The 57422-nt window shown below is 37.6% G+C and carries 71 protein-coding genes and 1 pseudogene (2 of these 72 only partly in view); 47 read left to right on the top strand and 25 right to left on the bottom strand.

The features are described from left to right. The 4 genes from BK009_RS11090 to BK009_RS11110 all read left to right on the top strand — a co-directional run. Positions 1-1159 carry the 3' portion of a serine hydrolase gene (locus BK009_RS11090; RefSeq protein WP_169923168.1) on the top strand. Its footprint begins 539 nt before the window's first position, so only the last 1159 of its 1698 coding nucleotides appear in the window; its start codon lies beyond the left edge, outside the window; it ends in the stop codon at positions 1157-1159. Between the two features lie 502 nt (positions 1160-1661). Next, on the top strand, positions 1662-1802 hold the full coding sequence (locus BK009_RS11100) for a zinc ribbon-containing protein (RefSeq protein ID WP_100907343.1): 141 nt from the start codon (positions 1662-1664) through the stop codon (positions 1800-1802). Between the two features lie 207 nt (positions 1803-2009). After that, a complete protein-coding gene (locus tag BK009_RS11105) occupies positions 2010-2432 on the top strand; it encodes a PepSY domain-containing protein (protein WP_100907344.1) in 423 nt (140 codons plus the stop codon). 349 nt (positions 2433-2781) lie between these two features. Continuing rightward, positions 2782-3072, top strand: coding sequence for a hypothetical protein (locus BK009_RS11110; protein ID WP_100907345.1), 291 nt, complete (start codon positions 2782-2784; stop codon positions 3070-3072). Between the two features lie 97 nt (positions 3073-3169). Here the strand turns inward: BK009_RS11110 and BK009_RS11115 are convergent, their stop codons facing one another. Together BK009_RS11115 and BK009_RS11120 are read right to left on the bottom strand one after the other, a co-directional pair. After that, entirely contained in the window at positions 3170-3868 is a 699-nt protein-coding gene (locus BK009_RS11115) for an L-2-amino-thiazoline-4-carboxylic acid hydrolase (RefSeq protein WP_100907346.1), read from the bottom strand. A 253-nt stretch (positions 3869-4121) separates the two neighbouring features. Next, a complete protein-coding gene (locus tag BK009_RS11120) occupies positions 4122-4559 on the bottom strand; it encodes an SRPBCC family protein (protein WP_100907347.1) in 438 nt (145 codons plus the stop codon). Positions 4560-4782: 223 nt separating this feature from the next. On the opposite strand from BK009_RS11120, the gene BK009_RS11125 reads away from it, so the two are divergent. Next, a complete protein-coding gene (locus tag BK009_RS11125) occupies positions 4783-5616 on the top strand; it encodes a carotenoid biosynthesis protein (protein ID WP_100907348.1) in 834 nt (277 codons plus the stop codon). A gap of 97 nt (positions 5617-5713) precedes the next feature. On the opposite strand, the gene BK009_RS12450 is transcribed toward BK009_RS11125, so the two are convergent. Then, positions 5714-6697 (bottom strand): DUF2226 domain-containing protein, encoded by a 984-nt coding sequence (locus BK009_RS12450; protein WP_157809459.1) that lies wholly within the window; start codon positions 6695-6697, stop codon positions 5714-5716. Positions 6698-7279: 582 nt separating this feature from the next. Here BK009_RS12450 and BK009_RS11140 point away from each other — a divergent pair. Continuing rightward, entirely contained in the window at positions 7280-7519 is a 240-nt protein-coding gene (locus BK009_RS11140) for a hypothetical protein (RefSeq protein ID WP_100907351.1), read from the top strand. Between the two features lie 20 nt (positions 7520-7539). Here the strand turns inward: BK009_RS11140 and BK009_RS11145 are convergent, their stop codons facing one another. The 3 genes from BK009_RS11145 to BK009_RS11155 all read right to left on the bottom strand — a co-directional run bounded on the left by BK009_RS11145 (position 7540) and on the right by BK009_RS11155 (position 10095). Then, positions 7540-8124 carry a hypothetical protein gene (locus BK009_RS11145; protein WP_100909587.1) on the bottom strand — a complete coding sequence of 195 codons (585 nt, stop codon included), beginning with the start codon at positions 8122-8124 and terminating at the stop codon, positions 7540-7542. A gap of 15 nt (positions 8125-8139) precedes the next feature. Continuing rightward, positions 8140-8751, bottom strand: a complete 612-nt coding sequence (locus tag BK009_RS11150; protein ID WP_157809460.1) for a TetR/AcrR family transcriptional regulator — start codon at positions 8749-8751, stop codon at positions 8140-8142. A gap of 270 nt (positions 8752-9021) precedes the next feature. Continuing rightward, on the bottom strand, positions 9022-10095 hold the full coding sequence (locus BK009_RS11155; RefSeq protein ID WP_100907354.1) for an NAD(P)/FAD-dependent oxidoreductase: 1074 nt from the start codon (positions 10093-10095) through the stop codon (positions 9022-9024). A 469-nt stretch (positions 10096-10564) separates the two neighbouring features. Here BK009_RS11155 and BK009_RS11160 point away from each other — a divergent pair, with 469 nt between their 5' ends. Beyond that, positions 10565-11947, top strand: a complete 1383-nt coding sequence (locus BK009_RS11160) for an MATE family efflux transporter (protein WP_100907355.1) — start codon at positions 10565-10567, stop codon at positions 11945-11947. Positions 11948-12095: 148 nt separating this feature from the next. On the opposite strand, the gene BK009_RS11165 is transcribed toward BK009_RS11160, so the two are convergent. Beyond that, positions 12096-12764 carry a peroxiredoxin gene (locus BK009_RS11165; protein ID WP_100907952.1) on the bottom strand — a complete coding sequence of 223 codons (669 nt, stop codon included), beginning with the start codon at positions 12762-12764 and terminating at the stop codon, positions 12096-12098. 360 nt (positions 12765-13124) lie between these two features. Between BK009_RS11165 and BK009_RS12455 the strand changes: the two genes are divergently transcribed. The 3 genes from BK009_RS12455 (at position 13125) to BK009_RS11175 (ending at position 15917) form a co-directional block, all read left to right on the top strand. Further along, the gene (locus BK009_RS12455; RefSeq protein WP_157809729.1) at positions 13125-13283 is read left to right on the top strand and encodes a hypothetical protein; all 159 of its coding nucleotides are present in this window, start codon (positions 13125-13127) and stop codon (positions 13281-13283) included. A gap of 381 nt (positions 13284-13664) precedes the next feature. Continuing rightward, on the top strand, positions 13665-15320 hold the full coding sequence (locus BK009_RS11170) for a right-handed parallel beta-helix repeat-containing protein (RefSeq protein WP_100907358.1): 1656 nt from the start codon (positions 13665-13667) through the stop codon (positions 15318-15320). 237 nt (positions 15321-15557) lie between these two features. Further along, the gene (locus tag BK009_RS11175) at positions 15558-15917 is read left to right on the top strand and encodes a VOC family protein (protein WP_100907359.1); all 360 of its coding nucleotides are present in this window, start codon (positions 15558-15560) and stop codon (positions 15915-15917) included. 21 nt (positions 15918-15938) lie between these two features. Here BK009_RS11175 and BK009_RS11180 read toward each other — a convergent pair whose 3' ends face one another. Genes BK009_RS11180 through BK009_RS11195 form a run of 4 tightly spaced genes read right to left on the bottom strand, consistent with a single transcriptional unit; the run spans position 15939 to position 18901 of the window. Further along, on the bottom strand, positions 15939-16364 hold the full coding sequence (locus BK009_RS11180; RefSeq protein ID WP_100907360.1) for a GNAT family N-acetyltransferase: 426 nt from the start codon (positions 16362-16364) through the stop codon (positions 15939-15941). A gap of 40 nt (positions 16365-16404) precedes the next feature. Then, on the bottom strand, positions 16405-17001 hold the full coding sequence (locus BK009_RS11185; protein WP_100907361.1) for a DJ-1/PfpI family protein: 597 nt from the start codon (positions 16999-17001) through the stop codon (positions 16405-16407). A 43-nt stretch (positions 17002-17044) separates the two neighbouring features. Next, on the bottom strand, positions 17045-18283 hold the full coding sequence (locus BK009_RS11190) for an aldo/keto reductase (protein ID WP_100907362.1): 1239 nt from the start codon (positions 18281-18283) through the stop codon (positions 17045-17047). A 57-nt stretch (positions 18284-18340) separates the two neighbouring features. After that, positions 18341-18901, bottom strand: a complete 561-nt coding sequence (locus BK009_RS11195; RefSeq protein ID WP_100907363.1) for a TetR/AcrR family transcriptional regulator — start codon at positions 18899-18901, stop codon at positions 18341-18343. Positions 18902-19134: 233 nt separating this feature from the next. Here BK009_RS11195 and BK009_RS11200 point away from each other — a divergent pair, with 233 nt between their 5' ends. Next, on the top strand, positions 19135-20199 hold the full coding sequence (locus BK009_RS11200; protein WP_100904967.1) for an AI-2E family transporter: 1065 nt from the start codon (positions 19135-19137) through the stop codon (positions 20197-20199). 100 nt (positions 20200-20299) lie between these two features. Next, positions 20300-20563, top strand: a complete 264-nt coding sequence (locus BK009_RS11205) for a hypothetical protein (protein WP_100904966.1) — start codon at positions 20300-20302, stop codon at positions 20561-20563. A gap of 109 nt (positions 20564-20672) precedes the next feature. Here BK009_RS11205 and BK009_RS11210 read toward each other — a convergent pair whose 3' ends face one another. After that, on the bottom strand, positions 20673-21488 hold the full coding sequence (locus BK009_RS11210) for an ATP-binding protein (RefSeq protein WP_100907364.1): 816 nt from the start codon (positions 21486-21488) through the stop codon (positions 20673-20675). A gap of 245 nt (positions 21489-21733) precedes the next feature. Then, positions 21734-22099 carry an iron chaperone gene (locus BK009_RS11215; protein ID WP_100904964.1) on the bottom strand — a complete coding sequence of 122 codons (366 nt, stop codon included), beginning with the start codon at positions 22097-22099 and terminating at the stop codon, positions 21734-21736. 308 nt (positions 22100-22407) lie between these two features. On the opposite strand from BK009_RS11215, the gene BK009_RS11220 reads away from it, so the two are divergent. Next, positions 22408-23868: a PAS domain-containing protein gene (locus BK009_RS11220; protein WP_100907365.1), complete on the top strand. Its 1461-nt coding sequence runs from the start codon at positions 22408-22410 to the stop codon at positions 23866-23868. Between the two features lie 42 nt (positions 23869-23910). Here the strand turns inward: BK009_RS11220 and BK009_RS11225 are convergent, their stop codons facing one another. Continuing rightward, the gene (locus BK009_RS11225) at positions 23911-25224 is read right to left on the bottom strand and encodes a histidine kinase dimerization/phosphoacceptor domain -containing protein (protein WP_100907366.1); all 1314 of its coding nucleotides are present in this window, start codon (positions 25222-25224) and stop codon (positions 23911-23913) included. Between the two features lie 78 nt (positions 25225-25302). Then, entirely contained in the window at positions 25303-26688 is a 1386-nt protein-coding gene (locus BK009_RS11230; protein WP_394340090.1) for a DASS family sodium-coupled anion symporter, read from the bottom strand. A gap of 265 nt (positions 26689-26953) precedes the next feature. On the opposite strand from BK009_RS11230, the gene BK009_RS12460 reads away from it, so the two are divergent. Continuing rightward, positions 26954-27118, top strand: a complete 165-nt coding sequence (locus BK009_RS12460) for a hypothetical protein (protein WP_157809730.1) — start codon at positions 26954-26956, stop codon at positions 27116-27118. A gap of 170 nt (positions 27119-27288) precedes the next feature. On the opposite strand, the gene BK009_RS11235 is transcribed toward BK009_RS12460, so the two are convergent. Then, positions 27289-27645, bottom strand: a complete 357-nt coding sequence (locus tag BK009_RS11235) for a hypothetical protein (protein ID WP_169923169.1) — start codon at positions 27643-27645, stop codon at positions 27289-27291. Positions 27646-28041: 396 nt separating this feature from the next. On the opposite strand from BK009_RS11235, the gene BK009_RS11240 reads away from it, so the two are divergent. The 22 genes from BK009_RS11240 (at position 28042) to BK009_RS11350 (ending at position 43057) form a co-directional block, all read left to right on the top strand. Beyond that, entirely contained in the window at positions 28042-28374 is a 333-nt protein-coding gene (locus tag BK009_RS11240; protein WP_100909588.1) for a hypothetical protein, read from the top strand. Next, complete coding sequence (locus BK009_RS11245) at positions 28371-29189, top strand: hypothetical protein (protein WP_100904955.1); 819 nt, start codon at positions 28371-28373, stop codon at positions 29187-29189. The genes BK009_RS11240 and BK009_RS11245 overlap by 4 nt, the downstream gene beginning before the upstream one ends. A gap of 434 nt (positions 29190-29623) precedes the next feature. Next, entirely contained in the window at positions 29624-30316 is a 693-nt protein-coding gene (locus tag BK009_RS11250) for an MBL fold metallo-hydrolase (protein WP_100904954.1), read from the top strand. Positions 30317-30497: 181 nt separating this feature from the next. Continuing rightward, positions 30498-31268, top strand: a complete 771-nt coding sequence (gene arsM, locus BK009_RS11255) for an arsenite methyltransferase (protein WP_236950983.1) — start codon at positions 30498-30500, stop codon at positions 31266-31268. 90 nt (positions 31269-31358) lie between these two features. Continuing rightward, a complete protein-coding gene (locus BK009_RS11260) occupies positions 31359-31895 on the top strand; it encodes a DUF2115 domain-containing protein (RefSeq protein ID WP_236950984.1) in 537 nt (178 codons plus the stop codon). Positions 31896-32119: 224 nt separating this feature from the next. Then, positions 32120-32479, top strand: coding sequence for an ArsR/SmtB family transcription factor (locus BK009_RS11265; protein WP_100909590.1), 360 nt, complete (start codon positions 32120-32122; stop codon positions 32477-32479). 10 nt (positions 32480-32489) lie between these two features. Continuing rightward, entirely contained in the window at positions 32490-33269 is a 780-nt protein-coding gene (locus BK009_RS11270) for a DUF169 domain-containing protein (protein ID WP_169923170.1), read from the top strand. 1 nt (position 33270) lies between these two features. Next, on the top strand, positions 33271-34542 hold the full coding sequence (locus tag BK009_RS12715) for a 4Fe-4S binding protein (protein WP_236950985.1): 1272 nt from the start codon (positions 33271-33273) through the stop codon (positions 34540-34542). A 75-nt stretch (positions 34543-34617) separates the two neighbouring features. Beyond that, complete coding sequence (locus tag BK009_RS11285) at positions 34618-35031, top strand: hypothetical protein (RefSeq protein ID WP_100909591.1); 414 nt, start codon at positions 34618-34620, stop codon at positions 35029-35031. A gap of 57 nt (positions 35032-35088) precedes the next feature. Beyond that, the gene (locus tag BK009_RS11290; RefSeq protein WP_100909592.1) at positions 35089-35328 is read left to right on the top strand and encodes a thioredoxin family protein; all 240 of its coding nucleotides are present in this window, start codon (positions 35089-35091) and stop codon (positions 35326-35328) included. A gap of 31 nt (positions 35329-35359) precedes the next feature. After that, entirely contained in the window at positions 35360-36133 is a 774-nt protein-coding gene (locus BK009_RS11295) for a pyrroline-5-carboxylate reductase family protein (protein ID WP_157809731.1), read from the top strand. Between the two features lie 25 nt (positions 36134-36158). Beyond that, positions 36159-36866 carry a DUF169 domain-containing protein gene (locus tag BK009_RS11300; RefSeq protein WP_100909594.1) on the top strand — a complete coding sequence of 236 codons (708 nt, stop codon included), beginning with the start codon at positions 36159-36161 and terminating at the stop codon, positions 36864-36866. 293 nt (positions 36867-37159) lie between these two features. Beyond that, positions 37160-37450: an Hsp20/alpha crystallin family protein gene (locus tag BK009_RS11305; protein ID WP_100909595.1), complete on the top strand. Its 291-nt coding sequence runs from the start codon at positions 37160-37162 to the stop codon at positions 37448-37450. A 98-nt stretch (positions 37451-37548) separates the two neighbouring features. Then, positions 37549-38472: an ATP-binding cassette domain-containing protein gene (locus BK009_RS11310; protein WP_100909596.1), complete on the top strand. Its 924-nt coding sequence runs from the start codon at positions 37549-37551 to the stop codon at positions 38470-38472. 2 nt (positions 38473-38474) lie between these two features. Next, positions 38475-39227 carry an ABC transporter permease gene (locus BK009_RS11315; protein ID WP_100909597.1) on the top strand — a complete coding sequence of 251 codons (753 nt, stop codon included), beginning with the start codon at positions 38475-38477 and terminating at the stop codon, positions 39225-39227. A 33-nt stretch (positions 39228-39260) separates the two neighbouring features. Continuing rightward, positions 39261-39461: a hypothetical protein gene (locus BK009_RS11320; RefSeq protein ID WP_100909598.1), complete on the top strand. Its 201-nt coding sequence runs from the start codon at positions 39261-39263 to the stop codon at positions 39459-39461. Between the two features lie 3 nt (positions 39462-39464). Then, positions 39465-39662, top strand: coding sequence for a hypothetical protein (locus BK009_RS11325; protein WP_100909599.1), 198 nt, complete (start codon positions 39465-39467; stop codon positions 39660-39662). 26 nt (positions 39663-39688) lie between these two features. Then, on the top strand, positions 39689-39901 hold the full coding sequence (locus BK009_RS11330) for a 4Fe-4S dicluster domain-containing protein (RefSeq protein WP_257790621.1): 213 nt from the start codon (positions 39689-39691) through the stop codon (positions 39899-39901). 29 nt (positions 39902-39930) lie between these two features. After that, on the top strand, positions 39931-40356 hold the full coding sequence (locus BK009_RS11335) for a universal stress protein (RefSeq protein WP_100909601.1): 426 nt from the start codon (positions 39931-39933) through the stop codon (positions 40354-40356). Positions 40357-40378: 22 nt separating this feature from the next. Beyond that, positions 40379-41530 carry an ACR3 family arsenite efflux transporter gene (gene arsB / locus BK009_RS11340; protein WP_100909602.1) on the top strand — a complete coding sequence of 384 codons (1152 nt, stop codon included), beginning with the start codon at positions 40379-40381 and terminating at the stop codon, positions 41528-41530. A 49-nt stretch (positions 41531-41579) separates the two neighbouring features. Beyond that, positions 41580-42029 (top strand): universal stress protein, encoded by a 450-nt coding sequence (locus BK009_RS11345; RefSeq protein WP_100909603.1) that lies wholly within the window; start codon positions 41580-41582, stop codon positions 42027-42029. A 41-nt stretch (positions 42030-42070) separates the two neighbouring features. Next, the gene (locus BK009_RS11350) at positions 42071-43057 is read left to right on the top strand and encodes a permease (protein WP_169923172.1); all 987 of its coding nucleotides are present in this window, start codon (positions 42071-42073) and stop codon (positions 43055-43057) included. Between the two features lie 429 nt (positions 43058-43486). On the opposite strand, the gene BK009_RS11360 is transcribed toward BK009_RS11350, so the two are convergent. The 3 genes from BK009_RS11360 to BK009_RS11370 all read right to left on the bottom strand — a co-directional run bounded on the left by BK009_RS11360 (position 43487) and on the right by BK009_RS11370 (position 46082). Continuing rightward, a complete protein-coding gene (locus BK009_RS11360) occupies positions 43487-44239 on the bottom strand; it encodes an MIP/aquaporin family protein (RefSeq protein WP_100909605.1) in 753 nt (250 codons plus the stop codon). A gap of 5 nt (positions 44240-44244) precedes the next feature. Further along, on the bottom strand, positions 44245-44469 hold the full coding sequence (locus BK009_RS11365) for a DUF2180 family protein (RefSeq protein WP_100909606.1): 225 nt from the start codon (positions 44467-44469) through the stop codon (positions 44245-44247). Between the two features lie 113 nt (positions 44470-44582). Continuing rightward, positions 44583-46082, bottom strand: coding sequence for a DUF2193 domain-containing protein (locus BK009_RS11370; RefSeq protein ID WP_100909607.1), 1500 nt, complete (start codon positions 46080-46082; stop codon positions 44583-44585). 422 nt (positions 46083-46504) lie between these two features. On the opposite strand from BK009_RS11370, the gene BK009_RS11375 reads away from it, so the two are divergent. From BK009_RS11375 to BK009_RS11390, 4 genes are all read left to right on the top strand, one after another. After that, a complete protein-coding gene (locus tag BK009_RS11375) occupies positions 46505-46816 on the top strand; it encodes an ATP-binding protein (protein WP_100909608.1) in 312 nt (103 codons plus the stop codon). Positions 46817-47123: 307 nt separating this feature from the next. Next, complete coding sequence (locus BK009_RS11380; protein ID WP_236950986.1) at positions 47124-48005, top strand: NAD(P)/FAD-dependent oxidoreductase; 882 nt, start codon at positions 47124-47126, stop codon at positions 48003-48005. A 220-nt stretch (positions 48006-48225) separates the two neighbouring features. Further along, positions 48226-48465, top strand: coding sequence for an MTH895/ArsE family thioredoxin-like protein (locus BK009_RS11385; protein WP_100909609.1), 240 nt, complete (start codon positions 48226-48228; stop codon positions 48463-48465). 286 nt (positions 48466-48751) lie between these two features. Further along, positions 48752-49810, top strand: a complete 1059-nt coding sequence (locus BK009_RS11390; RefSeq protein WP_100909610.1) for a transposase — start codon at positions 48752-48754, stop codon at positions 49808-49810. Between the two features lie 212 nt (positions 49811-50022). Here the strand turns inward: BK009_RS11390 and BK009_RS11395 are convergent, their stop codons facing one another. From BK009_RS11395 to BK009_RS11410, 4 genes are all read right to left on the bottom strand, one after another. Further along, positions 50023-50724, bottom strand: a complete 702-nt coding sequence (locus tag BK009_RS11395) for an aromatic aminobenezylarsenical efflux permease ArsG family transporter (RefSeq protein ID WP_100909611.1) — start codon at positions 50722-50724, stop codon at positions 50023-50025. After that, entirely contained in the window at positions 50725-51198 is a 474-nt protein-coding gene (locus BK009_RS11400) for a nitrophenyl compound nitroreductase subunit ArsF family protein (protein WP_100909612.1), read from the bottom strand. It abuts the gene before it with no gap. Positions 51199-51272: 74 nt separating this feature from the next. Next, positions 51273-51971 (bottom strand): DUF166 domain-containing protein, encoded by a 699-nt coding sequence (locus BK009_RS11405; RefSeq protein WP_100909613.1) that lies wholly within the window; start codon positions 51969-51971, stop codon positions 51273-51275. Then, entirely contained in the window at positions 51972-52409 is a 438-nt protein-coding gene (locus BK009_RS11410) for an arsenate reductase ArsC (protein ID WP_211290136.1), read from the bottom strand. It lies immediately after the preceding gene. A 57-nt stretch (positions 52410-52466) separates the two neighbouring features. On the opposite strand from BK009_RS11410, the gene BK009_RS11415 reads away from it, so the two are divergent. The 7 genes from BK009_RS11415 to BK009_RS11445 all read left to right on the top strand — a co-directional run bounded on the left by BK009_RS11415 (position 52467) and on the right by BK009_RS11445 (position 55608). Continuing rightward, the gene (locus tag BK009_RS11415; RefSeq protein ID WP_100909615.1) at positions 52467-52823 is read left to right on the top strand and encodes an ArsR/SmtB family transcription factor; all 357 of its coding nucleotides are present in this window, start codon (positions 52467-52469) and stop codon (positions 52821-52823) included. A gap of 17 nt (positions 52824-52840) precedes the next feature. Then, entirely contained in the window at positions 52841-52978 is a 138-nt protein-coding gene (locus tag BK009_RS12890; RefSeq protein WP_269467087.1) for a hypothetical protein, read from the top strand. A 234-nt stretch (positions 52979-53212) separates the two neighbouring features. After that, a complete protein-coding gene (gene tusB / locus BK009_RS11425; RefSeq protein WP_100909616.1) occupies positions 53213-53530 on the top strand; it encodes a sulfurtransferase complex subunit TusB in 318 nt (105 codons plus the stop codon). A gap of 84 nt (positions 53531-53614) precedes the next feature. After that, positions 53615-54001 (top strand): DsrE/DsrF/TusD sulfur relay family protein, encoded by a 387-nt coding sequence (locus BK009_RS11430; RefSeq protein ID WP_100909617.1) that lies wholly within the window; start codon positions 53615-53617, stop codon positions 53999-54001. 1 nt (position 54002) lies between these two features. After that, positions 54003-54356, top strand: a complete 354-nt coding sequence (locus BK009_RS11435; RefSeq protein ID WP_100909618.1) for a DsrE family protein — start codon at positions 54003-54005, stop codon at positions 54354-54356. A 12-nt stretch (positions 54357-54368) separates the two neighbouring features. Beyond that, entirely contained in the window at positions 54369-54980 is a 612-nt protein-coding gene (locus tag BK009_RS11440; protein ID WP_100909619.1) for a (Fe-S)-binding protein, read from the top strand. Between the two features lie 94 nt (positions 54981-55074). Next, positions 55075-55608 carry a DUF2115 family protein gene (locus BK009_RS11445; protein WP_100909620.1) on the top strand — a complete coding sequence of 178 codons (534 nt, stop codon included), beginning with the start codon at positions 55075-55077 and terminating at the stop codon, positions 55606-55608. Between the two features lie 26 nt (positions 55609-55634). Here the strand turns inward: BK009_RS11445 and BK009_RS11450 are convergent. Then, positions 55635-56609: pseudogene (locus BK009_RS11450) on the bottom strand (SDR family oxidoreductase). A gap of 213 nt (positions 56610-56822) precedes the next feature. After that, positions 56823-57422: the 3' portion of a potassium channel family protein gene (locus BK009_RS11455; RefSeq protein ID WP_100909621.1), read on the bottom strand. It continues 51 nt past the right edge of the window; 600 of the gene's 651 nt are visible here — the last part of the coding sequence; the start codon falls outside the window, past its right edge; its stop codon occupies positions 56823-56825.

Consider the following 57422-nt stretch of genomic DNA (forward strand, 5'->3'; position numbering starts at 1 on the left):
TACATATTTTAATGATCCAAATGAATTTGATTTATATGATCCTAATGCCTATAACAGTCTAACTATAGCTGATTGTCTCAAACACACCAGTGGATTGCCTGCTGCTGAAGGAGATCCAGAAGTGTTTACTTTCAACAACAGTTATTTTCATATGCTTTATAATCAGCGTTTTGTACTTAATACCAGTGCATTGGGTACTACTCATCAGTATAACAATGTAATGTATGCATTGGGTGGTTGTAGTGCTGCTATTGCCAACAACAAAGCGTGGGGAGATCTAATTAAAGAAGAACTTTTAAACCCCTTGGGGATGAATACATCAACTACTAATCTCTCTGATTTCTTGAGCTCACCCAACCATGCAACCCATTACATTACCTACTATAATGATAGCGGATCCATCATTAGAACCCCTTCATATCCTCCTGCTTTAGATGAAATTGGGCCGGCAGGTAGTATGGGTGCTTCAATTAATCAGTTAGTAAATTGGCTTAATTTCCAATTAGCTGGCACCGGAATGTTTAACGGCAAGAGAATTCTTTCTGAAAATAATTTAGATGCAACCAGAACTGGATATGTATACACCGATAATAAAAATGATACCATGTATGGATATGGATGGGATATTGATAAAACCCATATATCCCACGCAGGAACCATACCCTCTTCCAAAGCTTTCATAAATTTCTACCCATCTACGGGAGTAGGTATAGCAATATTAACTAATGAAGGGAGTATGGGGGATGCTTTCCGGATGAGTGTATATAAAAAATTAATAGATTTAATGAATGGTGATGAAACCTCTGATTTCTGGCCTATTTTCTACAATACCTATAAACCAATATACGATCCAGCTCCAGATAACCCCACCGGGCCAGGAGACCTTAACAATTATGTAGGTGTGTATTTGAATGATTTTTATGGGAATATTACCATTAAACTGGAAAATGACGTCCTGATTAGTTATTATGGTTGTAACAAACAGCCATACAATTTAAATCATTGGAATGACACTACATTCGCCGTGAGAAGTAATGGTGACTTATTAAATTTCGAAAACCTTACGGATAGTAAATATCAACAGTTAATAACTTATGTAGCGCCGGATTATACTGTGATACCAACTAACGTAACAAACACATTCAATCGTACTGAATAACACCGGAACGTTGTTAAATCTACTAATTATGTAAGGCGCGGGACTTGAGATCCCGTGGAGCATGGCTGTCGGGGTTCAAATCCCTGTCCCGGCGTACTATAAACTTTATTCTAAATCCTATTTTTAAGAATGTTACTTTGTTTCCAATTTGTTGCGTTCGTTAACCAAGCAGAAGAGTTTTATCAAGGCATATATTCTGATGATAAAGATTTACACATTTTTAAACTAAGAAACGATGGATCCAATGATCATTGTCAGCTGGATAACCGTTCACGTGGAACACAGGTAATGTTTGACTGGTTAGATAATATTTTTGATTATAATGATGATTTTGTGAGGGGTATTATCTGAAATTAAACTGTTCCCCACTCACCGATCATTTAAATGTTGTTTTCAATCCCGATTGCACTAGTGTCTCTGATACGATTATATTATATATAAGTAATTAATTATTATAAATCATCAGATGTATTATTTGGAATGATTTTTTAAAGGTGAAAAAATGGCATATAAATGCGGACAAAAACCCGGAATAGGACGTTATATTTGTTTAAATTGTGGGGAAGATTTAAAACTCGATGATAATACTGATACACTGCCTCCCTGTGCAAAATGCAAGAAGTGTGAATTTAAAAAAGGTTAAAAAAATCAAATTCATTATTGCTTTACTTGGATACTATTTTAAGGTGCTTTTACTTAATCTAACCCTTCTTTTAATTGGTTTTAGGACCTGAGACTTATCGAAAAATTATATTATAAATTGTGATTATAGGATAATATCAATTAACAATGGATCACATGACATTTTATGTCAATATGGGCTTTAAATAAGATTTAAGGGGAGGGATATATGAATACTCGTAATATTCTTATTTTAATAGTGGTAGTGCTCGTGATTCTCGTTGGAGTTGTTGGATACATGCTAATGCAGTCGTTTAACAATGTTACTCCCAACATAACCAACAACACCACCCAGGTTACTATAAATAAGAATCAAACTAACCAGACTCAGTCCAATTTCATATCTGCATCCAAAGCCAAATCAATCGCATCCCAGTACTTAAATTCCAATTCCAAGTTCCAGACTCTTGGAGCCGGCACTCCTGTCCTGAAAGGAAGCGTGTATTACGTGCCAATGGTGGTGGAAATTGAGGGGCAGCATGCTAAAGACACGGTGTTGGGTAATGTTAAGGTAGATGCTAAAACCGGCACGGTACTGGGAACAGAAATCTGGGATATTACAACTGGTGAACCCATAAATGAACCGCCATAATACCTATGAAGATAGATTACTGACTTTCCATTTATAGTGTGAAAATAGCTCAATATAATTCGGAACTAGCCAGTTACCCTTCTTTATAATTAAGAAGCTCCGGAAGTTCATTAAATAACCAATCAGCGGTTTCTAAATAAATACCACAATAGAAATAGAATGCTAGCAAAACAGATGCCAAAGTAAAGCATAAAAAGATAGTTCTATCCAATGATTAAAATCGATAATAAATCTGTATTTAAGATGTTAAATATGTAAAAAAGAAAATTAGAGATTCATATCCCATGCAACAGAATATTTCATACTTAGAGTTAATATATATAATATATCTTAAAGTGGGGGATGTAATATGATTGAAGTATATGGAGCTGAGGATTCAGAGGGAAATAGCCCATTATACATATCTTTTGATGGTAGAATTTTGGAGATTATCTTACGAAGTGGAATGCACACTGAATTGGCAAGATATCCCATAAACTGGTTGAAAAAGATGGAAATAGAAGATAATGGTGATAAGGGGCGGACTTTAAAATATACTATGAAATTTCAAGCACCAGTGGGGTTTTTCACCTTTGTAAGTGGTGGTGAAAATCTTGGTGAACTGGTAGATGCGGTTAATTCTGCAATAAATCCATTTTAAAAACTAAAATTCCATTAAAATTCAGGGAATTATGTCCTAAGTAACCATGGGTGCTTATAATAATTGGGTTAGCATCTGGTGGGATGATAAAATCTTTTTACAAACTTAAATCTTTAATTTTTTTAATCACCGTACTGGCAACTTTTGTTTTCCTACCACCTTTATACCGGAAGTCACATTTATCACCACCTTCAGCAAGGGTCTGTGTCCTTTCCAGCCCTAAATTCCCACATTTGCTCATTATTATATCCATAGCACACAGGTATGGTATGAATTCATCAGCGCCATGTTTATGGAAGAATTTTTGTATTCCACATTCCGTAAAATAGGTGCCAAAATCAAATTCTTCATTTCCCTCAATGAACTCATAAACCCAATCACCAGGATATCTCTTTTTAAGAGATTCATCTGCAGCTCTTTTTATGTAAAAAATATACTTAGGGTGGGTCATGGGAGGAATTAACTCCCTATTTTTACTCAAGTATTCTTCTTCGGCCTGGTAAGCCAGTTTCCCAATCTCTTCAAGTGGCAGGGTATGATGTTTCAGGACTTTATAAAGTGCCAGATTCTGTGCTGCAGAAACAAGATCAAAGGTTAAAGAATTACCATCCCCTCCAATATAGGGTATTTCTTCAAAAATAGATTCATATTCTTCCTTAATTTCTCCAATTACTTTATTTTTAAATTCTGCACCGTATTTATCTTCCATTAAAATACCTACCCTATTACAGAATTCATTAAATTGGGTGAAAAACTCTGATTTCTTATATTCATAGTAATCCCTTTCTCCAACCATTAAAATTGCCTCCAATTAACCCTACGTTTGTTAAGTTGTCTAAAACGATTTTTATTACATTCCCTCTTCTATTATTCTATCCCGGTCAGTAACCTTAGAATAATTAATTGGATCTTGCTTTGAACTGGAGTAATTACCAATATGGAGGGCGTGGATTATTCCCAAGGAATGATTTTAAATTAATTAATTCTTCATTTTTAAAAGCCCAACTCTCATATTTAAGGATTTATCCGTGTTTCTGGATTCATTCAGTTCAAACTCGTTCACATTCGGTTTTAAGATTGTTCAGGGCGGAATAAAGAGATTTTTCCAGCATTTCCTCTAACTGGTCGTGCATTGCAGAACTCATCAGACCATCCCATGATTCCTCAGTTCGAACAACGGTTTTATCATCAACCACCTGGATATCCCAGACATGGATGGCATTAATTCCCATTATTTTACCGGTCCAGGCAAGGGTATGGGGCGGGTCCACATCCTGAATTAAAGATGTGATTTTAGCCGGCCCTGCTTTCCACAGGAATTGTGTACCGGGTCTAAACTCACCCTGGAGTCGGGCGCTCTTCACATCAGGATTCCACCGGGGCCAGGACTCAATATCAGCAATAATATTCCACACAGTCTCTGGATCTGCGTCAATTTCAATTTCAGCCTTAACCAGAACCGGAGCTTCATCATTGACACTAACCATTTTCATCACCATTAACATATTTGATTTATGAAATATTAAAAAACTACGAATAAATCAAAAATTTATAATATTCTAATTTTTAATGGTGAAGATATCAATCAATGCCTCATTAACTATTCAGTTCCCATCTTTGGCATCCTTATTACTTATAAATCCAAATAAAGGGCATGAACTATTACTTATAAATTCAAAGAATGGCATAAAATATAAAAAGGGGTTTCACATGACTGATCAAGAGAGAAAAACTTTCAGCTGGTTTAGATGGTCTTTAATTATAGTTTTTTTAATTGTTAACATTCTCCTGATTTTCACCTATAAAGATCCTAACTTGCTGGCCATAGATTCTTTCCTGGTGACTGCTATTCTCTTTATTCTTGCAGTATTACATGGAAACGAACGCTATGGGAAAAAAAATATCCTGATATTTTTCTTCATCACCTGGGCAGTTAGCTTCTCTTTTGAAAACCTTAGCATAGCCACGGGCTTCCCATTTGGATTTTATCACTATTCCCCTTCATTAGGATTGTTAAACGTCCCGTTAATAATCATATTCGCCTATTTTGCCATAGGGTACTTATCATGGGTGTTGTCACACGTATTAACCGGCCAATACCATAAAAAACTTGAGGGAAAACAAATATTCCTAGTGCCATTCATTGCTTCATTCATCATGGTAATGTGGGATTTAAGTGTTGATCCAATTTCATCCACTTTACAGGGTCTATGGGTATGGACCGATCCTGGGGCTTACTTTGGGGTCCCCATCTCCAACTTCTTTGGCTGGTTCCTGGTGGTATACCTGTTTTTCCAGATATTCGCCCTCTACCTTTCAAAATACGACTCTCTGAATGCGAAAATAGCTTCTAAACTTTCTAATAAACATTACTGGGCTGAAGCAGTAACAGTTTATGGTATAACAGGTCTAGGGACCATACTATCCATTTTTTACCAGTACAATGACATCACAGTTTCCATGGCTCTCATAACGGTTTTTACCATGGTATTCGTGGCCATACTGGCCTTGGTTAACATTTTAAATAATCCAGAATTACATTAAAAAGAGTGAGTTGTAAATGGATGTTATTTTTAGTTGGTAAGTAAGAGAATGGACTTTTAGAATAAATAATTAGGTTCATAATTTTAGTTATATCGTACTAAGTAGGATTTAGTTCAACTTCCACATCAACTTTTGATTCAAGATTATCAATGTTAACTCCTAATGTGGTAAAAACATCCCAAACTTCATATAATGCGATTTGTATTAATTCTACCTTTAATTCTTCATTATTTTTAGATATTATATGCTTAAGTAATCTTCTATCAGCATATTCTGCGAATATTTTAATGTTTCCTTCCAGTTCAGTATCCAAAAACACCAGTACATTAACCCATTCAATTTTAGGATGGGACAAAGCCGATGTTTCAATGCTGTTTATTAATTTTTCTTCAATTTTTTCAATATCCTCCTCAATTAGGGGGCTATCAAAGCTTTCTAAAATGTAATCAATATCATCCTCATGAACGTCCTTAATATTGTACTTTTCCAGTAGTTCGGTTCTATCAACAGTTTCTAATTCTCCATTCTTCTCATAATCGTTTTGAGGGTCAAAAATATTATAAAGTTCATCGTGGTTGCTTGGCAACGAATCCTCATATTTATCTTCCTTATAAGGTCTATTTTCTTCAAATAGTTTTTTAATCTCCTTATTTTCCATTAAATCTTTATTTTTTTCAGGTAATTCTTTTATTATAATTTCTTCATGAGGATCTTCAATTTCCGGGTTGGTGGTGTTTTGTTTTTGTCTTTGTTTGTATTTTTGTCGGAGTTGTTCTTTTTCTTGTTTTTCTTGTTTTTGTGCTTGTTCTATGAGGGCTTGTTTTTTCGGGTTGTTGGTGGGTTGTGTGGTGTTTTGTTTTTGTCTTTGTTTGTATTTTTGTCGGAGTTGTTCTTTTTCTTGTTTTTCTTGTTTTTGTGCTTGTTCTATGAGGGCTTGTTTTTCCTGGTCGATTGTTATGGTGTATTTTTGGTTTTGAAGCTCTTTAATTCTTTGTTTGTATTTCTTCCTAATCCGTTCTACTTCTTTCTTTTCCTCCTCCATTGCTTCTTTGAGTAGAACCTCTAACTGTACAGTACTCATCTTTAACCTTCCCCTTTTAATTCCCATTTGAGTTTGCAGATGATTTTAAGAGCTTTAAACATAAAAATCTGAATTGTATCTGGTTATATGATTATCAATATACATTATTAATATTACTGAAACGCTCTATAAACCTTTGGATTTCTATTTCATTCCCTTATTTTATTTATTTATCAATAATAATGTCTAATGACAATATTGTGCTCCCTTTGGATTTTTTTCTCTGGTAAAAAGTTTTGAAGTTAGTTAAAAAAAAATGAGTACATTGATCCAGGGATTCTTGTCTCCGGCCATGTTGACTTATATCGAACCCTATCTTGATGTGATCTACATCGGGAGGGGCGGTATAATAGATAGGGTGTTGACAAGTCACATGGCCTGTGATCAAGCACTTATATCTTGGAGTTCACCTCCTTTTTACTTGACAGGTTATAATAACTCAAGGAGGGGATAAATGATTTTTCCAAATTAACACCCAGATCACACCCTAATTTCACCAGAACTCTTCATTAAACCGGAAAAATTATTTTACTTATCTTCCTATAAATTACTTATACAATAAAATAGGGGAGGTTAGGGTCTATGGGCATAAAAAAGGATTTTGGCCGGTACTGGATTGCCGGATTGATATTTGCCATAATTGCCGGAGTCATACAATGGATTACAGGTTATTATGGTGTTTTTGTAACGTTATATTTCGAGTCTAACTTTTTCTGGGGATTAATCACCGGTCTGATAGGGGTTACTTTATTCATATTCGTGCCCTGGGGTTACGGCCGTCTTACAGAATGGATATACATTACTTTCATTGAAAAAAAGTAAACTTGAAAGAAAAAAGGGTTTCAGGGGGAAGATTTTTTCTTCTGCCATGGTTTTTTAAATCCCAGATATATGAGAACTGCACAGATCACCAGTCCAACAATAGCTGGTGCGAAGATGGATGTTCCTGATTCACCACCGAATACCACTCCCCAGATCATTTTGGCCACTGCAATCAGAACAATCACTGCCAATCCCATGAGAATGTTTCTTTTCCAGAAGGCAGCACCCAAGACTATGAATGATAAAGGTACCAGGAGTGCCACGAGTATTTTGGCAAATCCCCATTCACCAGTCAAGTAATCCAGTTCCATCTCCAGGAACTGTGCCTCTTGGGGACCAACCACTGCTGGTGCTGGGAACCAGAACATACTGGTTGCCAGTAAAAAGATGGTGATGGAAATACCCGCCCAACTTTTTTTATAGGCAAAGTAACAGAAAGGAACCAGGAATAATGGTCTAACGTACCAGCTTAGGAGGTTCTGGTGTCGTGCGAAGGCCCATTTTAGAAATTCAGTGTTAGTCAGTGCCAGGATAATGGCCAAAGTTAAAATCCCAAAAATCAGAGCTATACTTTTATCATGTTTCATTATATCAAGTTTTTCCATTTAATACCCCTCCGATTATTTTCCAAGACCATTTTTCATGAATTCAACATAGTTATTCAGGTTTTCAACCATCATATTCAGATGGAAATCTTCTTCTTCATGGAATATGTCATCAAAATTCATTAATAAATGAGTCAAAACTTTCACTGTGAAATCCTCTGAAAATCGTGGATTTAACTCACCATTTTCCCTGGCTTTTTTAACTACTTCACCCATCATGGATTGGGTGCTAAAGTTGAGCTTGCTCTTGGCATTATTGTAGATTTTATTTCCCCTTTCCCTAACGAACATCATGCTGAGTCGGTGATATTGGGGGAAACTGGATGCAAATTCCATCCCTATCTGGGCTTGGATTTTGAACTCTTCAAAAATATCATTAGCCTTTTGTCCACGGGGGATTTCTTTTCTATGATTATTAATGAACTTCCATTTTGCTTTATTAGCAGTTTCAAGCAGAAATAGGTAAAGTGACTCTTTATCCTGGAAGTGATAATAGAAAGTTCCCTTACTGATGCCTGCATTTTTGATTATGGTATTTAAAGAGGCATTCTCATAGTTCTTCAAGGTGAATTCATCCAGTGCAGCTTCCAGGAGTTCATTTTTCCTCGCAAATGTTTTTTTCTTCAATTGAATCCCCCTCATGTTTTTAGGTCAGTTAATTTATTAGGGAACACCTCCCTTATAAACCATGTGGTCTAGACTGGTGGTCTATATTTTTAAAATAGGTTTCACAAACCTTAATGTTTTTAAAATATTTTAGGTGGAGCTTATCACCAAAGACATGTCAATTGAAGATTAATAAAAGGATTAATACTTGTAATTCAAAAATAAAGACTTTAAAGTGTTTTAAGGATTAGTCATTAAAAATCAATATTAACTAAAAATAGAGAAATTATACTATTTGAAACACTTAAAATCCGGGGAAAGGGTACTCAGAAACCTCCACTGCCTCTTCATGTAATCTATTTCTCCTTTCAAATTACTTTCATATCTATCTAAAATATTTACTGGATTAACATGCTTATTAAAATCATATTCAACTTTAATGGCCTCTGCTGCAGCATAGCCACTGGCCAGGGCAATGGATACTCCCTCACCCATTGGATTTAAAAGATTAGCAGCATCACCTGCCAAAAGCACCCGCCCCTTTCCCAGATCCACCCTAAAATCAGGAGTGATATGGGGCATTAAACCCACTTCATCCTTCTCCTCTGATAATATCCGGGCATTATGGTGTGTTTTAAGATATGAAACGAATTTAGAATGATAATATCTCATAAGGGAAGCATCTTTAACTGCCACACCAATGATCAGGTATTCATCCTTCACATTGAACCAGGCATCGTACTGTGAAAGTTTAGGATCTAGAAAAGCATGGAAAAAACCACTATCCAGATCAATACTACCCTTACAAAAAATCTGGTAAGTGATTATGTAATTAGAGGGTGTTTTTAGAAGACCCCTTCTGATCCTGCTGGATGCACCATCCCCGGCAATCACAAATCTGGCCTTTTCCTGGAAAAATTCCATTCTACCATTAAAACCACCCTCTTTTTCAGCAGACCTCCTGGCGAAATTAACCGTTACATGGTCTTCTTTCTCTTCACAACTTAGAGCTGAAGTCAGTGTTTTGAGGGTGCAACCTGCATCTTCTGCCTTAAGACACATCCACCGATCGAACTTATTTCTCCATATATTGTAACCTTCACTTTCAAACCAGTACTCCTTCCCATCTGCGCTGTTTAATATAATCCCCTTATTAATGGGGGGATATGAGAAAACATCTGCAGGTATCTTCCCAAATTCTTTTTCAACCATCTGGATTGATTTGGGTATGAGGATGCCTGAACATGACTTTTCCCGGGGTAAACTCATCTTTTCAGTTAATAAAACTTCATAACTGTATTCAGCCAACTTTTTAGCAGCAATACAACCAGCAGGTCCTGCTCCGATAATTATGACGTCGTACAAATTGAATTTCTCCTCTTCTTAATTTTAGGAGGCTTATGTCTATATATTCTAGTATTTATTTCACTATTAAGAAGGTTTATCCCTTAAATCCACTTTACTGAGGGGGAGTTAATAATTTTCAGTTAACTGGGTGAATCTCTTTTAGATGAATAAAAAAAATATGTCCACTGGTAAGTATTATCTTCAGTTTGTCTTATTTGAATCTTAATTGGAAAGATCCATAAAATATTTTCAAGAATAATCCCCTCTACCCTTATTTTATCCATCGAACCACAAAGATATATATCCCCATCTACAAATTAATAATGTTGAATCTAATTTTACCATTTTATGTCTTGCCCAGTTTATGGTAACTCTGATATTCATAACAGCTACCCTTAATCGGAGTTTAATCATTTAAAATAAATTATTGGGGTTTTAAGATTTAAACCTCTTAGTCGAATGTTTTTAGATTTTTACGGAGAAAAAGATGAATTCTGATATTGAAAAATCAAAAGGTGTGGATCAGCGTATCTCCATGGTCACTGGAGAACCTAAGAAGGCAATCAGGGTGCTGGCTATCCCTATGATCATTTCCATGTTCCTGATCATGGCTTACAACCTGGCAGACAGTATATGGGTAGCGGGCCTTGGCCCAAATGCCCTGGCAGCATTAGGTTTCATTAACCCATTATTTATGATAGTCATAGGTTTAGGTAATGGTCTGGGTGCAGGAGCAACGTCATTAATCGCCCGATGCATAGGGGCCGGTAGTAAAGAAGGTGCAGATAACGCAGCAATGCATTCTCTAATCCTAACTCTGGCAGTATCAGCAGTTTTCACAGTTATATTGCTATTATTCCTACCAAACATACTTCTACTCATGGGTGCTGGTGTCACGGTGGGTCTGGCCACGGAGTACGGGCAGATCGTATTCGGAGGTCTAATCCTCTTCATATTCTCCAATGTAGCTTCAGGGATACTGCGGGCAGAGGGGGATGTAAACCGTCCCATGTACGCCATTGCAGCCACTGCCATCCTTAACATATTCCTAGATCCCATATTCATCTATTACCTGGGATGGGGAGTTAGTGGAGCAGCCTGGGCCACCATAATTTCCAGCAGCATTGCCTGCGGATTACTGGTCTACTGGTTACTCCTTAAAAGGGATACTTATGTCTCTTTCTCAAGGGAGGATTTCAAAGCAAGTTGGAATGTGGTTAAAAATATTTTAATGGTAGCCTTTCCAGCTAGTGTTGAATCACTGGTCATGTCTATCCTGGGCGTTATCCTGAATCTTATACTGGTTATAACTGGTGGAGCAGAGGCCGTGGCAGTCTACACTGCTGGCTGGAGGGTGGTGATGATGGCCATGATACCACCAATAGGTATCGGAACTGCAGCCATCACTGTTGGTGGGGCTGCATACGGTGCCCGGAACTATGAAAACCTATCCACTGCCCTGAGTTATTCAGCCAAGTTAGGGGTGGGAATAGCAGTGATCACTGGTTTATTATCCTACGTATTTGCCGGGAACATAGCCACTATATTCACCTACTCCCCGGAAAGCGCTTTCATGGCCCCATCCATTGCTGCCTTCCTGCAGGTGATGTTCCTATTCTACCTCACCGTTCCCCTGGGAATCACTGCCAGTTCAATCTTCCAGGCAATGGGAAAAGGCTTCACATCTTTGATACTCACCATAGTCAGAGAAGTGGCTTTTGTTGCTTTCTTCGCCTACCTATTCGCCTTCACAATGGGATTCGGATCCTCAGGTGTTTGGTGGGGAATAGTAGTTGGTGGGGGGCTGGGATGTGCAGTGGCCTATGTATGGGCCACCATATACATCAGACGCCTTAAAAAGAATTATTAGGTGGTATAAAGGAATATTTTGATAAAATTTCAAAATCATTTATATTCCTTTTTTAGATTACGGTAATTTTTAACTAGGAAAAAGCATCATGATGAAGATAGTATCTTTGAACTAAAAAAAGAAAAGGATTAATATAATTTATTTCTTTTTATTCCAGTTTTTTATGGCAGAGCCACCAGTCATAACAGGCAAATGCACCGGATTTTGCTTGTGCCAATCGTTCTTTTGATGTTTTAACATCTCTTGCTGGGGGTATAATCACATGATCATCCATTAACTCATTGTTAGGCCAGTTTGCTGGCATGGCTACATTGTTCTTATCCGCAGTCTGCATGGCCTCAACCACCCTCAGGATCTCATCCATGTTTCTTCCTAATTCCTGGGGATAGTAAAGGATGATTCGTATTTTACCCTGATCATCCACCACAAAAACTGCCCTTACAGTGTTGGTTCCTTTTCCAGGATGTATAAGGCCTAATTTCTCAGCTACAGCTCCGGTATCAGCAATTACCGGGAATTCGATTTCGATGTTGAGGTTTTCATGGATCCATTCTTCCCATTTTATATGGGCAAAAACCTGGTCCACACTCATACCAATAAGTTCACAGTTCAAGTCTCTGAATTGGTCGTATCTTTTCTGGAAAGCATAGAATTCGGTGGTACAAACTGGGGTAAAATCAGCTGGATGGCTGAAAAGAACAAACCATTTTCCTGAAAAGTCTTTTGGCAGTTCCATCATTCCATTGGTTGTTTCCACAGTCATTTCCGGGAAATAGTCTCCTAAAAGTGGCATTCCTTTCTTTTTTTCATTTTCCATAATATCACTCCAGTTATTATTTATGTTTAACATGTTATTTGGTTCTTTAGAAAACAGAACTGTTCGGAAAAGATAATCCAGTGTTTTTAAATTCATTCCATAGGTTAATAGGATAATCATCAATAATAACTAGTGGTGAACCTATAGAAGTATTGAAAACTCTCTCCAGGGTATATGTGGAAGATTAGGGGAACAACTTGATTTTATGAAAAAGTAGTTTATGAGACCCCAATGCTGGATGTGGGTTTGGAACTAACACAGATTGAATTGAGCTACTCAGCCATTGGGATAGGGAATAGCTCAGTATTCAAGGTAATGGATAAATAATTCAATTCTTTAACCTCTGCCCTTATCAAAGAAGTGCTATTCGTATCATTATCCACCTACTTATTCGCCTTCACACTGGGATTCGGGTCCTCTGGTGTTTGGTGGGGAATAGTAGTTGGTGGGGGGCTGGGATGTGCAGTGGCCTATGTATGGGCCACCATATACATCAGACGCCTTAAAAAGAATTATTAAATTCTTTTTTTTATTTTTTAGCATATCTCATTATGAATTAAATCATAAAATAGACTAACTAATACTACTAATATGAAATATTCAAATAATCCTTTTCTTCTAGTTTTAACGGGCTAGACTAACATTTTTCAATCTTAAAAAGACCATACAATCTCTATGGATGATAAAAGTGGGGAGAGTCGTATAAATAATAAATTAGTATCCATAATGATTTATGTTATGTCGTAATATTAATATTAGATATTGTTCCGTTAACTACCAAAACCTTCAATACAATTTTCACAAAACCTTTCTTTATTATAAGGTTTTAAACTACTTTTCATTATTAACGGATAAAAACAGAGAAGAATTATTCTATCAATTGTAAAAGGAGGTGAAAATATGGACAGAAACCATATAATACTCACTATTTTGTTACTTTTTGGCTTTTTGATATCTATACAAGCCGTATATTCAGCGGAGATAATTATTGGTCCCACTGATAGTATCCAGACTGCAATTGACACTGCTAATCCACAGGATACAATCATTCTCAACAACGGAACCTACAACGATAGCAGTATCCAAGTAAATAAAGAATTAACACTGAAAAGTGTCACAGAAAACCCGGATGATGTAATCATCGATGCTCAACAGAATGGCAGAGTAATTGAAGTACTATCTGGAGTCAACAATGTAAAAATACAGGGTTTGACCATTTCCAATGGATATTTTGACGGAACATGGAACGGAGATGGGGCTGGTATTTCCAACAAAGGCGGAACAATAACCCAACCTACCCAGATAATCAACTGTAAATTCACCAACAACAACGCCACTGGTGAGGGTGGAGCTATCTACAATAGGGGTGTTTTGACCATCACTAACTGTACACTCACCAACAACACCGCAGATGGAAATGGTGGTGGAATATCCAACCGAGGTAATTTGACCATTACCGGTAGTGTCATTCAGCAGAACACTGCTCCCTCCATGGGTGGGGGAATATATAACTTGGATACCATGACCATTACTAGTTGTACCATCCAACAAAACCAGGCTAGTGGTGGTGGGGGAATACTCAATGATGGTGACTTAACCGTTACTGGTAGCACCATTCAACAAAATCAAGGTGATAATGGTGGGGGAATTAACAACTTTGATACTTTAACCATTACTGCTAGTGTTATTGGGCAGAACACTGCCCCTTATGGTGGGGGAATAGCCAACTGGAATACTCTAAATATCGTGGGGAGTATTATCCAGGAGAACACCGCAGAATTTTTTGGAGGAGGATTACATAACCTTCAAGGCACGGCAAACATCACCGATACCACCTTCCAACTCAACAACGCAGGTAGTGGTGGAGGGATGTGCAACTGGGATACGTTAACCATTACCAGTAGCACCATCAAGCAAAATAACGCCACCAGTGGTGGGGGAATCTTCAATGATCATCTGCAAGATGTTTATGGTATAGTGGATGCGAATTTTAACCGTATCGTTGCCAACACACCTAAGGCCATACAGAGTGATAGTGGTACTGTGAATGCGGAGTATAACTGGTGGGGTTCTAACAACCCAAATTTCAACGCTCTAATCACCGGAGATGTGGATTATATTTCATGGTTGGTCATGACTTACAGTGCCAATTCAAGGGTGATCTCCCTGGGCGGACTATCTACCCTTACTGCAGATTTCAGATATGATTCTAATGGGGTATTTCACGATCCTGCAGCCGGACACTTGCCTGATGAAACACCGGTGACCTTCACTACTAATCTGGGTAATGTGGGTAGTAAATCAATAGTTACAGGAACCATCAATGGAATAGCAACTGCAATACTGCGTGGAAACGAAGCAGCAGGTGAAGCTTTGACCTCGGCCCGCCTTGACAACCAAACTTTAACTGCTACCGTAACCATTACACCAACTGCCAGAGCAGCCAGCTCAAGTACAAAAACCATCGGAATGCAGAGCACGGGAATACAACTTGCAGGAATAGGGCTAGCCATCCTATTAGTAAGTGCCGGGTTAATCCTACCCAAAAGAAAATAATAGGGAGTTAAAAACTCTCTCTTCTCTATTTTTTCTATTTCTTTTATATAAATGACTATAAAATATCTACCAATATAAACTTAATTAAAACCCATTTCAGGGGTTTATTCGGGTTAATTTAACAGGATTGGAACTAATGAGGTCTTTTATTCTTAAAATAGTAATCGGGTAGTGTTTTTAGGGGTGGAGGATTATTTTTTAAGGGAAGATTAACAATAAGAATAAGTGAGTGATTAAATGAGAATATTGAAAACACTTTCCAGGGTTTATGTTGAAGATTTAGATGAGCACCTGGATTTTTATGAAAAACTCCTGGGAATGAAGGTGGAGATGAGGATTCCAATGCCGGATGTGGGTCTGGAATTAGCACAGATTGATGATATCCTGATTATAGCTGGTTTAGAACAGGCCTTGCAACCATTTAAAAGGACTCAGGCTACATTCATGGTGGATTCTGTGGAGGAGTATGAAGCATTCCTGGTAAATAATGGATCAGAAATTGTTAGAGGTCCTCAGAAAGTCCCCACCGGTGTTAACATGACCGTCAAACACTTGGATGGCTCTATTTTCGAATACGTCCAGCATAACTTAGAATAGTATTTACCAAATAATTTTAACTTATTTTCTTTCTGGTCTTTCCCTTCTAATTTCCATACAGTTTTCAGGATGGGAAATTGGCTCGAAACCCACCTTCCCATAAACACTATGGGCATCTTCGGTAACCAGCATCCAGATATAAACATCCTCAAGTTCCTTATGGGAAAGAATGTAATTCAACATTTTCTGACCAATCCCTTTCTTACGATGGTCCTCATGAATATAAACATCTAGAATAAACGCGAATCTTGTTTTATCAGAAACAACCCGGGAGTAACCAATTTGGATTCCATCTAGAAATACACCCACAACCAGGGAAGAATTATATGCTCCCCTTTCAACCTCATCAATTTTAATTCCCGGACTCCAATCAGCCTTGCTCAGCATATCAGTTACTTTTTCAAAATCCATTTCCTCTATTCCATCTTTAATAACGATTCGGTCCATAAAAATTCCTTCATCTTTAAGTTTTTTCAGGATTTAACCATCAATATATTCTGGAAAAGGGATCCCAACTGGGGTCTTCCTTCCAGTCATACTCAATTTCAATGCTCTGCCTTTTGGCCACATCGTATCCCAACTGGTCAGCAACAAATCCCAGGGCCATATCCATACCGGCACTGACACCGGAACTGGTATAAATATTCCCATCTCGAACCCAGCGAGCTTCACGAACCCATTTAACCTCTGGAAAATGCTCAGTCCACGCAAATGCCCTTTTATTAGTGGTTGCTTTCTTGCCATCCAACAAACCAGTTTTGGCCAGGAGTATGGAGCCGGTGCAAATTGTTAGGATGTATTCGGCATTAATTGAAAAATTTTTCAGATGTTTCAGGAAGATCTCATCACTAACTAGTTCCCGGGTGCCAATTCCCCCGGGGATCATTAAAATATAATTCTCTAAATTTATTTGGGATAATGGTCTGGTGTGAACCGGCACATCCTGGCTGCTTTTAATAATTCCTCCTTCCATGGAATATAAATTCACATGAAACTCTTCATTTAACCTGCCCAGGATTTCAACCGGGCCAAAAACATCCAGGGTTTCAAATCCATTAAAGAGGATGGTTACTACTTGGTACATGTTAATCCATCTATTATTCAGTTAATTATAATGTTATCCCATTTCAGGCACGTGATCTACGGGAGAAACGTTCACTAAGTGAAAGAAACGCATCAAAAAGTGGTACCAGGATGGTTTTACCAATCTTCACCCGGTACTGGAATCCAAATCCACCTAGTTCCTTGGAAACACCCTCTAAAAGTGCGGGTATTTCCAGTTTCTGGGGGCAGGCACGTACACATTTACCACAACCATTACAAAGTCCTGCATGGGATTCGTTACCGCTGAAAACACCTCCCAGTCGTGTCAGGTAGGTGAAGGATGTGCCACTGGTTTTGAACATGTATTTGTGGTTGTAGATCTCGAAACATGACGGTATGTCCACCCCCACAGGGCAGGGCATGCAGTAACCACAGGAGGTACAGTTGATCTTCATGAGATCATGGTAAACCTCTTTAACTTCATAATATAGTTTCAACTCATCACTGGTGAGAGTGCCAGGCAGGGCTTCTTCAGCTACTTGTAAGTTCTCTTGCACCTCTTGTAATTCACCCATCCCTGAAACCACACAGGTAACTTCGGGATGATCTAAAACCCATCTCAAGGCCCACTCTGCAGGACTTCTTTCAACTGGGGCTTTATCCCATATCTTCTGGGCTTCTTCTGGCACATCTGCCAGAATACCTCCTTTTAAGGGTTCCATAATGATCACAGTCACGCCCTGGGAGTGTGCGTACTCTAATCCTTCAGTTCCTGCCTGGGTTTTCTCATCCAAGTAGTTGTACTGGATAAGGCAGGCATCCCAGGGGTGGGCATCCACAATACATTGGAAGGCATCGCCGTTATCGTGGAATGAGAATCCAATGTTCTTGATAATGCCATTTGACTTTTTTTCTTCTAAAAATTCCAGGACTCCTATCTCTTTAAGGCGCTGGAAACTTCCCTTTCCCAGGCTATGGATAAGGTAATAGTCAATGTAATCAGTTTGAAGTTTTTCCAGCTGTTTTTCCAGGTATTTCTCCATGTCATCATATTTTTTAACAGACCAGGAGGGCATCTTGGTGCAGAGTAAGACCTTCTCCCGGTATCCGTCTTTAAGGATTTCCCCCAGGAATGATTCACTGGATCCTCCGTGGTAGGGGAATGCAGTGTCAATGAAGTTAACACCATGATCTATAGCATAATATATTTGTTTTTTAGCCTTTTCTCTGTCAATCATCCCGTTTTTGGTGGGCAGACGCATGGCTCCGAAGCCCAGTGCCGAGATTTTCTCACCATTTTTTTCATTTTTCCTGTACTGCATTTTAATACCTCTACTAGATTGACCTGTCAGTCGAATATTTTTACTAAAAAAATACGATTATTTGGATATTCCGTCCCAGAACAGTTCAAAAGAAAGTTCAATATTCTCCTGGTTCATTCTTTCCGGGTTTTTCTCAAAATGGGTTATGGTGTTGAGTACATTGCCCCAGAAATAGTCCATTAGGAGTTCATCATACATCTGTTTAATTTCCCCTTCTCTAAATCCCTTCTTATAAACTTCAAGGAGGTCCACGAATTTTTCCTCAATTCTCCCCTTGGTGAAGGAGGTTATATAAGGGGAACAGTGGAATGTCATTATGAAATTAAATTTATAGGGGTCTTCAATCCCAAAATTCACAAAGTTGAGCCACAGAGACTTAACATTTTCTTTAAATGATTTATCCTCATCATAATCTCCTTCAGCTGCTTCTAGGATGCTTTCCTTAGAGTAGATGTAGAGACGGTCAATGAGATCTTCCTTGGTCTTGAAGTAGTGGAAAAGTGTACCGGTGGCCACTCCTGCAGTTTTTGCGATCTCGGCAGTGGAAGTACCGTGAAATCCCTTTTCTACAAATAGTGGAAGGGATGTATCCAGTATTTTTTGTTCTTTTTCCTTCAATTTCTACGCATCCTGAAAGTTTAATTAATCTATTTAATAGACTGATTAGTCGGTTTAGTATTTAAAGTTTTCTTATACTGTTCATATGTAAGCATGTCGGCATGTGGTGTGGAACTTGTAAATAGCGGGATGATGATCAAAAATTGACATGGCCTAAGGGGGATTATAGGGATTAAAACTATTAAGAATAAAGTTTAGAGGAATAGTTACATTCTAAACTTATAGGTGCCATAATGATTTCACATATTAAAAAGATGTATTCATCAACTATATTCCCCCTTTTACTACTTCTAACCATTTTATCCCTGGGAGTTTTAACTCCCATTATAACCATGGTGATTTTCGGGGCTATTTTAGCATACTACGTTCGTTTTATTGCCAGGAAAATCAAACCATACGTTAAATATGATACTTTAGCAGTGGTTCTGGGAATGATCATACTGGCCATCCCCATTGCTCTACTCCTGTACTTCACCATAATCCAGCTTTTAAGCATTTCTGGTGCCCTTTTAGGATCCCTGCAGCAGGCCACTGCTGATAACTCCACCATGAACCTAAACTCCATTAATGACGCTGTGCAGAATCTGGGTCTATCACCATCAGTCTCGGGGAACATTGCTGATGCCATAAAATCCGGCATATTACAGCTTTTATCAGCTATAACCAATTCAATAATCACCATAGCCAGTTCCATCCCGGCATTAGCTGCACAAATTCTCATATTAATCTTTTCAATCTTTTATTTTGCCAGGGATGGAGGTAAAATAGTTCGCTATATAAAAGACGTTGTCCCGGATAAAGACAAAGATTTCTACCGGGAAGTCATCAAGGGTGCCGATGATGTTTTAAAAAGCATCATAGTAGGTAACATCATCCCTGCCGCTATACTGGGCCTCCTATCTGGAGTGGTTTACTACTTCTTGGGTTACCCCTACGTAATCCTTCTGGCCATCGTCAGTGGAATAGCAATGTTCATCCCCATCATCGGTCCCTGGATAGTTTACGGGGTTATTGGACTTTTCAGCATCCTAACTGGAAACACAGCGCAGGGGGTGCTGCTGATCTTCTTCGGCTGGATAATAGAAACCACCACTGACTTCTACATCCGCCCACGAATATCAGTCCGGTACTCCGAAGTCCATCCACTGGTCTTCCTACTGGGATTCATCTACGGAGCAGTGACCATGGGCATTCCCGGTTTATTCATAGGGCCATTGATACTGGGAATAACCTATGCAGCCTATAAGGTGTACCGGCAGGAAAGGGTGAAGTCCAAGGCACAGGATAAAAAAGCTTAATTAAAATAACACAAGAAAACCCTCCTAAAACATTTATCAGGATATTTAAAGGATATAATTTATAAAAATCCTTAAATTAATTGATTAACTTGGGATACCCATGGAATCCGATGGTATTAAAAGGCTGAAAGAAGTCCTGAGAAGTAGAAATTGCACTGTGGAAAAGCATTCCAGTGTCATGGAGATAACTTTCCCCAAAAGTGAGGATGCGGACTGGTTTGAAAAGGTATTTGAAGATTACCAGCGAGAATCTGCGGTGAGCTGCTTGATGTCCATGCGACCCCGTGGTGAGAATGCAAAACATAAATTCGTGTTCAATGTCCAGGATCTGGGAAAATTCATAGCTTTACTGGAACAGTCTTAGAATCTTTACCGGAACAATCCTAGAATCAATTTTTTTCAGATTTTACAGTTATTGGGTTAAATTCCAGTAAAAAAATATAAAAAAAAGTATTTGATTAATCCCGGAAACCTTAGATTATTTCCCCATTTATGGAAATTGTGTAATCCTTGATTATTATGTTTTTCTGGGCTTTTTCAAGAGCCCTTTTAACGATTACTTCAATACCAGAACAGCAGGGTACTTCCATATGGACGATGGTAATGGATTTGATATTCTGACTGGTGAAGATCTCACTTAACTTATCCACGTATTCGTCAATGGTATGGTCCAGTTTGGGGCAGAGAATTATCAAGATTTTGTCCTTTAAGAACCTCTGATGGAAATTGGCATAGGCAAAGGGCACACAATCCGCGGCAATGAGAAGATCCGCATTTTTAAGGTAAGGGGCATTGGGGTTTAAAAGCTGGAGTTGCACTGGCCAGTTACCCAGCTCTGCACTTAAAATCTGGGGAGAACCACCAATTCCTCCTTTCGGTTCAGGAACCTGCATTGCAGAACCTGGGCAACCACAGGCCAGGGGAGCATCCTCCTCATAATCCGGTACTTCCATGTTTTTTTCCTTTAAAAAGCTAATGGCCTCTTCCAGATATTTTGTCTGACCATGCTCATGCAGATGTTTCAGGTGGGCTTTGGTAACGTTGGGTCCTGCTTTTACAATATTTTCCATAACCCTGTGTTCATCGTAGGGTTCAGCTTCCCTTCTTTCAACCTCTATAGCTCCCTCCGGGCAATCTCCTATACAGGCACCCAGCCCATCACAGAACAGGTCACTGATGAGATGGGCCTTCCCATCAATTACCTGGAGTGCACCCTCGGGGCAACCGGTGACACATATTCCACAACCATTACATTTTTCCTCATTGATCCGGATAACATCTCTTTTCATAATAAACCCTCTTTTGTTCATATTGTTATTTTTTAATCTAAATCATACCTAATGGAAATCGTTGATCCACGGTCAGGTCATCTATGGGGATCATTTTGAATTTTCTCATGAAGGGTTAAGTTATGTTAAGTTATTATATGTGACATGGGGTTGAAATACATTCCCTCCGGTGAATATTGATCATTTGGGCTATATGGAATACTTTATTTAGGCGACTTTTGGGTCATGAATAAAATTTCTGAAAATTATTTCTTGTTGAGATTTTCTTCGACTCTAAAAATAACTATCTTTTCCACCAGATCGAAGGGCACTGGTTTATCAATGGGGAACTGTACCGATCCTTTCCCACATTTATAGGCTGAAAGTTCCTCTTTAAACGTTTCAATCCCTGAAGGTGTGGGATAAAATCCAATATGGTTCTCATACGCTGCAAAATGCACCAGATTACCATTAAGCTTGAAGGTTGGCATACCATAACTAATGGTCTCCTCAGCTTCCGGTGCTGCTTCCCGGATAACCTTCCTTATCTTCCCCAAAATATCCTGAACATTTTCCGGGAAGGTGGCAATGTATTCATCTATTGTATGGAACTGTTTTTTTGATGCGGACATATAAATAACCCCTTTTCAATTATTTTTATGAATATATGTTTAAACATTTTTTCTGAATTTTTCTATTATCATTTTTTAAGTCCATTTCAATCATCAAAAATTATTGAAAAGTAGATGTTTATGGGATGGTATTTCTATAAAAAAAATTATTTCACTTCGTTAAACTGTACTATTACGAAGTAACCCTAGTTCATGGTTAGAAAATCCAGAAATTACCTCACCCAACCCTATCCCTATTCTACCAAACCATAATAATTAGAGAAAACAATGAATAATATAACAATTTAGATCCGGATTTTCAGGAGGGAATGAAGGTAAAAAGCGATTACCATATATTCAGGGAGATATTCGAGAAATCTCCTGTGGGGATGCTCCTCTTTGACAGGGAAGGTACAATGGTGGATGCCAATCAGTCGGCATTGGAGATAATGGGAATCACCACCCCGGAAAACCCCCCAAAGATTAACCTATTCCACAATCCAATAATTCCCTGTAAAAAGGAAGAATTAGTTGGGAATGGTGTTATTAACTTCCAAAATCAATTAGATTTTGAAAAAATCAGTGATTTTCAGGATATAAATAAAACTCCTCCTCCCATAACTGAAGGTATTGAAGGAACCATCTCAATCATTAGTTCCGGTTATCTGGTTCAGATTCATCAGTCAAAGTCTAAAGATGAATCTTGCGAACTTTTAATAAGTGGAGAGAAGTACAAAAACTTTTTTGAGGATGATATCACCGGGGATTTCATTGCCACACCACAGGGTGAGATAATTGAATGTAACCCTGCCTTTGCGGAGATATACAATTTCCCTAACCGTGAACAGGCCCTTAAATCAAATATTTCCACTTTCAACCCTGAGGACTGGGAAACTCTTAATAAACGTCTTAAACATGAGTACAAAATAAAGGGACATCAAACCACCCACCAAAGACCAGATGGGGAAAAAATCCACGTGGTCAGTAATTTAGTGGGTATCTACCATGATTCGGAACTGGTCCAGGTTAAGGGTTATGTTTTTGATGATACTGAACGTAAAGAAGCTGAAGAAGCTTTGAAACGTAGTGAGGAGAAATATCATCGTTTGTTTGATGAGGATTTAACTGGGGATTTCATTGCCAATGTTGATGGGGAAATATTGGAGTGTAACCCTGCTTTTGCTGATATTTATGGTTGGGACACTGTTGAAAAGGCACTGAAATGGAATATATCCGAGTCCAATCCATTCGACTGGCCTTACATGGTCACCCGCCTTAGAAGTGAAGGTAAGATCAGGGGATTTCAAAGCTGGCAGCGCAGGCAAGATTTCATGAGGATCCACGTTGTTGCCAACCTGGTGGGAATCTTCAATGATTCAGATGAACTTATACAGGTTAAAGGATATGTGTTCGATGACACTGAACGTAAACAGGCTGAAGAAAAACTTGAAAGCGGGCAACGTCGCCTAACCATGATCTTAGGCAGTATCCGGGATGGATTCGTGTCACTGGATAACTTCTGGAACTTTATTTATGTGAATCCCTGTGCTGCAGAATATTTGGATATTGATGCCGATGATCTGATGGGTCAAAATCTATGGGAAAGATTTCCAGAACTAGCAGGAACCATCCATGAGACCCACTTTAGAAGAGCAATGAATGAACAGGAAATACAGTACTTTGAAGCTCCGGGAATGCTAAGAACTGGAAAATGTTTAGATATTAGTGTTTATCCATCAACAGAAGGAATATCCATTTATTGGAGAAATAAAAGAAGATCAGACCTATAAATAATAAAAAGTCTCATTGATAATAAAATCTTTAAGTTAATGTTAAATGCGTCTTTTACTGCATTCCTTAAAGGTGATCTTGAATAGAGTTCCATCATCCTGTTTCCGGTCAACTGTTCCTCCTAACTGGGTTGCTAATTTATTCACGAACCACATACTCAGTGTGCTGGAATTTTTGGAATCAAAATGCTCTGGAAAAACTGGAGCATTATCATAAACGGTCATTAAAAAAAATTCACCTTCATCAGTGATTTTCACTGCTATTCTGTTCTTTTGTTCTATAGAACTATCATATCCACCCATTTCAGACTCTTCAGTTAGGCTTTTACTGGTGTTATTTCCTGATTTAGTCGGAATACTGTTGTTGGAGTAATCCTTAGCTATAGTATTGGTGTCCTCTTCAGATTCTACAGTTAGAATGCTCCGTTTTATTGAATCGGCTACCAGTTCATTCACTATGAGTCCGCAGGGAATAGCAGTATTTATGTCCAGTTGAATCCCTTCAATATCCACATCAACCTGGAAGGGTTTATAAGCATATTGCCTCTCCAGATCCGATATTAGGCTTTTGATGAACTCTCCAAAATCAATATTTAAAAGATCACGGTACTGGTAGAGTTTCTCATGAATGGCGGGTATTGATCGAGTGTAGTTCTTTATTTCCCTAAATAGTTCCCTTGATTTTTCATCTTCCAAATAGTATGATTGGAAATTAATCATGGAATGTATGATCTGCAGATCATTTTGCACGCGATGCTGAACTTCCCTGAGGAGGATCTCATTTTCTCCCCTGATCTTCATGAACTCTTCCTGTAAATGTATCTGTTTGGTCACATCTTCAAAGGACTCTACCGCCCCAATAACATTGCCTTTAAGATTTTTAATAGCATCCACAGTAAAATGTAGCCATTTTCCATTTTCACCCATTTTAGGGAAGAAAGATATGGCTTCACAGGAATTCCCTAAAGTTTTGGAATCACATTCACCCTGATACCTCAACACAAACTTTGATCGGTTGTTGGTTATGGAATACCATTTAGGAATGTCTTCCAGACGACCATCTACCATAAAATCAGCCATGCATGGTCTCTGGTTATCGTAAAATACTTTCCATTGTTTATTGGTTCCCATTATTTTTTCAGCATTTATTTTACTTAACTTTTCCAGTGCCCGGTTCCAGTAGATAACCTCATGGTCCCTATTAATAGCAAATTTAGGGACTGGTGAAACGCGCATTATTTCCTTTAAATCAATACCACTTTTATCTAATAATTCTTCTAATTTTTTCCGCTTCGATTTTTCACTGTTTTCAGAATTATCTGAACTCTTGGTGGGCAATAAAATCTTTTTAAACATATTCCCAAACCCCCTTTTTTTTAACCCCATTATCAAAAAAATAAACAAATAGGGTAGATTTTTAGATTTACCCTTTTTTTATCCCAATGCTGGTTTTGCAAGGGGAGTCAGTAGGATTATAATGGTAAGTATAATTCCAATCACTACCAGCGGAACCCCTGCTTTAAGTATCTCTTTAATTTTCACGTACCCTGTTCCGTAAGCCATGGCCACTGTTGGGTCGGCCATGGGGAGCATGAAGGATAGTGAACAGGCTATTGCTACAGGCACGGCGTAGGTTCCCACGGGTTGTCCCTGGGCTGCGGCCAGTGTAACTGATAATGGGATTAATATTGCAGAAAGTGCAATGTTAGACATTACCTGGGTTATACAGACTGCAATTATCATCAAAACAACCGTAATAAGGATGGTTGAAGGATTACTCCCGAGAAGAGCAACAATATCAGTTATAAGCCAATTTGCAGCTCCAGTTTGGAGTAATGCAGCTCCGAGGCTTAATGCTCCTCCGAAGAAGACAATTAATCCCCAGTCAACACCATTCTGCGCATCTTTCCAATCAATTACTTTAAATATGAAGAAGAGCACAGCGCCGATTAAAGCAATGGAATAACTGTTTAAACCGGTTATGCCGGTGGTGATCCATAAACTAATGGTGAATAGTAATATAACTAATGATTTTTTTTCTACCATTGTCATGGGGCCTAATGATTCCATTTTATCGGTTATGGTTTTTGTACCGCCTACTATTCCCTCAACTTCTGGTTTGAACAATCGTCCCAGCAGTTTCCAGATGATTATCAACATTATAATTGCCAGTGGGAATCCGAAGATCATCCAGTTAACAAAGGGGATGTTGGTGTAGGCGGCTGCCATCAGGTTGGGAGCAGTACCGATTTCAGTACCGAATCCCCCTGCTAGTGAACCGTATGACGCACCAAGTACCATAGCCTTAGCAAAGTTACTTTTACCCTTTTCAGGGTCCTCAACTCCCATTAAAGGAATTATTTCCTTTATAATGGGGAGTAACATGGCAAATGCTACCACGTTTTCAATCCAGGCAGATAGAAGTCCAGTGGAGAATACTGCCACGAAAAGACTTCTATCCGGGCTGGTTCCAAACTTATTGAGCATGGCATAAGTTAAACGTGTAGCCAATCCGCTTTTACGGATTGCTTCAGCAATAATAAAACCACCAATCATTAAAAATATGATTGGATTTGCAAAACCAATTACAGCGTTATCAAAACTTTCAACACCAATTATGGGCTGTATAAATAGTATTATTAAAGAAGTAACTGCTAGATGCACAGCTTCAGTAGCCCACATTATAACGGCGAATACAAGTAAAGCGATTGCTGCATGACCGGGATAGCTTAAACCTTTCATAGGAATTAGCATTACAACTATAAAAGCAATAATTGCCAATGGCATTCCAAAAGCTTTTAAATTTATATTCGTTTTCAAGCCTCCCTTTATTTAACAGGTTACCTAGAAACATAACAACTTATATACTTATTTTATAATGTTTAATCATTATACTAATATTTTTTTCCATGGGTAATAATTTTAAGAAGGTGATAGATATTGGATCAAAACAATTATTGTCATTGGTAGGTAGTGTTGATGATAATTTTTTATAATCAACAAAATAATATCCCTATAAATAGAATTTAATATTAAATATTCTCCCAAGTTAAATGAAAATACAATATAAATGGAGTTTTATAAAATGAACCGGAATTTATGGACTGTAATTCTCTCAACATTAGTAGTAGCAATTGGTTTGTATGAAATTTTTGGATTGGGACAGTACACTTGGACTAATTATCTCAGTACGTTCTTGTTTTCCCTGGTAGTAGTAATAAGTCTTGATAATATCAGAAATTCAAAATAAGTGAGTTCTTTTAAAAAAAATCGATAATAATTATGGACAAATTCTTTATATAATTCTGGATCTGATTTATTTCAGAATATTCCAGACTACCCTGCTTTTTTAGGATAGTTAAAGCTCTAATTTTAAAAAATAAAGAATGAAAGGTATATTTCTTCACCTTTCATAGGGGTTCACACGGTTTTTTTACAGTTTGTACCGTCACAGTTTTCAGATCCTGCATTACCATTGGTCTCGCCATGCTTGTACTGGTGAGTCTGGTCACAGTTGGCTGATCCTGCTTCACTGTTTTTCTGACCGTACTGGTATTTGTGCTGGTCTCCATCACAGGTTCCACAGTTTTCACCAGCAGAGTCACAGGATCCTTGACTACCTTGATATTTATGCTGATTCTGATTACCGGTGCCGTTCTGGGCCTGGCTTTGGTCGGTAGTGGTGGTGTTGTCAGTTTCATTCAATGCAAAGGCAGGAACTAAGCTAACCATCATCACCAGTGCACAAATTAATGCTGCTTTTTTTGGAATTTTCACCTATTTTCACCTCCATTGGTGTTGTACACTAGAATACTACATGATGGGATAAATGATTATTCCAAGTTTACACCCAGATCGCACCCACTTTACACCATGAAAATACCCAAAATCTGATATCAAACTCACAAATCTATTATATTTTTAAAATAAATATCTGGGCATGACTATGGAAAGATTTGGGTATAATCTTGGAATAATTACTTTTATATAGTTGATCTATTTAGTAGTGTAATACAAATTTGGGGCCTTAAAATTGATTTATAACACTCCAAACATCCAAAATACTTTTAAATTTTTTAATAATACTCTATTTATTTTAAGGTCTCTGGAAAAACATTAGAAACAGAATTAAAACCATTAATGGTTAAAAAAATAATATTCGGGGGATAAATTATGGTTTACGATCTAGTCTTACCTGCCCTCCCATTTATCGGGGGCTATCTATTCACTTACAGTCTATACCGGATGGATTTAATTAAAAAAGCTTTACACATTAACATCTGGAACTTCATAATCGGAGTAGCATTCCTTATATCTGGAGGAGCTGGTTTCCTTCTGCTCTTATTTATGGAATTCGGGGTTAAATTACCAATCAATCCACAGTTACTTTACTGGCATGTTGAACTGGGGGTAACCCTTGCTCTGGTAACTATCTTCCACTTCCACACCTACTGGAAGTCATCTAAAACCATGTTCTTCCCTGCAAAAAGGAGGGTGAAAACATGATGGAAGGATTCACTCGTAAAATATCCAAGGATAATTTAAGATCTGCTTTAGGAAAGGAAAACCTAAAATCTGCACTGGAAAAGATTCCTTTAAAGGAAAAACTCCTGTTAGCAGCTTCCACCATTCCATTCATAGCTGCCAGTACCATGTCCTCATCCTGTGCCACTACATGTCCCTACGGGATAGTTAATGATCCATTCCCTGGTCAATGCTCACGCTACATTGACCTTGATGGGGATGGGATGTGTGATCTGTCCCAGGTAACCACTGCAGCTCAAACCACAGACACAACTACAACCACTACTGATGAAACTTCAACTGTCACTGACAGTGGGCAGGGTAACGGTGCCCATGCAGAGGTGCAAGATCCAGTTGATGCCAATGCCACCACAATACAGGACACTCCGAGTATGGATTCCGGGAACTTAGGTGGGGATGGAAACAATTACTTGGTCCTGCCAATAAGTATGCTGATTATAGGGGGCTACCTGATCACTCACTTCCTGTTTAAAAAGGGAATACTGAAAAGAAATAAACATCGCCGGATCTGGAATTTACTTCTCACTGCAGGATACTTGGGAAGTGGAGGTACCGGTGTTATCCTAGCGGTACTCATAAATATGGGTATAAGAACTGCTCTAAACCCTTCCTTAATATTTTGGCACGTGGAATTATCTATCCTGATGGTTGTGGGGACCTTAATCCACCTCCACATCTACAGGAAACCATTCCGGAACATGTTCAGAGTGCTTTTCGGATTCAAATCAAATTCACGGAGAAGGGATCCCAACAGGGCAGAAGGAACATCCAAATGATGTTCCATTCATATTATTTTTTTAAAAAAGAGATTTTTTTTAAATTAAGGAATTTTCCCCAACTTTTAAATCTTTAGACCTACAGGACCAACCTTTTAAATTCTAATTGGAAATATATTTCTATATTGGGGATATTCATATAATGTAACATTTTATTTAAAATATTTCAACTAAAATTACAGACTTGATTGGAGGGTATGTTTAATGACATTCAATCCAGTATATTCTTTCTTCTCACCATCAATTAATTCTACAGAGGAAAATATATTTTCCCAAGGATCGCCTTAGATAGCACAATCCTCTGGGGGATGGGGAATGGGTTCACCATATTTAAAGTGAAAATAGGTATAACATCTACTGTAGAAAAGGAAACCCAAAACCATTAACTTTTGGCTATAGTTTATTGCTCTATAAAAATATTTATCGGTGTTTAAATGAAAAAATGGCTAACTAAGGGTGGCTCTATAATCTATCAGATTGGGTGGGGAAGGGGAAATTCTTACCTGGTTTTAGATGGTGATAATTCAGTTTTAGTTGATACTGGTCTTAAAGGATCCAGAAATGATCTTAAGGCAAAACTGGATGAATTACTGGGTGGAGGGGAATTATCATGGCTGGTTTTAACTCATACTCATTACGATCATGTTGAAAACGCAGCCTGGATAAAAGAACACTACAATTCTCAGATAATACTCCATCGTAGTGAGGCTGACTATTTAAAACAGGGTTGTTCACCCTTACCCACTGGTACTAACCCTTTGGCTGGCATGGTGGAAAAAATAGGGAGAAAAATAACCAGTCTCAGTGACTACGAATTAGCAAATCCTGACATCCTGGTTGATGATAAATACCAGTTAACTCACCATTCTTACTTAATGCACACACCGGGACATACTGAAGGTTCCATCAGCCTTATTGTGGATTATGAAGTGGCCCTGGTGGGAGATGCCATGTTCGGTGTATTCTGGTGGTCCATATTCCCTCCATTTGCCGATGATGTGCCTCTCATGAAGAAAAGCTGGGGTAAACTTGCAAAAACCGGGTGTAAAATCTATTTACCTGGTCACGGCACCAAAAACTCCCAAGAATTACTTATCAAACAGTGTAAGAAGTACAGGGTTTTTTAAGACATGTAACAGTGACGTTTTTTTTCTGGCTCTGATTTTTTATTAAAAATTTGATCTTTTCCATATGATTTCCATTAGATACTTTTCCATTAATTTTCATAATTTGACAGTTAAGTTTATAAGGAAATTCACCCACCTATCTATATATTGATATATTTGGATATATGAAACTAACACGTGGGTGGACAACTTGAAAGAAAAAGAAATTAAAGACTTTGTAAAGGAAAGATATTCAAAGATTGCCACTAAAGAAGATTCATCCTGTTCATGCTGCTCCGGTAACGGTATGGCTGGTATAATCCAGCAAGCCAAAGCTGTTGGTTATTCTGAGGATGAAATAAAAAGTATTCCTGCGGATGCCATATTTGGCCTGGGTTGTGGTAATCCAACTGCACTAGCAGAGATTAAAAAGGGAGAAACCGTACTAGACCTGGGATCCGGTGGGGGAATAGATGTTTTCCTGGCCGCCAACAAGGTGGGTGACCAGGGAAAAGTCATCGGAGTGGACATGACTGATAATATGGTGGAAACCGCCACTAAAAATGCTAAAGCAGGCGGTTATGGGAATGTGGAATTCAAACTGGGTGAAATAGAGAATTTACCCATTGAAGATGAGTCTATTGATGTAATAATTAGTAACTGTGTTATAAACCTCACACCAAACAAATCCGTAGCCTTTAAAGAGGTTTTCAGGGTTTTGAACGATGGTGGTCGAATATTGATATCGGATATAGTTACCGAGGGTGAACTTCCGGATGAAATCCGTAAAAGCTTCCAGGCCTGGTCTGAATGCACTGCCGGGGCCATGGAAAAGGAAGAATATCTGGAAACCATAAGAAAAGCAGGATTTAAAGATGTTGAAATCATAGAAGAACACTTTTTCACAGAAAAAGACCTTGATGAACGTCTGGTAGGGAAAATAACCAGTGTACAGGTAAGGGCTCTTAAATAAAATCGTGGTATGTTTGTATGAGGGGTTCATTCCCTATTTTTTTAGAAAATGGGTTTTAAGAAAGTTTTCATAATGGGGATGATTGTTCAAATGGAAAAAATAGAGGATGTTCTCTCATGCCGTGAAATACATCGAGAAAAGCTCCATTATATTTTAAAGAATGAAGCTAACCATATTTCACTTCAAGACATCATGAAGGCTAGTTTTTTCCTCATAAACGATGCTCGATACGTACAAGAAAGTTACCGTAAAGAATACATAAAAGCTTACACCCATGCTTTCATAACACGTATTAAAGAGGTTAAAGAACACAAAACTCATGATAATGAATGTTTAAATCTGCAGGAAATTCAGAATGCCATTGCAATACTTATGGAGCAGGAAAAACAAACTTTGGATGGTGAGGGGTTCGATCCTGCATTTTTCAAGATTTATAAGGTTATTTCTGTTTACACTACTTTCATACTGGGAGAACCAGTTCACCCCGTGGGGACACCATTCCCTGGGGGTTTAAAAGTTCAATATAATGGTGAAAACTATCTTTGTCCTGTTAAAGAACGGCAAAAAGATAACCCTGGGGCAGTTTGTGGGTTCTGTGTTGCTGAACAGGATCCAGAAACGATTTAAAAACCATTTTGGATTTTTTATTCCTAAATACAAAGGATGCATTTTTTTGAAAATAAATGACTTCCTATGATATCAATACATTTATATATTTGGATATATGAATTATTAGTAGTAGTCTTGAAAAATTACGAAAGTGATATTTGAGAATATAACATCTTGTCAAAAATGGAACTTAAAACATAAGAAATGATGGGGAAGGCATTAATCTTATTTCGAGTGGTCGAATGAAAATAGATGAAATAAAAAATTGTTGTAACATTGAATTAGACGAAATTAGTAGATTAAAAAAATTATTATCTAATTCATATGATGAGTTAGAGTTTAATAAGAAAACAGAAATTTTTAAAGCCATTTCAGATCCCACCCGGCTACAAATATTGTCCTTACTAACATTAAGGGATCTATATGTTTGTGAAATCATGGCTGTTCTGGATAAACCTCAATCCACCATATCACATCATCTCAATGTGTTGAAAAATGCAGGATTCATTGAAGGGCATAAAGAGGGTATTTGGACGTTATATGGCCTTAAAAATCCAGAAATTTTGATTTTAATTGATAAATTATGTGATCCAATCCAATAGGAGACATGTTATGAAAGAAATTATGGATGTTAAAGAAGTTAAAAGAATGGGAAAAACCATGAAATCAATTCTCAGCCTTGATAGCTATCCTGTGGGAATTAGATTCATGGAAGTGAATGATAACTTCCCTAAAGATGCAGAAATTCTTAAAAAACACCGGTATTGCCAGGCTTTGATGAAAGCCCGAAATGGATATGATGTTATACTCACTGGAGAAGAAATATCATGTCCAGCTGCAGCTCGTGCATTTGGTTTTAGACCATTACCAGAAGGTCTTAAATCAGGTAATGGTTTAGTAGGGTTTGGAATCGTATCTGACCCTGAAGTAGGTAAGAAAATGTTTGAAGGTATGGTGAGATTGGATGAAAACAAGATTAAAGGTATACACCTTTTCCCACTTGAAAATGCCACTGAAATACCTGACGTAATAATTATTGAAGATGATCCGGAGAAATTGATGTGGATTGCCCTAGCTTACCTCCATGCCACTGGTGGTGAGAGGATAGAAAGCTCCACAGCCATATTACAAGCAACCTGTGTCGATTCTACCATCATTCCATTCCTCAAAAATCGTGTAAACTTGACTTATGGCTGTTATGGCTGTCGAGATGCCACAGATCTATCAGAAAAGGAAGCCATAATGGGCTTCCCTGGATCATACCTCCCATTAATCATGGAACACTTAAAATACCTTGAAGAAAAGGCTATACCTCGTTCACGTGATAAGGGAGCATTATCAGTTTTAAAAGGAAAATCACAGATAAAAACTTGTGAAAATGGAGGTAATTAACATGGCATGGTTTGCAGGATATCCTAGAGAAAAAATTGAATGGCACCCTACCATTGACCCTGAAAAATGTGTAAAATGTGGTATGTGCATGAATTGTGGTCAAAAAGTTTACAAATGGACAGGTGATGTGCCAATAGTTGCCTATCCTGATAAATGTGTTGTGGGCTGTACTACTTGTGCAACCCTCTGTCAGGGGAATGCCATTTCATTCCCGGACAAAGATAATCTACGTGAACTCTACAAAAAAGAGAGAATCTGGGCAAAAGTCAAAAAAGAACTCAAAAAAGAGGGAGTTCTGGAAGTTGAAGAGGAAAGTAGCGCGAAAAGATCATCGTCTGAAACAGATTCCTCCCCACAGAATGCCGATGATTCTAATGGTGGATGTGGTTGTGGTGGAATTATAAAAACCAATGAAGAATCAACTGGAACTCAGGGCTCTGAAGATGATGAAGGATGTGGTTGTGGAACTGAATCATCTGATGTGGATAATGGTGGATGTTCCTGTGGATGTGGAGGAGATTACCCTGATGAATTTGTTGTAAATAATCCTTCTGAGCCAAAAACCATGGCGGATGAAGACTTTATCGAAAAATTAGAAAAATACGCTCATTCCATTGGCATTACAAGCATAGGGTACACTAAAGTTCCTCCAGAATTAATAAATGAGGGTAACTCCATTCTGTTCCCGAATGCCATTGTGCTAACCATGGAAATGGATGATGATTTAATCATAACCGATCCTGGAGCTGAAGCACAGGCCTTAAATGATGCGCATTACGAAAAACTGGGGAATATGACCTATCAAATTGCGGATTATCTTAGGGAAAATGGTTTTGCAGCAGAGTCTGCCCACCCTTACGGAGGTGTGGTAAGATTTACACCACTTGCCCAAGAAGCAGGTTTAGGATGGGTAGGACAAAGTGGTCTTCTAATCACTCCAGTATCAGGCCCCAGGCAAAAAGTTTCTGCAGTGTTCACCAGTATCGAAAACCTGCCAATAAAAACTGATGATGAACACTCTTGGATAACAGAATATTGTAACCGCTGTGGTAAATGTATCAAAGCTTGCCCAGAAAACGCACTCATAGAAACAGAAACCTGTTGTGGTGGTAAAGAAACTGAATTTGTGGAAGAACGTTGTATTGGTTGTAGTGAAGGTTGTACCTACTGTATAGAAGACTGCCCATTCGATGAAAAAGATTACACAGATATAAAAAACCGATTTGAAAGGATGAATGCTAAGTTAGCACAGAATAAAAATAAAACTACTTAAAAAACCATAACATGATTTTCAAGGACCCTAATAAAAATTTTTTGTAAACCAGTGATTTATGGGAGTTTTTAAGTTATGAACAATAGTGATCTAGAAAAAAATCCCTTTGATATGAATATGTGGAAAAATTGGGTGGAACAATCTCCTTCCTTTTTTTCAGGTTTGTTGGATAAATCAGTTATTGGAATATTAATCGGCGAAAATGAAGATCAGATAATTCTTTTAGAAAAGAAAAATCATGATATGCTGGTTAAAATTGAAAACCCAGATTACATGGAACGTCCGGTTGCTGATATCATTTTTAAAATTAAAGAAAACACAATTAATGAAATTTGGGATGATAAATCATTTATAAAATTCATCCAACTACTTTCAAACCAAAAAATAAAAGTATACACCCTTAGAAGCCAATCTGAACTCATAGGCAGGGGTCATGTTGGATTTTTTGGTAGACTGGGCCTAAATTTAGGGAGAAAGAGCTGTTGTTAACTTCTGATTTCTTCTTAAAGAAATCATCCAAATCAAGATAGTTACTGAGGTGATATGATGGAAATAGAAATATATGGAACCGGATGCGGAAACTGCCAAGCTTTAGAAAATAATGCCAAAAAGGCAATAAAAGAGTTAAATGCAGATGCTGAAATTGTAAAGATACAGGAAATTGACAAGATGTTTGAAGCAGGAATCACCGGCACCCCTGGACTAGCAATCGACGGAGAAATAAAATCCATGGGCCGGATCCCCCCAGTAGATGAAATAAAAAAATGGATCGAATCGAAAAAATGAATATTTGATGATTTGGTATGGGGGTAACGAAATGAAAAGCATGGGCTTCATTGGCGGAGGAAGAATAACTAAAATAATCTTGAATGGTTTTAAAAAAGGAAAAATTGAATTAGACAATGTGGTGGTGTATGATACAAGTTTAGAATCTCTTAAAGAACTTAAAAAAGAATTTCCGGAAATAAAAATCGTTTCGGATGATAATGAATCTGCTGCTTCTCAGGACATGGTTTTTTTAGCAGTTCATCCACCTGCTATGGCTGAGGTGTTGGGGAAAATCAAACCTTACCTCAAACCGGATTCAACTGTTGTTTCTCTGGCACCAAAACCTCAGATCAAACAAATTTCCAGTTTACTGGGTGGATTCACCCGTATCGTGCGTATGATCCCCAATGCTCCATCTATTATCAATCAGGGCTACAACCCCATCAGCTTTGCCCCGAAGATGAATGATTCAAAGAAAAAAGAAATCCTGAAATTATTCAATATTTTAGGGGTTACTCCTGAAGTTGATGAGGGCAAACTGGAGGCTTATGCACTTTTAACCGCCATGGGCCCTACTTATTTCTGGTTCCAGTTTGATGAATTATTTAAACTGGGACGTTCCTTTGGTTTGGAAGATGAGGAGATACAGGAAAGCCTACAAAAGATGATCACTGGGGCAGCACAAACGTTTTATCAATCTGAATTAAACCCCGGGGAAGTCATGGACCTCGTACCAGTTAAACCAATGGCTGATGAAGAGGAAATGATAAAAAATGCATATCAAACTCGTTTGGAGGCCATGTTCAAACAGCTGAAGGAATAAAAACAAAAAAAATGGATGGATAAAAATGGAAGAAACTGCTAAAAATTTGAATGAAATACTGGATTTAAATGGATTGGTGGGAGTAACTCTCATCAAAAATGAAGATAGTATCCCTAAGGATATAGAAACTTTAAAGGATCCTTTATTCTACTGTGTAATGCTTAAAAAGGCAGCATCAGAAAAAAAATCATTCTACGCTCCCGGTGAGGTCCATTCATGTTTGAGGGGCAAATCTGTTCTGGGAATGGGAGAAATTCCCGAATTTGAGAAAACCGGGAAATTCTATGTAAATAAAAGTTCCGTAGCTAACTCTAGATCTGCCTCCCACTTTGTAAACTCCGTACCTCGTGTTAAAGATGTGAAAGGCACATTAATCCAACCTCTAGAAGATGCTAAAGATCCTGATGTGGTCCTGGCATTTCCGTCAAACGCCAGAAACGCCCAAGAATTAATGCACGCCACAATATTTCAGAGCGGTGGAAATATAAAAGCCGAATTCTCCGCACCTTACAGTTTCTGTGGGTACACCACTGCACGCACCTATCTTGAAGATGTGGTAAGTTTTGCCATACCCTGTGGAGCTGCTAAAAAAGCGGTAAGAGGCATAGGAGAAAAATACACTGATGAAGAAATGATCGTAGCTATACCTGGCCAGATGATCCAACAAGTAGCTAGAAACCTCACTAAACTAGGATCCGTAAAAGAACGTATGAAATCTTCAAATAATGAATAATCAGATGTGTGTTAAACACACATTTTGAAATATTAGGGGGGGAGATAAATGGCTGAAGACGGACCTAAGTTTCAGATGGGACGTTTCACGGGGGTGATGATAGAACTAATTGAAGACTCCGATTTTGATAAAATAGATTTAATAAAGGAGATTTTGTTGTAGTCTTTAATGCTAAAGATTTTAAAGAATGGCATGATGGTTTATTGGAGCGTGTGAAGCAAGTAAAATGTTGCCCAAAAATTAGAGATTGATGATTAGGTAAAATAGGATAAAATATATCTGAGGTGTTGAAAATGGTTGAAAAAGCAAGATACGTGCCTGTGGTTTACATTAGTCATGATGAAATAGATTTAAAGATAATCATTGAACTTGCTGGTGTAAACAAGGAAGATATAAAACTTGAGATGACTAGTTCCAGTGTCTGTGTGAATGCATCTAGAAAAGATTTTGATTACAGTGGATGTTACTCTCTGGCACATGAAATAGATCCTAAAAAAGCACTAGCCAAATTTGAAAATGGCTTATTAACTATTACCATCCCCTTAACCAAAAAATTCTCAGGTGAAATAATAAAAATAGATTAAATTACATCCCCAACCACGGAAAAATATTATACAAATGAGAATATTTACCGTAAAATCATATTAAAACAATAATTTCAGGGTAAGAAGTGGTGAAAACATTGCGATATGTTGTTGAAGTTGAAAGCCTTGTCAAAAACTTTAAAAAAATTCGGGCTGTGAATGGCGTGGAATTTAAAGTTAAAAAAGGCGAAATATTTGGCTTTCTAGGGCCTAACGGGGCTGGGAAAACAACCACCATCCGAATGTTAACCGGCATCATCAAACCAGACAGTGGAAAAGCTGTTATATTGGGATATGACATCCAGAAAGAACCCTTAAAAGCTAAAGAACATCTGGGGGTTGTTCCTGAAACTTCCAATGCCTACGTAGACCTATCCTCCCGACAGAACATTAGTTTAATAGCGGATCTCTATGGAGTCCCTAAAAATGAGGCCGAAAATAGAGCAGATGAACTTCTAAAGGAATTTGGTCTTTATGACAGAAGGGATGATAAGGTGAAGGGCTTCTCCAAGGGTATGAAACAGAGATTGATACTGGCCATGGCCCTGATTAACGATCCACAACTTTTATTTTTAGATGAACCTACCAGTGGTTTGGATGTTCAAAGCAGTATTTTAATCAGACAGATGCTGTTAAAGCTTCATGAGAAAGGTAAAACCATTTTACTCACCACACACAACCTGGAAGAAGCCAATAAACTATGTGAAAGGATAGCAATTATCAACAAAGGTAAAATTGCCGCCATAGACACTCCTGAAAACCTTAAAAAAATGATAAAAAAGTTGAATACCATAGAGGTAACTTTTGACGGCCCAGTAAACATCCAAGAATTATCACAACTCCTTGAAATCCAGGATATAAGTAAAAAAGGGGAGAAATATTCTTTAAACACAGATAATATTAATAATCTGATTTTAGCGTTGACAGAGTATACTAAATCTAAAAATATAAAGATAAACTCCTTGAACACTTTAGATCCATCACTGGAAGAAGTTTTCATAGAACTGATTGGGAGGAGTTAATGATGTCAAATATTTATTTCGGGCAGTTAAAACGTTCTCTGGCCATTATGAGAAAGGACATCCTGATCTACTATCTCAAAGGACCAGTAATCATATTCGGAATATTGATACCTTTATTCCTTTTCCTGGCCTTTTTAACAGGTAGTAAAAATTTATCCACAGATTTTCTCATATCAGGGCTCATTGGCATGACCATGCTCTTCACAGCCACCTCAGTATCTCCGGTTATAACCCCATGGGAATCACAGATGAACACGCTGGAAAGACTGATGACATACCCCATATCCATTTACACCCTCATACTCGGTGATATCATGGCTTCAGTCATCTTCGGAGCATTAATAACCCTGGTACCAGTGATCATAGGATTAATCATCGGAGTAAATATAATACATCCCATTATCCTCATTGTAGGAATTATCCTTGCTTCCCTATGTTTTTCATCCCTCGGGCTCTTAATGGCAACTCCACCTACTAATGCTCCATCCAATGTCATGATGATCTCTTCCTTGATTAAATTTCCACTGGTATTTATTAGCGGAATTTTCATTCCTCTAGAAAGCATGCCATTCTGGGGCAAAGCCATTGCATCTTTTTCACCCCTCACATATTTCACGGATTTAACTCGATATTCCCTAGGAAATGGCAGTTATTATCCCATACTACTTGATTTCGCTGTTATCGTCCTATTCACAATTATATTATTTGTACTGGCTGTCAAAATTCATAAAAAAACATTACCCATGAGAATTTAACTAATTTAAAACCAAAAAAAAGTGGTTAAAAATATGAATAAAGATGATAAAGGATTTGAAACAAAAATCAAAGGAATGTACAGTGGAGGAGGATGTGCCTGCCAAACTGGAGTGTTAGAGAAGAAAAAAACATCCTTAAAAGAGGTAGTATGCAAAAACTGCGGCAGAATTTTCAAAACCGATAAAGAAACGGATTACTGTTTTAAATGCAGGAAACAGATGAAGGAGGATTAAATAATGAGAAAAATGATGGAAAAAATGCAAAACATGTGCAAAAATATGGATAAAGGGGATTTTACTCCTTTTATGAATGATATGGTGGTTGATGATGAGATGATGGGGGAAATGCGTGATATGTGTAAAAATATGTGTAAAGTGGATTTTAAATTTGGTGAAATCTGTCAAGAATTTATGGATAAATTCATGAAAAAGTAAATACTAAGTTTGGCAATCCTCAAAAGTTGAGAAACAGAAATAATATGATAAAAATTGATGAAAACTTGTGTAAAGGCTGCAATATTTGTATTGAATTCTGTCCGGTTGGTGTTTATGAACAATCTGGAAATGTCAATAAAAAAGGAATTCATGTTCCAATTCCAATGAATAGGGACAAATGTACAAAATGTGGTCTTTGTACTTTATTGTGTCCGGATCAAGCCATAACTGTAGAGTAAGATAAATTTAATGTTAGAATGGTGATATGATGTATGAAAAAATATTATTGCCTACAGATGGTTCAGAAGCTAGTGAAAACGCTGCAAAACATGCAATTGTGATTGCAAGTAAATATAATTCCATGATTTTTGTTTTAACTGTTTTAGAACCACAACCAACTTCAGGGATAACCATGGATATTTTGAAAAGAGAAGGACAAACATATTTGGACAATATCTCTAAAATTTTCAAAAATATCGAAAAAGAAGAGGGTTTTGAAACCGATATAAAAAGATGTTTTCTAATGAAAGAGGGAACAGCGGCAGATGAGATATTAAAAACTGCAAAAAAAGAAGAAATAGGCCTCATAGTAATTGGTGGTTCGGGTAAACACGCCCTGGAGCGATTTATATTGGGGAGTGTTGCTGAAAAAATAGTTAGAGAGGCAAAATGTCCTGTTTTAACCGTTCATTAATAAAACGAGGCGAGGCAATTCAATGGTAGAAAGGCGTTTAACCAGCAAAAATTTGTCATTTTTTGAAAAATATCTAACCATATTTGTTTTCATCTGCATCATAGCTGGAATACTATTGGGCAGAGCAGTTCCAGGATTAGCGGTGACATTAGACTCCTACACGGTTTTCAATGTATCTATACCCATAGCCATAGCTTTATTTTTCATGGTTTATCCAATAATGGTAAAAATTGATTTTGGAAAGGTAATAATGGCTGCTAAAACCCCTAAACCTGTGGGCTTAACCCTTTTCCTTAACTGGGTCATTGCACCATTTTCCACTTTTCTTTTTGCCTGGTTCTTTTTAGGATACTTATTTGTGGGCTTCTTACCCGGAACTGAAATAATTGCCACTGGGCAAGAAATTGAGCTTTGGAGAAGTTACCTAGCAGGTGTGGTTATCCTTGGAATAGCACCCTGCACTGCCATGGTTCTCATGTGGAATTACCTAGCCAAAGGAAATGATGGCCTTACTTTGGTAATGATAGCTGTGAATTCATTGATAATGGTAGTAGTTTACGCTCCACTAACTAGTTTCTTAACGGGTATTGCCCAAGTACCATTGCCCTGGCAAACAATTGCCTTCTCTGTAGCTATTTATGTTTTTTTCCCATTAGTAACTGGTTATTTCTCTCGGAAATTAATTATTCAATATAAGGGTTTCAAATGGTTCCAAAATGTGTTTCTCCACATTCTCACACCTGTAAGTATAATAGCCCTTCTAGCCACTTTAATCCTTTTATTCACATTTAAAGGGGAGGTTATTGTAAATAATCCTTTAACTATCTTCTGGGTGGCTGTGCCCATCTTTGTGGAAGCAGTATTTGTATATAGCATTAGTTATTTCTTTTTGGCAAGGAAGTTGAAGCTGTCCTATGAAGATGCCGCACCAGCATCTATGATTGGTGCCTCTAACCACTTTGAAGTAGCCATAGCTACCACAATTTTAATATTTGGATTAAGTAGTGGTGCAGCACTGGCCACTGTTGTTGGGGTTCTGATTGAAGTTCCATTGATGTTAATGTTAGTGGCAGTTTCCAAAAGATACTGCGGTTTATACAATGAATGCCATTTAGGCTTACCCCAATGTAATGGAAAGTCAGAGGAAGTTGAAGGAATTTGTAAAGAAGAATAAAACATCATAACTCGTGATACTGATGGAAATAGTAAACGGAAGTGATTGAGTGTATAAAAAAATATTATTACCTACCGATGGTTCAGAGTGTGCGGAAAAGGCAGCTCGACATGCAATTATAATTGCTGGTCAGAACAATGCCGAACTTGTTGTTTTAAATGTTCTGGAAACTCATTCTCTTGCAGGGTTGCCAGTAGAGGACTTTACGAGTAAGGTGAATGAAGTATTCAGAAGAGAAGGGATCGATGCATTGGAAAGAGTCTCCCAAATATTTAAAGATATGTCAAGGGAAAAAGGCTTTGTTAGGGGAATTAAAGTAACTTTGAAGACAGAAGAAGGCCATCCTGCCGATATGATTCTTAAAATTGTGGATGATGAAAACATAGATCTGGTGGTTATGGGCGCCTCTGGAAAACATGCCATGGAACGCTTTTTAGTGGGTAGTGTGACTGAAAAAGTGTTTAGACACGCTAAATGTCCAGTTCTAGCAGTTCATTGATTTTAATACAAATTAAATCGAAATTTTAAAAGAGGTTAAAAATGGTGCCTGATATTTTACAGGAAGGAGTTAATTATCTTACATATGTCCTGATGGGATTAGATCCAGCATCACAGCTGGGCAGTGCGGTGAATTTTTTTATATATGATACTATAAAGATTTTAATCTTATTAACCGTTATAATATTCGCCATAGCTTTTTTTAGAAGCTATATATCACCACTTAAGGTTAGAAAGGCTCTGGGTAAAAGAAATGAGTATGTGGGGAATGTAGCTGCGGCTTTAGTGGGGATTATTACTCCTTTTTGCTCCTGTTCAGCAGTACCACTTTTCATTGGATTCATTGAATCAGGAGTACCACTTGGTGTAACATTTTCATTCCTAATTGCCTCCCCAATGGTAAATGAAATCGCTATTATTTTACTATGGGGTATGGTAGGATGGCAGATAACCGCGTTATACATAATATCCGGGCTGATAATTGCCATTGTTGCTGGTATAATAATTGGAAAGCTTAAACTTGAAGGTGAAGTGGAAAGTTATGTTTATGATATGATTGAAAAAATTAAAGCCGCTGAACAATCAGGAATAGCATTAGAAGAGGAAAATCAGACTCTGAGGGAACGTGCTATATCTTCTAAAGATTACACTATAGATCTCCTGAAGAAGGTAGGACCTTACGTGATTATAGCCATTGGAATAGGGGCTATAATCCATGGATACGTGCCATCAGATTTCCTTCTGACCTATGCTGGTCCGGGTAATCCTTTAGCAGTACCCATAGCTGTGTTAATAGGAGTACCATTATACTCTAATGCTGCAGGAATCATCCCCTTAGTGGCGGTATTTATTGACAAAGGCATACCAATAGGTACAGCTCTGGCTTTTATGATGGCGGTAACCGCACTATCCGTGCCTGAGATGATTATACTCAGAAAAGTGTTAAAACCTAAACTCCTGGCTATATTTATAGGTATACTGGCAGTATCTATAACGGCCATAGGCTATTTATTCAATGCTGTAATATAACTATATACCTTTAGGTCTACATCAAATAAGCGTCTTTATATATGAAAAATAAAATAAACGAAAATCAAAAAAATGGAAGTCCATTCACCGAGCATGGGCTCTGGCAGGACTTTTACCCTATTTTTTTAGCCATAATTGTTTAATTGCTATTTGATGTATATTAAAGATTTTTTGGGGAGGAAGTTTATTGAATCCACCAGATTGGACAGCAGCAAAAATGGCTTTAGTCATAGGGTCACCAAATTCACTATTACCAATTATATGGGCTAAAACAGGTATAAAATTAATATTCATATAACAATTGATGATGTTGAGCATCAAAGAGTTGATATATTCATGCTTATCCTCATATTTGTGGATTTTATGGTATCTTGAGAAAATGTTATGTGCAGTTCAATTTAATTAATTTCAAAAAAAGAAGAAGAGTTATCAAGCTGTTCTTGTTTCTTCTGAAAGATAGGTATATACTAATGCAGCTAGAACCGCTCCTACAATAGGGCCTATGATATAGATGGGGAAGTTGGCCCAGAGATTGGTTCCTCCTAATACCATGTCTCCTAGGTAAGGGCCGAAAGTCCTGGCAGGGTTTAGTGATCCTCCGGTTATGTTACCCAGGGTGGTTATTGCACCGGCAACGGTTAACCCAATTATCAGGCCAGCAAATCCAGGTGGAGCTTCCCTGTCCACAGCTACTCCCATTATGGCCAGCATGAGTATGAATGTCCCTATTGTTTCTGCTAGAATAGCTTGGAAGTAACCTATACCTTCAAATGGTGCGGTGGCACCTAAGCCTCCAGTGGTTACTGCCCCCATTCCAATTATGTAGGCTAAGGTGAAACTAGCTAGGGCGGCTCCAATAAGTTGAGCAACCACGTAGGGTGCAACATCCCGTGATGGGAATTTTTTCACCGACCACAGAGCTATGGTTACTGCCGGGTTGATATGGCAACCAGATATTTTACCAAATCCATAGATACATGCAGCTATAGCAAGTCCGAAAGCCAAACCTATTGCTAACCAGTCTCCAAGACCCCCCAATGCACCTATCCCTATATTGAAAGAGTTAGGAGGTGTTTGACCTTTACTGATCATCAGGGTAACGATTGCAGCACCAGTACCAAAAAATACGAGAATAAATGTCCCAATAAGTTCGGCTACTGATCTTTTCATTAAAGAAACCATTTTATTTATCCTCCTTCAGGTGCTCCTTTTTTTAGGGCCATTGCACAGTATTTACATAGGATTCTGGGTATGGTTTCCTCTATTTTTTCTGCAGGGAAAGGGTATCCTCCGGTCCATAATTCGGTTTCCTGGCGGATGGCATGGTCCATGCACAATCCCATTCCACAGACAATACATATGGCAACTGCATCGGTTGATTTACCTTCTTCTGCACAGATATAACACTTCATATTTCAACCCTCTTATTGTTTAAAATAAATGGGAATGGCTAGTTTTAGTAACTAACCATTTTATGCTACTAACTAACCATTTTATGCTACTAACTAACCATTTTAACTGCTAATTATACTGCTTCTCTCCACTGGCAGTGGTTGTGTCTGAAGTCAACCAGTGATGCTGCTGCACAGTTCTTACAGGTTCTCGCTGGGGACGCTGGGCTTTCCTTGTGCAGGGCTATGATGTTGGTCATCAAGGTGGCGGTTACTGGTTCACTGGTCAATAGACATGGGTAATCTGCCAACCTCATTAGGGATGAGAAACGGACGGTTATGGCACATGCCGGGTATGTGTAGCGCTGTGGATTCATGATCACATCGTTCTGATGTATTGGTTCCAAGTCCACTTCGAATCCAGCTACTTTAGGTTTTAGTGTGCCTGAAGAACCATTGAGGACTTTACGGGCCTGGTCAATGTGGCCCCATCCACGATAGATCATGTCCATGAAGTCACTGTTATGCAGTTCTGCAGCGGCTCCACGGGTGGGGTATAGTTGCACGTAGTTGTGGAATCTTTGGGTTAACAGATCCACCACTGTGGGTGCGTTGAATCCGTCCAGTTCCAGTATGTACTCCACTGCACAGGCTGATGATCCGGTGGCTAGAGATAGCACTTCATATTCACTTTTGAAGTTTGGAAGGGCTTTTTTCAAGGTTGAATCCATCACTTCAGTGGTTGCTTCGATTATGGCCATGGTGACATCGTCTTTACACATGTTAAAGGTGGATTGGGCGATGTGGTGGGATATGTCACCCACACAGTATGCAGGGACGGTCAGGATGTTACCATAGTGTACATCATCATCCATGGCTGCTTTTATGGTGTTTTCCATTTTATCCTGGTATTGGGACATGTATTTCCGGACATCGAATGATGTGTGACCGGCACCATCCATGAGTTCAGCTTGAGCTTCCACCGGGTTCTGGTAGATGTTTTTAATCTCATTTATTTCTTTCTCCACGGCCTGAGCTACTGTGGTTCCCCCTTCAATTTCATTGGCAAAAACTTCACCAATACCGTAGGACGTATTCATTCCCCATGATTTAGCAGCTAGTATGGCCTGTTTATGGTTTTCAGGAATGTCTACAGTTTTTAATATGCGGTTGATGGTGTTGCTGGTGCTACCAGGCATCAGGGCAAAATCAACTACACAGGTAGGCCCGTAGAATCCACCATATCTTCTTACTACTTCTTTACCGATTAATGCTTCTGCTTTTCCTATGGCTTCAATGAATTTATTGAGACTTTTTTCAAATTCAGAGTCTTCATCACAAAGAATTTCCAGTATCGCTGGCGTTTGGTAGTGTTCCACGAAAGGATCGTCTTCTGGCCTTATGGTATCAGTTAAACTGTCCAGTATGTTGTAGTGGGCCTTCACTGAATCCACATGAAGGTTTATAACTGATTTTGATTGTTCGGCTGTTGCTTCCATTTTCTCTACCACATCAAGATATGCCTTGGTATCTTTGATGCGGAACTGAGTTCCCCTTTTATTTTTAATAGTTTCTACATCGGCTTTTTGAGCCATCATTGCTTCTTGAACCATTTTTTCATAGAGTTCAGCCATTAAATCACCCCTCACTTTTAAAAATTCATTTATAATTATATTTATATATTTAAATATATAAAATTTAACATAACACTGAAATAGTCAGTGTTATCCTAATCTAAAAATCAAAGAAAAAATTTAGTAATTTTTTTATGATAAAAAGATAGGAAGGAACAAATTCGTTTTGTTGGTTAATCCAATTGTGGTACATCCCGATAGAATTTGGACATTATAAGTAGAAAAGCCTAAATATTGTGATATTGTATTAATCATGTTAATATTAAGAAGGGATGATTTATTGTTCTGAATGGAATTGAACTGTTGAATCTGTTAAGATTAGATGAAAACAAGATAAAAAAATAATCTTTAATGGATAAATGAGCATGACATTTAGAGAAGTAAAATTTCACAGATAAAATTGTGAAAATGGAGGTATTAATATGGCATGGTTTGCTGGATATCCAAGAGAAAAAATTGAATGGTACCCTACCATTGACCCTGAAAAATGTGTTGAATGTGGAATGTGCATGAACTGCGGACAAAAAGTCTACAAATGGACTGAAGATGGTCCTGTTGTGAATCAACCATACAAATGTACTGTTGGCTGCACAACTTGTGCAACTCTCTGTCGGGGGAATGCAATTTCATTCCCAGACAAAAAAGCACTTCGCCAACTTTACCAAAAAGAAAGAATCTGGACAAAAGTCAAAAAAGAACTCACAGAAGAAGGTAGGTTAAAAGTGGAAGATTAAATCATCTTTCATTTTATTTTTATAAAACTCAAAAAATGTATGGGAAGTATTTAATGGCTGAAAATTTCCATCTTAGGCCTAATTCATAGATTTAACCCGATATTTCAAGCAAAAAGGAAGTTAATTCTCATTAATTAGCATTATGGAGTTTAGGTTTATTATTCTCTCAAAGAATGTAAATCTTTATAGAAATAGTGGGAATTGTGTAAAACTCAAAATCATAAATACATAAATTATTAATTCACGTCAATGGAAAGTTTAATGATAATTTTGGTGGTTTTATGGGAGACTATGATATTATTATATTATGGGAGCTGGACCGGCAGGCCTCACAGCAGGCATATATGTAGGTAGAGAGGGATTGAAAACAAAAATTCTAGAAAAAGGTGTTATTGGTGGAAATGCCAACAATGCACCACTTGTTGCCAACTTTCCAGGTTTTCAATCTATAACCGGCATAGAATTTTTAAAAAAAACAGCTGAACAAGCAAAAATGTATACAAACATCGTTGAATATGAGGAAATAACAAAAATCCATAAAACTGATGGCAAACTATTATTAACCACAAATAAAGGGGAATACTCTGCCAAAGCTTTGATTATATGTTCTGGAACTACTTATCGAAAATTAGGAATAAAGGATGAAGGGAAGTTCATAGGTAGGGGAATATCATACTGCTCAATATGTGATGGAATGTTCTTCAAAGGAAAAGAGGTTCTAGTTGTTGGCGGAGGAAACTCCGCAGCAGAACACGCACTACACCTCAAAGATCTAGGATGCAACGTTAAAATCGTGCACAGAAGAAACACATTAAGGGCCCAAAAATACTTACAGGATAAAATACATGCTAAAGGAATACCCATCATATGGAACTCTATTGTAACGGAATTAAAGGGAAACAATTTATTAAAAAGTGTAGTAATTCGCAACACAAAAACAGAAATTGATAAAGAAGTTGAGGTAGCTGGCATCTACATAGCAGTCGGAGAAACCCCCAACAGTGAGCTTGCAGCTAGTATGGGGGTAGACTTAGATGAACTCGGCTACATCACCACCGATAAAAACCAAAGAACAGATATCCCCCAAGTATACGTAGCTGGAGATGTCACCGGCGGAGTGCAACAAATTGTAGTGGCTTGTGGAGAAGGAGCAGTAGCAGCTGTAAACGCTTATCAAAACTTACCCTGATGCACGAATAGGAAAAGAAGATCTTGATGGTGAAATCGCTGAATTTATGGAAAAACGTTGCATTGATTGTAGTGTAGGCCCGCACATGTAAAGAACACTGCCCATTTGATTTAAAATGAATACATCGATATTAAATCGATTTGACAAGATGAATCTAAATTAACAAGAAGAGAAAATAAATCCTCTAAAAACATGTGATTTCTATGCGGGTGATAACAAAATGAAAGTTCAGGTTTATGGCACTGGTTGTGCCAAGTGCCAGGCACTGGAAAAAACAGCAAAAAAAGCAATTGATGAGTTGGGAGAGAATGTGGAAGTTGAGAAAATAGAGGAAATGGAAAAAATCCTAGAAGCAGGATTACTTTCAGTTCCTGGATTTGCGGTGGAAGAGGATATGAAATCTATGGGACGTGTTCCCTCTGTTGAAGAAATAACAAAATGGATTAAAGCTAAATTGTAAACCATTTTTGGATGATCCTGCATCAGTAAAATAGAGCATCAAAAAATATGTTTCACGGTCTTAGGAAATATGAAAAAATATTGCAAAAAGTTTTAATCATTATTTTTAGGGTCTTAGATTTTTCTTCTTGAAAGAAGGATTTTTCTTCTTGTTTTTTATATTTAATGAGCTCATTGATAACTAATTTCGTAAAATACAATTTAATTTTAACCTTATAAGAATAATTGGGCTTCTAAACCGTTAAATTTAAAACTTAATGCTTACATATATTATTTTGGTGAAAACAATGAAGCATTGTTTAAATTACAGTAAAGAAGACCCAAACTATATCTTGTTAGAGAAAATATTTAAAATTATCGGTTCTCGAAAATCACGAACAATAATCGCTTCTAAAGGTGTTAAAAACACCAATATGATGATTAAATCAATCAAAATTTTATTCACAGCCATGTTTTTTAATACAACAATAGAATTCGTTGTTTCTGAGCTTGAAAGAGATAAAAAGTTGCAAAAATTCTTCCAAATAAATGAAGTGCCCAGCGCACTTCAAATTTCAGAATTCATATCAAGATTTCAACCAGATACATTCGTTAAAATCACAAACAGCATATTAATGCAAACTAAACCAATTAAAAGACGCGGAAAACGAACATTTATTGTCGATGCCACACCTGTAGATTTAGATTACAATACTAAACGTAAACATCGCTCCAAAAAATACTTAAAAAAACAAAATCTAAAATGGAGCTACGCATCATCCTACGGATATTACATAGGATTTAAAGCCACCATAGTCATAGAACACGAATCTGCAATGCCCGTTGCCATTTTAATCCACAGCGGAGCACCACACGACACCAAAATCTTCAACGAAATAATGGAAAACCTCCGTAAAAGGCGAATAATCCGAAAAAAAGACACAATAATATTCGACAGAGGATATTACAAATACGAAAACTACCAAATCGGCATATCCAAATACAAAATCGTTCCTTTAATTTTCCCAAAAGAAAAATTCAAACTACAAAAACTCAAAGACAAATTAACCTATCCATTACGCGTATTCAAAAATAAAAAGACTGAAATCAAAGCTAAAAAACTATACAAAACATTAACCAAGATATTAATCCAAAAAATCATGAATTGGAAACGATACAAACCTATACGTGGAAAAATAGAGGATTTCTTCAAATTATGCAAATCAGGACTTAACTTGAAAAAAATACACAAATATACACCAAAATCAGCTGAAAAAACCACCATATTAATTGTATTTTTAGCAGGACTAATCACAACACTAGGCTACAACTCCAAAACAGCCCTACAAAAGCTTTCAGAAACATAAAAAATCTAAGACCCTACATTATTTTATTTGTTATAGGTGCTCTGTATGTTAGTGGTGTTTTATTCAATCTGTTTGAATCATTTAACGGTAAGATAATTCAAATAGCAATGGTATTGATCTTTTTTTACTTTTTAATCTGGTTAATGGGTGTAAGATGCAGAATAGCTGGAACGAAAGAAAATAAAAAAAAGTAGAATTTTTTAGATATTATTCTAAATCCAAACAATAAAAATATAATAAAATCCAGTTAAAATAAAGAGCGTTGCCACAATATACCTCATCCATTTTTCAAAAATCTGTACTTTATTCATTAATTGCCCTAACTTGCCAATGCTGAATGTTAGTATAATTGAAAAGATTATAACTGGCAATCCTGTTGCAATTGCGAAAACCGAAGGTATTAAAATACCATCCGAAAATTTCATGGCTAGGGGAATTAAAATTCCAAAAAATAACACAGCACTGAGGGGACAAAATGCAAGAGCAAATAGTGCCCCTAATAAAAAAGCCCCTACATATCCTTTTTCAGATAATCTTACTTGGATTTCATTTATCTTTTTGTTGCCACGGAAAAAATTGAATTTAATTACATTTAACAGCAATATCCCCACAATAATTAAAAAAGGACCTAAAATTTTTTCACCATATTTTTGTAAGAATAATGCCACAGATTGTATATTTAGCCCCACATATACAATCAATGAGGCCAATGAAACATATATGAACATTCTTCCAAGTGTGTAAAAAAATCCAGTGATTAAAGTTTTTTTCCCACCTTCAATTTTTTTAGAAATATAAGCAATAGCGGTAATATTGGTAGCTAATGGGCAAGGACTTATTGCAGTCATTAAACCAATGAAAAACGCGGCTAAAAGTGGGAAACTATCAGTGGCCATTGATTCAACAAAATTCATTTACTTCGTTTCCCCATTCAATCGTTTTTTCAATAATTCAGTTAGATAGCTCTTGTATTCCGATGGATTGTCTGTTTTATACCACACCTGTACAATTTCTTCAGTGCGAAATCTTGATGTGGAATTGATTCCAAGCCATAAAGAAGCACTTTTAACACCATATTCTTCTACAATTGCCGCATTTTCAGGTAATTCCGCATTAATATGTTTAAAAGTAATCTTTCCTGACTTAATCTCGTTTTCAAAATTTTCATTAATTGTTTCTTCTGCTAAGTCACCAACTCTTATACACGAATCACACTGAGCTGTCCCATGAAAATGTATAACTTCAATATTTTTCACGGTTTCAGTAGAAACATTAGTGCTAGTTATGTCTTCTGGAGTATTGCTGACAGAAAGATATCTTGGAATAAAAAAAATCAATAATAGCGCAATTATGGCCACGATTGATATATAAATATGATTTTTATTCATTCCCCGCACCTGGAACTGTTATTAATTCTAAAATATCATTTAATGGAAACGGTTTTCCGGCTAATATGTTTATTTTATATTTTCAAGTCACGATTTTCCAAAGTCCGGTGGGCAAAGGCAATTGCCTCTTCAAAAGCGTCTCTGTGAAGCCCAGATGCCATCTCTTTTTTACATTCTTCATCAGAGAAAAGTCGCATTTTCGCTGCTCGACATGGATAATGTTGTAATTTTAGTCCGGCTTCTGTTGGGAGATTTTCAGGGTCTAATTTTTTACCCAGATAACTCTCTTTTATAAAATCAGATACAAAAGAGGTTGATCCGCAAGGGGATGATCTTAATACCACTATGTCCTTAAGTTTATTTCCATCTAATTTCAGTACAACTTTGGGTTTCCCTATATCTGACACAAACTTATCAAAGATAGGGTTACCATTTTCTTCAAGTTCACACATTATATAAGGGCAGACAACATTATCATATGATTCTAACTGGTTTTTAAAACCATCACCCCTCCATGCGGCCACTATTATCCAATCAACTTTATCTGCAAATCTTTCTACCAGTTCTAACGTGAGATCTGGATGTGTAGTGTAGGTTATGAGGATATTAGCATCTTCAATCTGTTTGACATTTTCTTCAAGTATTTCAATGTCATCTATAAACATGGAAGTAGGTTGTTCAAGCTCTATAAATTTGGTATCAAATTCTTTTTTTATGGTATCGTATGCTCGGTCTCCGTATGGTCCGTCAGTGGCTATTGCAACTTTAATCATTTACTCACCTCTATAAAATGTTACGTTGATCCATTCTTTAATTTCATCTCTAATTCTTCTGAAAGCATCAGTTTTTTCATGGTCATTTCCGTCAACTGCCACCGGATCTTCAAATGATTCATGGAGATAAGTTTTTCCTCCATGGAAAAAGGGACATGCCTCACCTTCTCCTCCGCATACTGTAACCACATAATCAAATTCAAAGTCCTCAAATTCTTTGAGACTTTTTGAACGGTTATCTGATATATCAACACCAACTTCTTCTAATACCTTAACTGCATATGGATTTACGGTACTTGGATTGTTTCCTGCACTATAAACTTCAAAATTTTCACCATATATCGATTTTAGAAGCCCTTCAGCCATTTGAGACCTTGCTGAATTTTGATTGCATAGAAATAAAACCTTTTCTTTGCTTTGGGATGCTTTTGTTTTCATCATCAATAAATAAAACATCCATATATTTAAATATATCATATGTAAATAGCAAAGTTCATGAAATCATGTGAAGTTGGCACTGGAGAAAAGCCCAATGAAGATCAGATTAAACGACTGAAAAAGATAACCTCCGAAATCCCAGATGATGATATATTACTTCAAAATGCAGACACCATAAAGGCTCTTGCAGATCCAACACGACTTAAAATACTCCACTTATTAAAATGTGGAGAATTATGTGTTTGTGAGATAATCACTGCAATGGAAAAACCACAACCAACAGTATCTCACCATTTGAACATCCTGAAAAAGGCCGGATTTTTAAAATGGCGTAAGGAAGGGGTTTGGGTACATTACAGCCTGTCCAATCCAAAAATCACTGAAAGTTTAGATGAACTAATTAAAAATAGATAGTCACTGGGGACCAATAAATGAAAGATGATATGCCGGCCAAGTCACTGGGTTACACATCATGGGCAGATTACTCCAAAACCGGAACACTGTCATTTACAGCAGCAAGTAACAATTTTGAACTAGTTATTGCAGTAGCAGTTGCCGTCTTGGAATAGGATCAAGTGTAGCATTTGCAGCTGTAATCGACCCACTAATAGAGGTTCCTATCCTAATAAGTCTGGTTAATGTTGCCTTAATTTTTCAGAAACGTTACTTTAAGGAATCTTAACTGATTAAAGAAATTCTTAACTGATTAGAAAAATATGTTCAAGAAAATAATAGTTTTATAACCTAAAAATGCCGGAATAGTCAGGAAAATTATCAATTAATCTATATTCATGGGGATAAAAATGCAAATTGGCTTCATATTAACTAAAAGTCCTTCTGAACAGGGATTTCAAACATTTATGACTTTTGCACAATTACACGTAAGTAATGATAATATCTCCATCTATTTGGTGGGTAATGGAGTTTATAGTGCAGCTAAAAATTACAAAAATCCTGATTTAGAGGGTATTTTTAAAAATTCAAAGGTCTATGTGTATGGTAACGATCTTAAAGCCCGGGGAATTGATGGACAAATAAAAGATGGTATAAATGTGTTTGAACAGTATGATCATCTGGTCAGGGATGTTATGGGCAATTTTGACCAGGTGATAAGCTTTTAAACACTTTAGGGCCTTTTAAAACTTTAGGGCATTTTAAACACTTTAGGCTTTAAACAAATTAGATTCTGATAGATGGTGGGACTAATGGACATTCCAAAGGAAAATTCACAGAATAACAAAACAATGGTCATTGTGTTATTGGACGGCCCTTATATTTCACAATACGTAAATATTGGATGTGAAATGGCCGAAGCTGCTCTAAATCTAGGTTATGGTGTTAAAATATTTCTATACATGGATGGGGTGCATAATCTTCAAAAAGATCAAAATCCCCGTGATTTCCAGAATATTTCCCAGTTATTCCAGGGTTTGATAGAAAATGGCTGTGAAATTAAAGCCTGCATTAGATGTGCTGTTTCCAGAGGATACCATGACCAGTCCCAGTTTTGGGAGGGTGTGGAAATAACCAGTGTCTATGATCTTGCGGAGTGGATGCTGGGAGATAGTAAAGTTATAACCCTGGGAGGATAACATGAATTCCGCACTCATAATCATAGATAAAGCTCCATATGGGCATGAAAATGCACTGAGCGGGATCTATATTGCAATAGCCAGCCGGGATAAAGGAATCCAGGCTGATATATTACTAATGGGTGAGGGGGTCTATGCCGCACTTAAAGACCAATCCTCAGAAAAAACCATTGGATACCCTTCAGTGGGTGAATTGTCATATTCTATTTTCCCTGAGGGGAATTTATTCATACATTTGGCTTCTTTAACCCAGAGGGGAATCGAATATGGGGATTTAGTGGAAATAGCTGAATTAATTGATGATAAAACTCTTTACAATCTTTCAAAGTCAAAAAATCATATAATAAAAATTTAAGAGGCAATTAAAATGGAAATGAAAGAACTAAAATTTGATATTTTCAAAGAGGGGCCCCTGGTAAAAAGTGTTTCCATAACCAAGATAATGCCCTGCATGGCTGAAGAAGGAAGGGTTAAACTAGCAATGCAACTTGATTCAACACTTGATCAGGTAATGCCCACATTTGCAAGTAAATTCCCTCCGGGAAAGGTGAATTATATCCCCCACAAAAAAATCCTAACACTTAACACCCACGAAAGGGTTATATCATTTTTCCCATCCGGGAAAATCATGATGATGAACACCAGGGACCCGGAAGAAGGGATTGAAATAATAACCGGGTTTATGGAAAAAATAAACCAGTGCTACCTGGAAAGTGAGAGTGGAAATGGTGGCGAGGATCTATCAGAAAAACTATCAAAGATTGGACCATTAAACCTCTACAATTGCCTCCCCCAGACCAACTGCGAAGAATGCGGAACTGCCACCTGCATGGCATTTTCCATGAAACTACTCTCTGGAGACAGCACCCTGAAACAGTGCAAACCGCTCTTAAAGGCGGAAAACAGTGGAAAATTGAATTCATTGAGGGAACTCTTAGGAGATCAACTAATGGAAAGCCTGGGATGGGTAGGGAACTAGCAGTTTAACGCAAAATATTAAAAAATAAATTTTTTTGGGAGATTATCAAAATTTATTCCCTCCTAAATTAACATTATAAAAAGAGAGTCACGGTATGTTAAACAAAGTTAAAAGTTTGACTTTTCAGGGTCAAACCACTAAAAACGAGCTTTTAACGCTACTTCGTGAAGATGCTCGAAAGTTGAATCTTTCGGATATCGTACGATGCAGTCTTCAAATTCAACAAGTAGCTGAATGCATACATACCAGCTATAAGAGTGAATATATAAAGGCTGAAACAGCATTCATGATCCGTATCCGGGAAGTTAAAGAGGATAACCTCCGTTACTCCGGTAAATTGGATGTGGAGGAGTTGAACACTGCCATTGACATCCTTTCTCAACAGGAAAAACTGGGAGAAAACATGCAAGAAACGGATCCGACTTTTCTCAGGATATACTCCATCCTATCTTTATATACTACATTCATTAGGGATGAACCCATCCACCAAGTGGGAACCCTTTTCCCGGGAGGGTTTACGGTTAAAAAGGAGGGGGATAAGTACACTTGCCCGGTGAAAGATAATAACGATAATAATCCGTTAGCGGTATGTCCTTTTTGCATTGCCGAGCAGGATGAAGAGGTTTAATATTTATTTTACAAAGGATTATTCCACTAACGATTTTTCCTAAACCATTCCACAGAATCTTCCAGTGAATCTTTAATGGGGCGAGGATTGTAACCTAGATCTTTCCGGGCTTTTAAATTACTTATATCACAATTACTTACCAATACTTCGGCTGAATAACTGGTGAAGAGTGGTTTGCTTTTACGGTTCCGGTAATACAGTGGAGCTAATTTCCCGGCGGCAACAGCCATCCAATGGGGAAATTTTAGCCAGGGGCGTTTTACTCTGGTGATTTCTTCCAGTACATCCATTAATTCAAGTACTGTGATCTTTTCACCGGACAATATGTAACTTTCACCTGCTTTTCCCCTTTTACAGGCCAAAATAAGCCCATTTGCCACATCCCTCACATCCACAAAGTCATAGGCTCCGTCAATGTATGCCTTTAAATCTCCTTTCATATAATTCAGGATCAATTGGCCCATTTGGGATACATTGTAGTCACAGGGGCCTATTATCCCACTGGGGCAGACGATCACTCCATCAAGACCTTTTTTCACTCCTTCTAAGACTTCCAGTGATGCCAGGGCTTTGGTTCGATCATAACCTCCCCTGGAATATTCAGGCTGGTAATGGCAGTTCTCATCAATCCGAGTCACATGTGGTGGTTCCATTAGGGCGTGAACTGAACTGGTGTAAATTAGGAGATCAACATCACTCCTGAGGCAGGCTTCCACCACATTACGGGTTCATTCCACGTTAAAACGGTAGAGAAGCTCATCCTGTCCAAGCATTATGGAGATAATTCCTGCTAGATGGAATGCCACATCTACACCATCAAATGCGGGTAAAATGGAATCAAAATCAGTTATATCTCCAGTAATGCTTTCCACATCTAGTCCAGAGAGGGATGTGATGTCATCTCTGGGAATGGTCAAAACTCTAACATCCCCTCCACGCCTAATTAGTTTATTCACCAGAACGTTTCCAATGTGTCCAGTGGCACCAGTAACTAAAATCATGCTTGGCCCCCAAATTTTATATCATTTATTAATTTACAAACAATCTTAATGAATTTATTTAATTTACCTATTTAAGAGTTGGGGCTTTAAATTGGTCAGATTTAGAATTTAACATCCATTTATAGGGATAATAAATTTTGGTAAAAATAAACCTAAAATAGAAAATTATACATGAATTGGACAGTTCAATGATTTAAAATTAGACAGTAAGTGTTATTTGGTGAATCTTTGCATTACTTCACGGGCAGACTTGGTCTTCACCAGAATAGAAACCTTCATACCCTTTTTCAGAACTATGTCTGGTTTTGGAATGGTTATATCTCCGTTTTCATACACTGCCACGATTATAAAGTCTTCGGTAGGGCTGATATCTCCCACTCTCTTGCCAACCACCTTCTCATTTTCCAGGTTAAAATCAAGTAGTTCGGCATCACCCTTCCCCATCACTACCAGGTCAGCGATTTTAGGTCTGATAATCAGTTTTTCCAGGTAACTGGCTGCGGTGATCTCGGGGCTGATAACCGAGTCAATACCAACCTTACGGAATGCCTCAGCATGACTGGGTTCACTTACCCTGGCAATTATTTTAGGAAGTTTGAACTCCCTCACCAGGATGCAGGCCAGAAGGTTAGCTTCATCATTTCCAGTGGCGGCCACAAAAACATCTGCACTGGACACATTAGCCTCTTCCAGAGTTTTGGTGTTGGTACCGTTACCACAAATCACCAGTGCATCCAGTTCTGCTGCAGCATTGGTGCATAAATTTTCATCATTTTCAATAAGAGTAACATCATGACCATCTGCAATCAAGAA

Source organism: Methanobacterium subterraneum (assembly GCF_002813695.1).
Classification (GTDB): Archaea; Methanobacteriota; Methanobacteria; order Methanobacteriales; family Methanobacteriaceae; genus Methanobacterium; species Methanobacterium subterraneum.

Bases quoted from the DNA above. Each gene is read 5' to 3' on its own strand.
- BK009_RS11115 (WP_100907346.1), bottom strand. From the start codon at position 3,868: ATGGTTGGAGAAAGGGATTACTATGAATATAAGAAATCAGAGTTTTTC.
- BK009_RS11390 (WP_100909610.1), top strand. From the start codon at position 48,752: ATGAAGCATTGTTTAAATTACAGTAAAGAAGACCCAAACTATATCTTG.
- BK009_RS11400 (WP_100909612.1), bottom strand. From the start codon at position 51,198: ATGAATAAAAATCATATTTATATATCAATCGTGGCCATAATTGCGCTA.
- BK009_RS11410 (WP_211290136.1), bottom strand. From the start codon at position 52,409: ATGAAAACAAAAGCATCCCAAAGCAAAGAAAAGGTTTTATTTCTATGC.
- BK009_RS11260 (WP_236950984.1), top strand. From the start codon at position 31,359: ATGGAAAAAATAGAGGATGTTCTCTCATGCCGTGAAATACATCGAGAA.
- BK009_RS12715 (WP_236950985.1), top strand. From the start codon at position 33,271: ATGGCATGGTTTGCAGGATATCCTAGAGAAAAAATTGAATGGCACCCT.
- BK009_RS12450 (WP_157809459.1), bottom strand. From the start codon at position 6,697: ATGAGTACTGTACAGTTAGAGGTTCTACTCAAAGAAGCAATGGAGGAG.
- BK009_RS11185 (WP_100907361.1), bottom strand. From the start codon at position 17,001: ATGTACCAAGTAGTAACCATCCTCTTTAATGGATTTGAAACCCTGGAT.
- BK009_RS11245 (WP_100904955.1), top strand. From the start codon at position 28,371: ATGATGGAAGGATTCACTCGTAAAATATCCAAGGATAATTTAAGATCT.
- BK009_RS11385 (WP_100909609.1), top strand. From the start codon at position 48,226: ATGAAAGTTCAGGTTTATGGCACTGGTTGTGCCAAGTGCCAGGCACTG.
- BK009_RS11110 (WP_100907345.1), top strand. From the start codon at position 2,782: ATGATTGAAGTATATGGAGCTGAGGATTCAGAGGGAAATAGCCCATTA.
- BK009_RS11325 (WP_100909599.1), top strand. From the start codon at position 39,465: ATGAGAAAAATGATGGAAAAAATGCAAAACATGTGCAAAAATATGGAT.
- BK009_RS12890 (WP_269467087.1), top strand. From the start codon at position 52,841: ATGAAAGATGATATGCCGGCCAAGTCACTGGGTTACACATCATGGGCA.
- BK009_RS11360 (WP_100909605.1), bottom strand. From the start codon at position 44,239: ATGGTTTCTTTAATGAAAAGATCAGTAGCCGAACTTATTGGGACATTT.
- BK009_RS11445 (WP_100909620.1), top strand. From the start codon at position 55,075: ATGTTAAACAAAGTTAAAAGTTTGACTTTTCAGGGTCAAACCACTAAA.
- BK009_RS11270 (WP_169923170.1), top strand. From the start codon at position 32,490: ATGAAAGAAATTATGGATGTTAAAGAAGTTAAAAGAATGGGAAAAACC.
- BK009_RS11165 (WP_100907952.1), bottom strand. From the start codon at position 12,764: ATGGAAAATGAAAAAAAGAAAGGAATGCCACTTTTAGGAGACTATTTC.
- BK009_RS11395 (WP_100909611.1), bottom strand. From the start codon at position 50,724: ATGAATTTTGTTGAATCAATGGCCACTGATAGTTTCCCACTTTTAGCC.
- BK009_RS11120 (WP_100907347.1), bottom strand. From the start codon at position 4,559: ATGGTTAGTGTCAATGATGAAGCTCCGGTTCTGGTTAAGGCTGAAATT.
- BK009_RS11240 (WP_100909588.1), top strand. From the start codon at position 28,042: ATGGTTTACGATCTAGTCTTACCTGCCCTCCCATTTATCGGGGGCTAT.
- BK009_RS11125 (WP_100907348.1), top strand. From the start codon at position 4,783: ATGACTGATCAAGAGAGAAAAACTTTCAGCTGGTTTAGATGGTCTTTA.
- BK009_RS11365 (WP_100909606.1), bottom strand. From the start codon at position 44,469: ATGAAGTGTTATATCTGTGCAGAAGAAGGTAAATCAACCGATGCAGTT.
- BK009_RS11200 (WP_100904967.1), top strand. From the start codon at position 19,135: ATGATTTCACATATTAAAAAGATGTATTCATCAACTATATTCCCCCTT.
- BK009_RS11265 (WP_100909590.1), top strand. From the start codon at position 32,120: ATGAAAATAGATGAAATAAAAAATTGTTGTAACATTGAATTAGACGAA.
- tusB (WP_100909616.1), top strand. From the start codon at position 53,213: ATGCAAATTGGCTTCATATTAACTAAAAGTCCTTCTGAACAGGGATTT.
- BK009_RS11440 (WP_100909619.1), top strand. From the start codon at position 54,369: ATGGAAATGAAAGAACTAAAATTTGATATTTTCAAAGAGGGGCCCCTG.
- BK009_RS11180 (WP_100907360.1), bottom strand. From the start codon at position 16,364: ATGGACCGAATCGTTATTAAAGATGGAATAGAGGAAATGGATTTTGAA.
- BK009_RS11290 (WP_100909592.1), top strand. From the start codon at position 35,089: ATGGAAATAGAAATATATGGAACCGGATGCGGAAACTGCCAAGCTTTA.
- BK009_RS11430 (WP_100909617.1), top strand. From the start codon at position 53,615: ATGGACATTCCAAAGGAAAATTCACAGAATAACAAAACAATGGTCATT.
- BK009_RS11190 (WP_100907362.1), bottom strand. From the start codon at position 18,283: ATGCAGTACAGGAAAAATGAAAAAAATGGTGAGAAAATCTCGGCACTG.
- BK009_RS11405 (WP_100909613.1), bottom strand. From the start codon at position 51,971: ATGATTAAAGTTGCAATAGCCACTGACGGACCATACGGAGACCGAGCA.
- BK009_RS11215 (WP_100904964.1), bottom strand. From the start codon at position 22,099: ATGTCCGCATCAAAAAAACAGTTCCATACAATAGATGAATACATTGCC.
- BK009_RS11175 (WP_100907359.1), top strand. From the start codon at position 15,558: ATGAGAATATTGAAAACACTTTCCAGGGTTTATGTTGAAGATTTAGAT.
- BK009_RS11375 (WP_100909608.1), top strand. From the start codon at position 46,505: ATGGCATGGTTTGCTGGATATCCAAGAGAAAAAATTGAATGGTACCCT.
- BK009_RS11205 (WP_100904966.1), top strand. From the start codon at position 20,300: ATGGAATCCGATGGTATTAAAAGGCTGAAAGAAGTCCTGAGAAGTAGA.
- BK009_RS11370 (WP_100909607.1), bottom strand. From the start codon at position 46,082: ATGGCTGAACTCTATGAAAAAATGGTTCAAGAAGCAATGATGGCTCAA.
- BK009_RS11210 (WP_100907364.1), bottom strand. From the start codon at position 21,488: ATGAAAAGAGATGTTATCCGGATCAATGAGGAAAAATGTAATGGTTGT.
- BK009_RS11300 (WP_100909594.1), top strand. From the start codon at position 36,159: ATGGAAGAAACTGCTAAAAATTTGAATGAAATACTGGATTTAAATGGA.
- BK009_RS11100 (WP_100907343.1), top strand. From the start codon at position 1,662: ATGGCATATAAATGCGGACAAAAACCCGGAATAGGACGTTATATTTGT.
- BK009_RS12460 (WP_157809730.1), top strand. From the start codon at position 26,954: ATGAACCGGAATTTATGGACTGTAATTCTCTCAACATTAGTAGTAGCA.
- BK009_RS11220 (WP_100907365.1), top strand. From the start codon at position 22,408: ATGAAGGTAAAAAGCGATTACCATATATTCAGGGAGATATTCGAGAAA.
- BK009_RS11320 (WP_100909598.1), top strand. From the start codon at position 39,261: ATGAATAAAGATGATAAAGGATTTGAAACAAAAATCAAAGGAATGTAC.
- BK009_RS11380 (WP_236950986.1), top strand. From the start codon at position 47,124: ATGGGAGCTGGACCGGCAGGCCTCACAGCAGGCATATATGTAGGTAGA.
- BK009_RS11160 (WP_100907355.1), top strand. From the start codon at position 10,565: ATGAATTCTGATATTGAAAAATCAAAAGGTGTGGATCAGCGTATCTCC.
- BK009_RS11305 (WP_100909595.1), top strand. From the start codon at position 37,160: ATGGTTGAAAAAGCAAGATACGTGCCTGTGGTTTACATTAGTCATGAT.
- BK009_RS11335 (WP_100909601.1), top strand. From the start codon at position 39,931: ATGTATGAAAAAATATTATTGCCTACAGATGGTTCAGAAGCTAGTGAA.
- BK009_RS11315 (WP_100909597.1), top strand. From the start codon at position 38,475: ATGTCAAATATTTATTTCGGGCAGTTAAAACGTTCTCTGGCCATTATG.
- BK009_RS11350 (WP_169923172.1), top strand. From the start codon at position 42,071: ATGGTGCCTGATATTTTACAGGAAGGAGTTAATTATCTTACATATGTC.
- BK009_RS11170 (WP_100907358.1), top strand. From the start codon at position 13,665: ATGGACAGAAACCATATAATACTCACTATTTTGTTACTTTTTGGCTTT.
- BK009_RS11105 (WP_100907344.1), top strand. From the start codon at position 2,010: ATGAATACTCGTAATATTCTTATTTTAATAGTGGTAGTGCTCGTGATT.
- BK009_RS11145 (WP_100909587.1), bottom strand. From the start codon at position 8,124: ATGGAAAAACTTGATATAATGAAACATGATAAAAGTATAGCTCTGATT.
- BK009_RS11225 (WP_100907366.1), bottom strand. From the start codon at position 25,224: ATGTTTAAAAAGATTTTATTGCCCACCAAGAGTTCAGATAATTCTGAA.
- BK009_RS11415 (WP_100909615.1), top strand. From the start codon at position 52,467: ATGAAATCATGTGAAGTTGGCACTGGAGAAAAGCCCAATGAAGATCAG.
- BK009_RS11435 (WP_100909618.1), top strand. From the start codon at position 54,003: ATGAATTCCGCACTCATAATCATAGATAAAGCTCCATATGGGCATGAA.
- BK009_RS11140 (WP_100907351.1), top strand. From the start codon at position 7,280: ATGGGCATAAAAAAGGATTTTGGCCGGTACTGGATTGCCGGATTGATA.
- arsB (WP_100909602.1), top strand. From the start codon at position 40,379: ATGGTAGAAAGGCGTTTAACCAGCAAAAATTTGTCATTTTTTGAAAAA.
- BK009_RS11295 (WP_157809731.1), top strand. From the start codon at position 35,360: ATGAAAAGCATGGGCTTCATTGGCGGAGGAAGAATAACTAAAATAATC.
- BK009_RS11285 (WP_100909591.1), top strand. From the start codon at position 34,618: ATGAACAATAGTGATCTAGAAAAAAATCCCTTTGATATGAATATGTGG.
- BK009_RS11250 (WP_100904954.1), top strand. From the start codon at position 29,624: ATGAAAAAATGGCTAACTAAGGGTGGCTCTATAATCTATCAGATTGGG.